This is a genomic window from Prosthecobacter gellanilyticus, from assembly GCF_007992435.1.
Lineage (GTDB): Bacteria > Verrucomicrobiota > Verrucomicrobiia > Verrucomicrobiales > Verrucomicrobiaceae > Prosthecobacter > Prosthecobacter gellanilyticus.
In genome coordinates, this window is sequence record NZ_BKAG01000031.1 from 1 (window position 1) to 57,671 (window position 57,671).

Below are 57,671 nucleotides of genomic sequence, written 5' to 3' on the forward strand. Positions count from 1 at the left end.
AAACCCATCGCCAGACTCCCTCCCCGAATCCTTCCCTGTCTTCCGCGTGTTCCGTAGGCTCATCTTCAAAGCCCCCAGCACACTCAAAACCCACCGAGTAAAAAGCACATTCATCCCCCACCCTCCCCTCAAAACCCCCACCACCCAAGTGACCCAAGCGGACCCTTTGGACACCGCGCCCTCATTCTTCACAACCGAGAACAGTGAACCGAAAACCGAGAACTACCTCATCCACCGCCTAGCCCCCACCCACAACAAAACAGGCACCACCGCACTCAGCCCCATCGCCATCCCCGGCTGCGAGTTCCCCAGCGCCCCGATCGCCGCAAACGCAAACCCCACCGGGATCGACCCACACGCCAGTGACACTAGATAAGTACGCACATTCATCTTCACCAGTCCTGCCAGGCACGAAACAGCCTCCGGCAGCACCGGCATCCAGCGAGACAGCGCCACCAGCCACCCACCGCGTTTGGCAAAAAGCTGCTCACCTTGCTTGAGTCCATCCTCCCCAGCCAGCCACAGCGCCGCCGGTCTCCCTAACCAACGACACGCCCCGTAGGCTGTCGCCCCCGCCAGAAAAGATCCTGCCGAAGCCAGCAGTCCGCCGATGAACCACCCATACATCAGTCCCAGCGCCGACATCACCACCGTGCTCGGCACGGGTAATAAAATGTCCGCCACCAGCAGCAGCACCCCTGCCAGCCCGGCCCACTCCCCATACTGAGAGATCCAGGCCCGCGTCCCTTCCAGGCTCAGCACCGCATCAAACCTCTCCCCCCAGATCGCAAACGGCACCAAAATCCCCGCCAGGATAACAACCAGGATGATGATCAGCGCACGAGACATGTCGGGTCAGTAAGGATGAAAGTCAGCACACCCAATAACCGCTCCCCCACCACTCCGCACCCACATCCTCCCTATTATGTAGAGAGAGCTCAGCTCGGACTCACGTCCGCAAATCAGACACATAAGCCCCATCCGGCCTATGAGACCTATTTCCCCTCTTCTTTATTAGCGTCTCATCAGCGTCCTATTAGCGGTTAAAAAATCCCCGTCTCACTCCGTGCTAAAAGGAGAAGCCGGAATTCCCGCCCCATTCACCAGGTTCCCCTTCGGGTTCCCCGCGAACGCGTAGTGCACCGTCTTCGGCTCCGTGATCTTCCCGTGCCACACGATCACCTTCTCACCCTCCACCTTCGCATTCGCCCACACAAACTTCCCGTCCACTCCAGCGATCGCGAAACCCTCCAGATTGCCCTCCTTGGCCTTCAGCCCTTCCGCATGATCAAAGCTCAGCGCCATCTTCCCGTTCCCAGCCGTCGATGATTTAAACAGTGGCCCCGTTGGCTGGGCGATCGCCTTCTGGTACACATCATGCAGCACCACGGTCGAGAGCCGCTTCGCGTAGTCCACCTTGTTCGTCGGGTGCCCGTTCAGTTCGCCCTTCAGATCCATCGTGATCGCCATGCTCGTGTGCGGCACGCTCAGCGCACGCCGCTGTCCATCTCGCACCGCCACACCCCAGCCCTTCGGCTCGGAAGGCAGCTTCTGCACACCCTTCACCGCCGGCAGCTGCACCCAGGCAAAGTGAAACTCATCCCCCCAGCGCGCACGCCAGTCGCTGATCAGCAGTTGCATCTGCTGGCCATACAGCGGTGAAAACGGCCCCGCCGCATTGCGCTCGCCCTGATACCAGATCACCCCGCGCATTGTGTAGGGCGCCAGCGGCTCGATCATCCCCGCATACAGCCCGCCCGGCTTCATCACCTGCAGGTTCTTGAAGGGCAGGGGAGCCTTCGCCACCGGCTGCTTCGCCTTGATCGCCGCCGCGCGCTCCTTCAGCCACACCGCTTTTTTCTCCAGGAACTTCTTCTGCTCCGCCTCCGGCACAAACCCGTCCAGCCGCTTCCCCCAGTCCTCCAGCAGCGGCTTCAGTTCCGGCACTTTTTGTTGGGCCGAAAGGCTCGTCCATCCTTCGATCGGCGTTCCTCCGACCGCCGAGGTCAAGATCCCCACCGGCTGCTGGATCTCCGCCAGCAGGTCACGCGCAAAAAAGTATCCCATCGCCGAAAACGGCCCCACCGTCTCCGGTGAGCACACCTGCCACTTACCGGGCCGGTCCTTCGCCGCCGCACCCTCAGGCACCGGCAGCTCATAAATCGCAAACGGCGCATCATGAACAAACACGCGGATCTCCGGATGCTTCGCCGCTGCCACCACTGCATCCGCATCGTCCACAGACCCATGCAGCTCGCCTTTGATCTGCATCGCCATGTTGGACTGACCTGAAGCCAGCCACACCTCCCCCACTAGCACATCCTTCACCACCTTGGAGTGCACCCGCAGCTCACGTCCTTCTTTGCTCGGCGACAGCGCCTCCAGCTTCACCTGCCAGTCACCCTTCGCATCGGCCTTCACCGTCTTCTTCTGCCCGGCAAACTCCACCGTCACTTCCTCACCTGCATCCGCCCATCCCCAGATCGCCACCGGCTTCCCAGCCTGGACCACCATGTGATCAGAAATGACAGCCGGCAGCCTCACCTCGGCCTGAGCCGCGAGCGTGAAACAAAGGCCAAAGAGCGAGCAGAGCGAAGCGGAGGTCTTCATAGCGAAAAAGTTCAGGTCTAAAAATTGGTAATACTTTTGGTTGGGCCATTATTCCTTCCAGTCATCCGTCCGGAACGGCGATGCTGGCAGCCCCGCTCCATTAAAAAGCGTCGCCTCCGGCCCGGATTCCCACGCATAGCGTACCGCCACCGGCTTCGGCACATCGGGTGAGCTGATGACCACACCCTTGTCCTCAATCTTCGCCTGCGCCGGCTTCCACACCTTGTCCTCACCCGCAATGACAAAGCCTTTCAGCCCATCCTTCGCCGTCAGTCCACCTTCCGTGTGGGTGAACTCCACCACCACCTCGCTGCCGCGGATCGTGTGCTTCGCCAACAGCGGCCCGGACGTGGCCGCCACCATCTGATCATACACCTCGCCCAGTGCCCACACAGCCAGCCGCTTGCCCACATCCTGCTTGTTCTTCGGGTGATTGTCGTTGTTGTCACCCACATCCAGCGTCACCACCATGCCGGTGTCCTTCACCTTCAGCGCCTGCAGTTGCGCCTCGCGCACAAACGCACGCCCCGGCCCGCTCTTCGTGTAACCAGGCAGCTGCACCCAAGCGAAAGGAAACTCATACCCCCAGCGCGTGCGCCAATCATTCACCAGCAGCGGCATCTGCAGTCGATACCGCAGGCCTGATTCAATGTTCGTGCAGTTGTGCTCCCCCTGATACCAGATCGCTCCTTGGATCGTGTAAGGAATCAGCGGCTTGAGACGACCCTCAAACAAATACGCCGGATAGTTCGAGCTCCGTCGCGGCTGGATCGGCATCGCTGGTTTGCGCGGTGCTTCCTTGCCCGCCGCCTTGGCCTTGCCCGCCGCCGCCTTCCATCGCTCCAGCTTCTTCGGATACTCCGCCTTCGCCTTCGTCGGATCAAAGCTCGCATCCGTCTTCTGCCATTCCTCGATGAAGGCCTTCAGCTCTGGAATCGGCAACTGCACCTCCTCACTCGTCCACGCCGCGATGTCCGTGCCACCCACCGAAGATTGCAGAACCCCCACCGGCTTGCCCAGCTTCTGATGCAGCTCTCTTCCAAAGAAATACGCCACCGCGGAAAGACCACCCACACTCTCCGGCGAGACCACCGTCCACTCACCGCCGCAATCTGCCTGCGGCCCCGGCAGTGCGCTCTTGGTCACCGTAAACATGCGGATCATTGGAAACTTCGCCGCCGCGACTTCTGCCAGTGCATCGCGACTTCCCGCCACCTTGAAAGCCATGTTGGACTGCCCCGATGCCAGCCACACCTCACCCACCAGCACATCTTGAATGGTGATGCTGTTCGTACCGCTGACCTTCATGGTCTGCGACGCAGAGTCAGCCTGCAGTGGATCCAGCTTGATCATCCATTTGCCATCCTGGCCCGTCTTCGCGGACTTCTTCTGCCCGCCCAACTCCACCGTCACTTCCTCACCCGCATCCGCCCAGCCCCAGATCGCCACAGGCTTCCCGGATTGCAGCACCATGTGATCCGAGATCACGGACGGCATCTTCACAGCGGCAAACGCGCTGGTGGCGGACAAAAGCAGGGTCAGGACGGCTTTCTTCATGGTGCTCAAGATGACGTGCCCATACCTCGGATGTTTCTGGTAAGCCCAGGTGACCAGCCTTCTCGCGTGCCAGCTTTGCCTCCCACCCCGCGTATTGGAGAGCGCTCATGAATCCAGCCCTTCGTCTCCTCGTCGTTCTTCTCCTGCTCGGCACCTCGCTTCATGCCCAGGTGAAGCGCCCCGTCATGCCTCCGCACACCAAAACGGGAGATGTGGTCTACGGCCGCAAGTTCGGAGTCGCGCTCACGCTGGATGTCGTCATCCCGGAAAAGCCCAATGGCTTCGGCATCGTCTACATGGTCAGCGGCGGCTGGGTCTCCGGCTACTCGCCAAACACGCCCGACCTCTACGTGCCCTTCCTGGAGCGCGGTTACACCGTCTTCTCCGTGCGCCACGGCTGCCAGCCCAAATTCATCATCCCCGAGATCACGCAGGACATCCACCGCGCCATCCGCTTCATCCGTCACAACGCCAAGCAGTGGAACATCAATCCCGACAAACTCGGCATCAGCGGCGGCAGCGCCGGCGGCCATCTCTCACTGACCATGGGCGTCCACGGCACCGCCGGTGATCCGCAGGCCAAAGACCCCATCGACCGCGAAAGCAGCGCCATCCAGGCCATCGCCTGCCTCTTCCCGCCCACGGATTTCCTCAACTACGGCAAGCCCGGCGAAGACGCCGTCGGTGTCGGCACCCTCAAAAATTACAAAGCCGCCTTCGGCCCCGAGTCCGACACCCCCGAAGGTCGCCAGCGCCTCGGCAAAGAAGTCTCCCCCATCTATTACATCACGGCCAAGCTCCCACCCACCTTCATCATCCACGGCGACCAGGACACTCTCGTCCCCATGCAACAAGCCGAAACCTTCGTCGCCAAAGCCAAGGAGCTTGGAGCCATTGCCAAACTTGTCGTTAAACCCGGCGCCGGCCACGGCTGGCCCGACCGCCAGCCCGACTACCAGCAGTTCGCCCTTTGGTTCGACGAGCACCTCCGCAAGTAGCACAGGCGTCCCGCCTGATAACGTGTGCAGCGGGCGTCACGCCCGCTCAAAGTGGGACAGGTTTGTAACCTGTCTCCTGGATCATCCCACGTCTCGCGCCTAGCCAACTAGATCAAACTCACCTGTCGATCTGCCTGGTCCCGTAGCGCCAAAGGCGCGCCCCATACCAGCCTGGGGCGTCTAGCCCCAGGTATCCGATACGCCGCGCACCGATAAGCGCTGAAAGCGCGCCCCATGCACACGAAACGCGCTTTCCTCCCACCACCCTCACTTCACCGGAAACGGATTCCGTTCCTCAAACCCGCTCTGGTGCCAATACGGATAAATCTTCGGCTTGTCGCTCGCCGCATCCAGCTTCGCCACCTGCTCCTTCGTCAGGCTCCACCCCACCGCGCCCAGGTTCTGCCGGAGCTGCTCTTCATTGCGCGCACCGATGACCAGTGTCGAAACCGTCGGCCGTTGCAGCAGCCAGTTCAGCGCCACCTGCGGCACGGTCTTGCCCGTCTCCTCAGCCACCTCGTCCAGCGCATCCACCACCTTATAAAGATACTCATCTTCCACCTGCGGCCCCATCTGCTGGCTCAGCGTGTGATTGAGGCGGCTTGTCTCCGGTTTCGGCGCATTGCGACGGATCTTGCCCGTCAATCTCCCCCAGCCCAGCGGGCTCCACACCACCGCGCCCACCTTCTGGTCCACGCCCAGCGGCATCAGTTCCCACTCATACTCACGACCAATCAGCGAGTAATACGTCTGGTTCGCCACATATTTGGTCAGGCCAAACTTGTCCGCATGTGCCAGCGCCTTCATGAGATGCCAGCCCGAGAAGTTGGACACACCGATGTAGCGGATCTTCCCGGCGCGCACCAGGTCATCCAGCGTGCCCACCACCTCTTCCACCGGTGTCACCGCATCAAACCCATGAAGCTGGAAGAGATCGATGTAATCCGTCCCCAGCCGCTTCAGCGCAGCCTCCACGGACCGCGTGAGATGCCAGCGTGAAGAACCCACATCATTCGGTCCTTCACCAAAGCGGAAGGTCGCCTTCGTCGAGATGAGCACCTTGTCACGGCGACCCTTGATCGCCTGTCCCAGGATCTCCTCCGCCAGCCCGTTGGAGTAAATGTCCGCCGAGTCAAACATGTTCAGCCCATGCTCCAAGCTCACATCGATGAGCCTCGAAGCCTCCGCCACATCCGAGGCTCCCCATTCTTTGAAGAACTCTGTGCCTCCGCCAAAAGTGCCCGTGCCCAGAGTAAGTGCCGGAACCTTGAAGCCCGACCCGCCAAGTTGTCTGTATTCCATAATGTTTGGTATCGTTAGTTAGGTTAAAAAAGAAAAACAAAGCTGCCCGCTATCATGGCAGCATGAGGCATCACACGTCCCATCAGACCCATAAGCCCCATTCCGAAAAAACAAGTTAAGATCCCGTCGCTCCGATCTCCCGAAACACCTCCGCCGCAATCTCAAAGGACCTCAGCCTCGCTGCCTGGTCATGAATATGCGCCGTCGCGATCAGCTCATCCGCCTGCGTCTCTTCCAAAAGAGACTCGATCTGCCCCTTAAAACTCTCCGGACCACCCACCGCCGAGCAGCGTGTCATCCTATCCACATGTGCCGCTTCCACCGGACTCCAGATCTTATGAATGTCATCCACCGGCGGCGGCAGTTGCTTCGGCCATCCCCGGATCAGATTCAAAAACACCTGCTGAAGCGAGGTAAACTGCCGCTCCGCCTCTTCATCCGTGTCCGCAGCAAACACATTCACCCCCACCATCACATGCGGCTTCTCCAGTTGCAGCGATGGCCTGAAATGACTTCGATAAATCTCCAGAGCCTGGTGCAGCATCTCCGGCGCAAAGTGGGAGGCAAAGGCAAACGGCAGGCCCAGCTCCGCCGCCAGCGAGGCACTAAAAGTGCTGCTGCCTAACAAATAAATCGGCACATCCAGCCCCTGTCCAGGCACCGCCTTCACTCGCTGCCCCGGCTCAGCCTTGCTCAGATAGCTCTGAAGCTCTCCCACATCCGCCGGAAAGGTGTCACCACTGCTGCCCAGCCCGCGTCTCAAAGCCCGCGCCGTCGTCTGGTCGCCACCCGGCGCACGGCCGAGCCCCAGATCAATGCGCCCCGGATACAGCGATTCCAGCGTGCCAAACTGCTCCGCGATCACCAGCGGCGCATGATTCGGCAGCATGATGCCTCCGGACCCTACGCGGATGGTCGAAGTCCCGCCCGCGATATGCCCGATCACCACGGAGGTGGCCGCGCTGGCCACACCCGGAATGTTGTGATGCTCGGCCACCCAGTAGCGATGATACCCCCATTTCTCCACATGCTGCGCGAGGTTCAGCGAATGCTTGAACGACTGCGCCGCTGTCTCGCCTTCCAGGATCGGTGACAGATCCAGGACGGAGTAAAACAGGCCTGCGTGCGGTTTCATAGCGTAGGATAATCGGTGTAGCCCTGCGCTCCGTTCGCATAAAAAGTGGCCGGGTCAGGATCATTCAGCGCAGCCCCCTTCGCAAAGCGCTCGGGCAGGTCAGGGTTCGCCAGGAAGGGCACCCCAAAGGCCACCGCATCCGCGTTGCCGGCCGCCAGGATCGCGTTGCCACTCTCCAGGGTGAACTTCTCATTCGCCACATACACACCGCCAAAAGCCTTCTTCAGCTCAGGCCCAATGCTGTCCGCTGCCTGATGCTCACGTGCCGCGATGAAGGCGATCTTCCGCTTGCCCAGCTCACGGGCCACATAGCCAAAAGTCTCTAAAGGATTCGCATCACCCATATCATGCGCATCACCACGCGGCGCCAGGTGCATACCCACACGATCAGCACCCCACACCGAGATCGCAGCGTCCGCCACCTCCAGCATCAGTCGTGCGCGATTCTCAAGCGAGCCGCCATACTCATCTGTGCGCAGGTTGGTCTTCGTCTGAAGGAACTGGTCCAGCAGGTACCCATTGGCTCCATGCACCTCCACACCGTCAAACCCGGCAAGCTGCGCATTCTCCGCACCTTTTCGATAGGCCTCGATCACCCCCGGAATCTCAGCGAGCTCCAGCGCACGTGGCGTCACGAAAGACTTCTCAGGCCGCACCAAGCTCACATGCCCCGCAGGAGCAATCGCGCTCGGTGCCACCGGCAGTGCTCCATCCAGAAACATCGGGTCAGACATGCGGCCCACATGCCAGAGCTGCAGGAAGATGCGGCCACCGGCTTCATGCACGGCCTGCGTCACCAGCTTCCATCCGGCCACCTGTTCTTTGGACCAGATGCCCGGCGTGTTCGCATAGCCTACACCCATCGGCGTGACGGACGTGGCCTCACTCAGGATCAGCCCGGCACTGGAGCGCTGACGATAATACTTCGCCATGAGCGCGTTCGGCACACGCTGCTGCCCGGCGCGGGAACGGGTCAGCGGAGCCAGGATAATGCGGTTGGGAAGGTTCAGGGCACCAACTTGAAGTGGATCGAGGAGAGTAGGCATAAGTTTGTTTGTTCCGAAGTTCATAAATACAGAACTAAAGAATCATTGAACTGCAAGTGAAATTTGTGTATGATGCTTTTATCAGACCTCTCCACCATCCTCCAGCCGACAGCATCACCCTTCCAGGCGTCCTCCACGCGCTGTCAGATCCAGTGCGCCTCAGCATCGTCGCCGAACTCCGCAAAGCCGAGGACGGTCTGAACTGCGTGGAGACCACGAGCCGACTGAAGTGCGCCATGCCCAAGTCCACCTGCTCGCAGCACTACCGCATCCTGCGTGAGTCAGGCATCATCCACAGCGAGCGCCGCGGCACAGAGCTCACCAGCCGCGTGCGCCGCAAAGAGCTCGATGCCCGCTACCCCGGCCTTCTGGACACCATCCTGAAAGCCTGGAAGCGCGAGCAAGAGTAATCGGACCATTCCTGGCCCGTGTAAGAGAGGGGGCAGGAATGCCCCCATCACGGTAATCGGGTCACTTCACCTTCAGCACCCCGCGCATGATGATCCCATGCCCGGGGAAGGAGCAGATGTAAGGATACTCACCCGGCGCAGGTGCGGTGAACTCAATCACCTCCTCCTTCGCGTGATCCAGCAGCTTCGTATGCCAGATCACATCGCCACCTTCAGGAATAAAGCCATTCTCAAAACCCTTCGCACCCATGGCGATCGCCGCATTCATGATGGCGTCCGCTTTGCCCGGTTTCAGGATCAGCAGGTTGTGCGGCATCACATCCGTGTTCGCAAAGGTAAGCTTCACCTTCTTGCCGGACTTCACCGTCAGTTCCTTCACGTCATACATGAGACGCTCAGGAATGGTCGCCACGCGGATCGTCGTCAGTTCTGGTGTGTCACTCAGCACACCGGACTTCTGCGCCTTGGCTTCCACCTCACCGGCGATGACCCCGCCCTTGGTCGTGGCTTCCACATTGAACCAAAGCTGCTGCACCACATTCGCCGCGTTGCGCGCATGAAGCTCAGGCGATTTCTGAAGCTGGCCTAACAGAGCCAGATCACGCACATTGTGCTGCTGATGCACCCACAGGGCTTCCAGCAGATGATGCGCATCCTCTTTCTTCGTCGCATCAAACTGCTTCATCCATTCTTTGGTCGCCGCGATGACCTCAGCCGTGGGTCGCTCACTGAGTTCCACACGCGTGCGATGACGCACACCATCCGCCGGATGCTTCAGATTCTCCAGAAGTGCGGGGATCGGCTGTCCATCAATGGCCACGGCCTTTTGCAACTCCCGGCCCTTCGCCGTCATGCGGTAGATGCGGCCATGCTTGTGGTCACGGTTCGGGTCACGCACGTTGTGCTGCATGTGGCCAATGATCACATTGTGCCAGTCGGCGATGTACAGCGCGCCATCAGCGCCGAAGACCGTATCACTCGGACGGAAGTTCTTGTCACCGCTCATCAGCAAACCGCGTGACTTGTCCTCGGTGATGCTGCCATCAGCCTGCACCGTCTTCACGGTGAGCTCGGCGCCTGCAGGCTCTCCCCACACCGTGCCAGACTCGGCATTGCGCGCCAGATCATAGTGCTTGATGCCCAGGAAGCCGATGACATTGGAGATCAGGAAGTCACCCTGCATGTCCTCCGGGAAATGCGTGCTGCTCACGATCTCGCTCGCCGTCACAGGCCGCACTTCCTTCTTCAGCAGCTCATGCATCTTGAAGCCATTGCCTTCGGGCCGCACCTGATACGCACGACCACCCGTGCCATCCGTGGCATACTGATAACCCCACGAGTCGAAAGCGATGCCGTGCGGATTCGGCGAGTTCGCTGCGTGCATGGCGATGGTGAACCGACGCGGATCAAAGCGATACATCGCGCTCGCTCCCGTTTGCAAAGACGAACCCCACGGATGCTCATGATTGTGCTGCATGAAGACACCGCTCTGCCAGTAAATGCCACCATCCGGTCCCATGATCAGGTTGTTGGCACCATGATGCGTGTCCGCGAAGTCCACGCCTTGCAGGATGATCTGCCGCACATCCGCCACATCATCACCATCAGTGTCCTTCAGGAAAAGAATGTCCGGCGCACTGGTCACAATGACCCCGCCATTCCAGAACTCAAAGCCCAGCGGATTCTGCACGCGCGCAAACTCCGTCACGCGGTCGCACTTGCCGTCGTTGTTGTCATCGTGGCAGATCACCAGCGCATCCTTCATCTCCTTCAGCGGCTCCCATGTCGGATAGGTATGCCAGACCGCGGCCCAGATGCGGCCCTTCGTGTCCACCTGAAGCTGCACCGGGTTCACCAGCTGCGGAAACTGCGCCTCGTCCGCAAACAAGCTCACTTCAAACCGTGGATCAAAGGCCATGTGCTGGATGGCTTCCTGCCCGCCGATGTATTTCAGCGTGCCTTCCTTGACCGCGCTGGATGACTTGCTCTTGCCGCCGACATTTGAGATCACTGGCACAGGCTTCGGCACATTGCTGTCATCGACCTTCTTGTCCTTGCCTGTCGCGCGTGCCCACACCTTCTCATCACGGTTGGCGGTCATCACATCCAGCATCGTCAGCTCATGCTGCAGCACCACCGCATTGGTCTGGCCATCGGTGAAAGCCAGTGTGGAGCGGCCGCCCCACACATCGTTGCCATCACGGGCGCGATACCGTGCATTCCAGTGCATGTCCTTGTCCATCACCGCTTCGCGCAGTTCTTCCATGGAGGGCGATGCACTCACCTGCTTGCCGATCAATGCCTTCGCAATCACTTCAGCGAGCTGACGATTCCCCTCAGATGTCAAATGCACACCATTGATCGTTAGTGGCTCCTTCGCCGCTTGGAAAAGCTCCAGTGAAGGATGAAAGAGATCCACAAAAGCCACTCCCGCCTCCTTCGCCGCAGCCTCCGTGGCCTTCGTGTAAGCTTCGAGCTGTGCGTTGTGCTCCTTGCCGCTCGGCACGTTCACATTCTTCGTGTCCTCATGTGCGATGGGGCTGAAGAGCACTATGCGTGAAAAAGTCTTCCCGTTCGCCTTCGTGCCACGCACATACTTCACAAAGTCCAAAAGCTGCTTCTGATACTCTGCGGGCTTGTTGTCGAACGATTCGTTATACCCGAAGAACGCAAACACCGTGTCCGGCTTCACATGGCGGAGGTAATCCGTCATGTGCATGTGTCCGCCGCTGCGCGGGAAAGAGTTCGGCCGGTCACCACTCGCGCTCATGTTGCGGAAGCGCACGTTCAGCTCTGGCAGCGCGCTTTGCAGCAGCGTCTCCATCCAGCCATCATGCTGCATGCGGTCGGGCAGCCCATTGCCCAGAATGGCAACTGTCTCGCCCTTCGTGAAGCTGAAGGGCAGGGCATCCTTGTAATCTGCTGGCACCGGGAAAAGCTGCGGCTCCGGCTTGCTGCCACCGCCGCTCGCTTCCTTCGCGGGTGCAGGTTTGCCAGGCTTCCCCTCAAACGTCAGATAGGTCAGCTTGCCACCGCTCTTGATATCAATCGTCATCGACTCCGGTGCCGCCACGTTCTTGATCTCAAACACCGCTTTCCGCGAGTCATCCAGCAACTGCAGCGTAAAGCCACCCAGACGTTCAGGGAAACTTTTGCGGCTCCACAGGCCGATGCTGTCCACGGCCTGCGCGGCGCCTAGATCAACCTCCCACCAGGTATTGGGCTGATTCTCTTTCGTGTGAGTCTGCCCGCTCCTGCCCCAGTCCGGACTCTTGTTCCCATCAAAGGCTCTCTCGGCCACTCCACCATTGGTCGTGGTCGATTGCGATGCCTTGCCATCCTTCCCCACATTCTTGCCACCGCTCATGACTTCGACCTCGGCAATGTTTAGGCAGCGCTTGTCTCCAGGAAGCTCGATGCGCACATAGCGCGCGGGCTTGCCCGTCACGATGTTTGGCTTGGCATCCACATCCGTCTTCGCGGCCTGCGTCTCCTCTTTCTTCACCGGCTTCGGACCACTCCCCTTCGTGTTGTTGTTCGCCGGAATCGGGCTGGTGAAGCCCGCATACATCTCCGGCTTGATGCCACGCGCATAGGCTCCACCTGCAAAGGTGTTAGGCTTCCCGGCACCGACAAAGGCGATGTTCATGTCCGCCTTGATCGCATTCTCCAGCCCCAGCGCCCAGAAGCATCCGTTCACCACCATGCGGCGATAGCCTTCATTCGTGATGTCTTCCGAAGTGCCATACAGCGTGGTGAAAACACGCCCTTCCTTGCCCGACTCCGACTTGTAGGTGCGTGTCCACTCACTTGGCATTGGCGGCTTTGTGCTGTCGGCAGGCGAGTCAGGTGTCATGCCATTCAGCGGTTGCGCCATCGTCAAAACATCACCCGAGATCGGCTTGCCCACATACCCACCGGCCTGCACCCAGATGTCCTTCACTCCACGCAGGATCGGATGCTGCTTCATCGCATCCACAATGCTGATGCGCGTGCTCTGCTGATGATTCTTGCCGTAGTGTCCCACCCAGGTCTGTCCCAGCACCTGATGACCGAAGCCCTTCTCATAACCACTGACGTTGCTGTCGAAGGAGTACTTCGCATACGGATCATCCTTCGCCGTCTTGAATCCATGCGTCGCCGTGCGCAGTCCCACCACGGGACCACCGCGTTTCAAATAGGCATCAATATGCTTCATCTGCTCGGCAGGCAGCCCCTGGAAGCGCAGAAACACCACCGCCAGATCCGCGCTCTCCAGCGCCTCGAGTCCAGGGATATTCGACGGATCACCCGCCGAGATATTACCATCCTGATCAATATCAAAAAGCACCGTGCACTTGAACCCATGATGTTTCGCCAGGATGCGCGCCAGGGCCGGCAGACTCTCCTCGGACCGATACTCATGATCCCCCGCGATGAAGACGACATGCTTGCCCTTGCCGGGCCCATCGGTGCCTTCATAAACAAGCGGCGCAGCGCAGGCAAACCCTGCGAAGGTGAAGAGTGCGAGGAGGAGATATTTCATGGCTGGAATCTGGCGGGAACCTTAGTACCGCGCCAGAGGACCAAACCGGACAAAAAATGTGTTCAAGCCCTCACTTTGCGTTTGCCCCCCACGAACCTCAGCGCTCCAGCCTCATCACCTCCGATGCATGGCTCTGTCCCGAAGGGCTGACACTCTCAAATTGCAAGTCCACCGTCTTCTCCCCAGCCCGCAGAGGCAGGCTGAACTCAAAAGGAAAGCTCTCATCACTCATCTCTTCCTTCCGTTCCGGCAGCACCACCTTCATCCGGGCCGACTTCACCGCTTCCTCATGCGCTGTGAGATAGGCATACACCCAGGTCATCTCGTCTCCAAACGACAGCACCATCGCCTGAATCTCTCCCGCTGCGGTCTTCATCCTCTGATGCGTGACTGCCTTCGGCCCCGAAGCCACCGCATTGAACTTGTTTTGAAAAGCCACCTTCGGCTTCAGCCCTTCAATCACCATCGACGTGATCCCATGGTGTGACAGACTCACTTTAAACTGCCCCTTCTCCACACGCACAGTCTCCGTCTGCAGCTCATTGTCCCGCCACCATCGAGCCTGATAAATCCCATCCACACCACCCTCAAAGCACGCCGAGTTCAGCGTCACATTCACATCCTTCAACTCACGAGCACACTCATTCATCAAAGCCACGCACACCTTGTTGTCACCCCGCGCTGCGATGTATTGAACCTGCACGTTGTCCGCTTTCACCAATCCCTGCGGCATCCAAGGCTTCACGCCATTCTGGTCATGAAAGCGTCCAGCCTCGCCAAAGACACGACTCTGCATGAAGGCATAGCACTCCGCATACTCGGAGGGAAACACGATCGCTCCCTTCGACCGGTCGTAAGCCTCTGCGATGAGGTAATCCAGCACCAGGTTCGCCATCGGCAGCACATGATTGTAGTGAAACGAAGTCGTCGGCTTCAACTCCTCAAACGGATGCAGCGGAAAGTCTGCCTTCTCCTGCGCGGTGGAGTAGAGCGTGTTGAAGTGATAGCCCGGAAAATTCGCGAAGCGCCCGATCATCGCCGATCGTGCGATCTCCCGCAAAAATGCATCATCCGTGTCATGGGCGATTCGTAGAAACAGCGGTGCATGAGTCGCCAGGTACAGCGCCAGCCGCTGCACCGTGCCATTGCCCTCGCAGGTCATCCCATGCTCTGACACACGCCATGCCGGCACCTTCTCCATCGGCACGGGCAGCAGTCCCGGCTTGTCCAGACTCGCGCGTCGGGGAGCGAAGCCACTTTGATTCACCGTGATCTCACGCTCCGGCACGAAGGGATAAAACCAGATCAGTTGCGCATAGCGTCGTGCTCCTCGGTGCGCCGCCGCGAGATGCTTCGGATCATGCGTCTCTTCATACAGCTCATAGAGATCCTTCCATGCTGGCAGCATGTACTCAAAGAAGGTGCCGTTAGTCCCGCACTCTTTAAAATCCACCGGAGCCGTGTCCACACGCTCGCGGATGTAGATGTCTGCCTTCACCTTCGCTGACTCCAGCCACTTCTTCGTCCCTGTGGCTCGATACATCCACAGATCATGCTGCCAGGAGTTGCCCCGCGTCACCCAGTCCATGTTCAGCGCTCGATCCACCCCATGCAGTCTCTCAGCACTGCTCAAGAAATACGGCGTGCCTCCATGCGTGATGCGTTGCAGCGCCGCGAGCTCCGAAACCGGCATCGCCGGTCCCTCCAGATTCCGCGAGGGAATCTGCGAGCTCTTCATCCCCTCCGCATTCAGCGCGAACAAAAACTTCTCCCGCGAGAGCAGGAACTCCAAAATCGGAATCCCTTGTTCACGAAACAGCCGCTCATTGTCCGTCATCCGTGCCAGCCCGATGGGATGCAGCGCGCTCACATTCTTCACCGATCCCGGTGAGTCAGGATAATGAAAAGCCTTGTTCGCCGGATCAAAGTTCCCCCAAGGCCCGAGCACATACTCCAGCATGCTGTCCAGCGCTGTGTTCAGTGATGCCAGCGTGTGCTCACGGCGATCACGAAACCCGCAGACCTCCCGCGCCACCTGCTCAAAGGTCTCGCTCAGCGGCTTCTCCTGTGAAACAAGTTCCAGCTCAAACGTGCGCGTGTCCCCTGCCTTCATCACCGAATCCGCAAATCCCGGAAACGGCGTGAAGACCAGCGGCTGCGCTAGTCCTTCACGATTGCGCAAGGTCACCCCAAAGTGCCTCACCAGCGCGCTCGGCATCACAAAAGGAAACTGCTCTGGCGCCGCCATGACACCCACCGTTCCCGCACTCGTCTGCACCAGGCATCCCGGAATCGAGCACTGATCATCTGGAATCAAAAAGCTCGCCTCTGGCAGTCTCCGCCCATCCCACACCAGCGGCTGAAACAACTCCACGACCTGGGTCAACGGAGTCGCTGGAGCTCCCGCATAGGCCACCGACCACGTCCCAGGCTGCTTCACCGTGTAGTGATACCTCAATCGATACCCACGCCGCGTCGCCGTCAGCTCAATCGCCTCATGATTGAACTTCCATGTCTCTGCCTCGCCATCTTTCCCGATGTCGGCCTGCTTGAGTTCAATCACCTCACCCAGCTGAAACACATCATGCACCGTGCTGCCATCCGCACGCTTCCAGCCAGGAATATTATACACCGGCTTCGTCCACTTCACATTCACCGACTTCAGCGCCTCGGCCGAGTGAACGACGACAAACTCAGGACGAAACTCAGAAGCCGCATAAGCCTGTGCTCCCAAGGCAGCAAGGATCAACAAAAGCACCGTCTTCATGCGAAAAGCTCCATCACAGGTTTGCCTTTGTCCGCCACGGTGAAAGGCCTGCCCGAGGGCGAATGCTCCACATGCGCGAGATCCATGCCCAGGGCCATCGCCACAGTCGCATTGAAGTCCGGCATGGTCACCGGCTTCTCCGCCACGCGCTCTCCGATCTCATCGGACAGCCCATGCGCATAACCACCTTTCATACCACCACCCGCCAGCCACCAGGTGAACACACCCGGGTGATGCCCGCGCCCTGCCGTGGCCTCATTGATTCGCGGCGTACGGCCAAACTCCGTGATCATCATCACCAGCGTGTTTTGCAGCAGCCCGCGCTGATGCAGATCATCCAGCAGCGTCGCCATTGTTTGATCGGCCGAAGGCGTCATGTTCTCCATCGACTCAATCTGGTCATTGTGTGTGTCCCAGTTCTGATCGTCTTCCACTTCGATGAACCTCACTCCCGCCTCCACAAGGCGCCGTGCCAGCAGGCAGCCTTGTCCAAAGGTGTGCTTGCCATAGGCCTCGCGCGTCTTCTCGTTCTCCTGGCTGATGTCAAAGACCTTCAGATCCTCGCTTTTCATCAGAGCTGCGGCCTCTTTCTGGATCTTCAGATACGCACCCACATCACGATGCGGCGTATGATCCACAAAACGTGCCCCCATCGCTTGGGCCAGGGCTGTGCGGCGATCCGCATCACTCACACTGAAACCATTCATCATGGCCGAGTTTTGCAGTCCTGCCGCTGGATCCACGATCGGCAGCGGTGCCAGATGAGACTCCATGTAGCCGCAGCCCGGATGCTGCGGGCTGCCATTGATCAGCACATTCCCCGGCAGCACCTTGTTCTTAGAGCCTAGTAGTTTCAGCGCCCATGATCCCATCGCCGGATGCTTGATCGTCGGTGTCATGAAGTAGCTCGTATGCGCGCTATAGGCGCCAAGCTCGTGAATGCCCTGTGTGGATGTCATCGACCTCACCAAGGTCACATGATGCATCTGCTTCGCGAAGCGCGGAAACCACTCGGAGATCTGCACATCATCAGCGGAAGTCTTTATCGCCTTCACACCCGCCATCTCAGGCTTGCCCGGCTTCGGATCAAAGGTGTCGATGTGCGAGATGCCTCCGCGCATATAGAGGCAGATCACACTTTTAGCTTTTCCACCGGAAGCGGCTGCTTGGGCCAGAGCTGGGTTTGCCGCAATGCGTACCCCCAGGCACAGGCTCGCAAAGCGCTCCATGAACTGACGTCGTCCGAGATCGGTGAATTGGCTTTTCATAAGTTTCACTGGAGGAAAAGAAATTCCGGAGAGTTCAGCAGCGCCCAAAGAATATCCCGCTCAGGATCAGCACTGCCTTGGGTAAGCTTGGCCAGCTCCGCCACTTCATCGTCCGCAGGCTCGCGTACGAGCACCGCCTGATACAGAAGCCGCACACGCTCTTGTGCATTAGCCTTGGAGGCAGCGAGTGATCGTTGAAGCCAGGAGTCCTTCGCCAGAATCTCCCCTGTCAATTCACCATTCATCAGCGCGAGCGAGTGCGTCGTGTTCGGATCACGATTGAAGGCATCAATCTCACGCCGGTCCGACTGGCCAAACTGCCGCAGAAAATGCCCCAGCGCCAGTGGCAGCGGAATCTCCGAGGCCCGCACCATGCCAAAGGTGAGATGCTTCCATCGTGGATCCGTTTCTTTCGCAACGTATCCATGCCCCATTTGCATGGCTTTCAGTCGAGGACTGAAAAACTCCGCATTCTCCCGAGCATGCTCAGACTGCAGTTGCTTGACCTTCGCCTCATCACCCGCATCGCGCGCCGCCTGACGTTCCTTGCTTTGCTCCACCAGCCGCAGTTGGAACTCACGATTGCGCTTCCGGTATTCCATCTCATCCTTCGCCCGCTCGATGATCTCACCCGCACACATACGGCTCAGCTTGCGCAGCCGCTCAGGATCGATCTCCGATCCATCCGTGCGTCGCAGCGACTTCCGCTCATCCAGATCCTGTACAATCAGGGTCAGGCATGAATCCCAGATCTGCTCCGCAGAAAGCCGGCGCAGTTGCGGGCCGCGCAGATCAAAGGCCACCCCTGGCTGCGGCGTCTCTCGCACTGCAGCGCTTTGATAGAGTCGCGTGTTCAGCAGCGCTGCCGTGAAGCTGCGCTCATCAAACTTCATCTGGATCATCGCCTGCGCTAGGATGTCCATCAGCGCCGCATGCTCCTTCGCAGGCAGCACTGAGAGACTGTCCACCGGCTCGATGAGCCCGACGCCCATCACCCGTTTCCAAAGCCTGTTTGCAATGTTCACCGCAAAGCGCGGATTGCGTGGCGACGTCAGCCATGCGGCAAAGGCTTCGCGTCGATCACCTTCTGTGGCCGGTGCCTCATCACCAAACAGCGTGCGCGCCTCCACAGGCTTTTTGCGCAGCGTTTTGTCATACTCATAGGTCTCCGGAAAGGTGATGGACTTGCCCGTGTCCGTGGTCAGTCGCTTTAGCGTGGCAATCGTTCGGCTCACTCCTTGGCGCAGCGCCGTGTCAGCCTTCATGCTGTCCAGCTTCGCTTTGACCTCCGGCCACTGCTTCACATTCTTCTCGGAGAATCCCGCCGAGCTGCACATGTTCGTCACTCCAAAGGTGAACGCAGCCATCTGATAAAAGTCCTTCTGCGTCACCGGTTGCAGCGGATGATCATGGCATTGCGCGCACTCGATGCGCGTGCCCAGAAATACTCGCGTGAGGTTAGACATATGGTCCAGCGGCATGCCCATATCACGCACATAGAAGCCCACCGCTCCATTCTCCCAAAGATACCCGTTGGCGGTGATGAGCCGCCTCACATACTCGTCATAAGGCATGCTCGTGTGGATCGCCTCCTTCACCCATTCATCATAGAGCCATCCAGGCTGGCCCGGCAGACCTTGCGTGAGCAGCCGCAGCTGATCCGCCTTCCAGTTGAATAGATGACTTTCATAGCCCTGGCTATTGATCAGTTCATCAATGAGTCGCGAGCGCTTGTCGCCTGCCTTGTTATCAAGAAATCGACGACTCTCCTCCAGGCTGGGGATGCGTCCCATCACATCCAGATACACACGCCGCAGGAACACCTCGTCGCTGACCGGCGCATTTAGGTGGGTGCCACGCTTCTGATGATGCTCTTCCACCAGCCCATCAATCTTCACCGCCAGTTCACTCACCACTGTTGGTGCCTTGCTGATCTCCATCACCGGCCCGCGATGATCAAACTTCTGCCACTTGCCAAAGCTCGCACCACTGGCGATCCAGCGACGCAGCACTTCACGATCAGCCTCGCTCAGCGGCTGCGCTCCACCCTTCAGCGGCGGCATCACATCCTCATCGTTGATCGGCAGCGTGGCACGCGTGAGCAACTCGCTAGCCTCCGGCTTGCCTGGCACCAGCACATCACCCGCTTGGATGCCTGTCACGGAGTCCAGCAAGAGCCCGCCCTTCGGTTTCGACTGCTTCTCGCTGTGGCAGCTGAAGCAGTGATGATAGAGCACGGGCAGCACCTCTTTTTCGAAGTCAGGCGCGTCTTGCGCGGCACCGGCCGTCTTCGCCGCGAGAAGAAAGATGAGTAAAGAGCGCATCATGGCAGTGTCACCTCCGGCACATGGGCGAGCACGACCTGCACGCGATCCACATAGTGAGCTGGAAACGTATCTCGGGGTTCTGTCTTGCTCTTGCTGTCATTGCTCATCCCCACCTGGATCATGAGAAAATCCGTCTCTGGCGGCAACCGCAACTCATTGCCGGCCTTTTGCCAAGTCGCCGGGTTGCCATCCAGCCTTACTCGCGTGCTGCTGGAGTTCGCCAGCATGCGCTCGCGAATGCTGCCCGTGAAGGCTCCGCTCTGCCGCTCCTTCACGAAGTCCGCATCCAGGGCATACAGTTTGAGCACACAGGAGAAGGGACCTTCAGTCGCGGAGAGATCACCATTGAAGAGAGCCGAGAGCCGCACCACGGCCGTGCCTTCACCTAACTCCTTTTTGTGCGGCCGCAGATCCAGCAGCCGGAAGGAGTCGCTGCTAAAACTCTCCGGCAGATGCTGGCCTTCATAGTCCGCTCGCACAAAGCGCAGCATCTGCTTGCCGGAGGCCGGTTTGACCCTGCCCATCGCTCCCGTGAACTCCGTGTAATCGCCACTCCAATGCCCTACCTCCATGGGCTGCTTCCCGTCCACCAAGGGCGCTGTGCCTGACTCAAAGCTGTCACTGAAAAGCTCGATCCGAGTTTGCAGTGATGGCACGACATACCCCAGCACAAACGTGGCGCTAAACAACCCCAAAGCCAGCCCTGCTGCCGCTGCCGTGAGTGGCCTCCAGCTACCCCACGAGGTTCTCCGAGCCCGTTTGGAAGTTTCCGTCGAAGCCTGACTCAAATGCGCATGCAGACCCACCTCGATGTCCTGGTGCACAAACCAAAGCTGCCTTGCCTCAGCATTCTCTCGCAATGTTTCCTGAAGTTCGTCATGCTCCGACTCTGTCAGGGAGTCCGAGTCATGAGCCGTGAAGAGATGGAATAGCCGTTTCTGTTGTTCAGCATTCATGAGGCAGCCTCCTGCATCCTGTGCATCACACACTCCGCCAGCAGACGGCGTAGGTGTGAAAGTTTGTTATACAGCGTGCTGCGCGGCCTGCCGGTGCGCTCCGCCAGCGCGGCGATGTCACCATGATCCGCGCAGGAAATCTTGAGCAGTTGCCGGTCTTCTTCGCGCAGATTCTGCAGGCACACCTCCAGCGCCTTCACCCGCTGCTCCTGCTGCCGCGCATCCTCCAGCCTCTCCGCGGCCAGCAGCTCGAGCAAATGCTCGTCAAAGTGCCGGGCGGCACGTGAGGCTGTGCGCAGAAAGGTCTTCGCCTCGTAAAAGCAGATCGTGCTGGCCCAGGCCAGGAAATCCGTGCCCGGCTCAAAGGTGCCAAACTTCTGCCACATGAGCAGCGAGGCCCGTTGCAGCACGTCCTGCGCATCATGCCAGCGCCCCAGCAGCGAGAGCAGGTAGCCCAGCAGCCGGTCATGAGACGCCGTGAGCAGCGCCACAAATTCCTCGTGACGTTGTTCGGGGCTTCCGGCCTGGGTGGACTCTTTCATTCACCATTGTATGACCGGAAGCCGGTAAACTTACCGAAGTTTTTTCAGGAACCTCATTTTGACTTCACATAGCCCAGGTTGGCAAAGAACTCGTCCATCTTCGTCTTGGTCTCCTCATGCAGCTTCGCATCCTTGAACATGTAGGTGTGGATCGCTCCCGGAGGTGACACATACTCGATCCGGTTTCCCGCCTTCTTCATCTCCTCGACAAACACATTCGCCCCTCTGACCGGCGTCGTCGTGTCGCCATCTCCATGAAATAGCAGCGTCGGCGGCAGTCCGGCTCGCACCTGATGCGCTGGCGAGAGCTCCTTCCACTTCTCACCGATCTTCGCGTAGCCGTAACCCTCCAGCGAGGTGTCAATCACCGGCGAGAAAAGCACCAGCGCATTCGGATGGCAGGACACCTCCAGCTTCTCGTTCTTGTGATCCACGCCATCGAACATCGCCGTCGCCGCTGCCAGATGTCCTCCTGCCGATGAGCCATTCACAATGATCTTGTCCGGATCCACCCCGAGCTCTGCCGCATGCGCCCGCACATAGCGCACCGCCGCACGGGCATCCTTCACACATTCAAAGACCGTCACCGGCGTCCCAGGCTTGAAGAGCCGGTATTGCACACTGACCGCCACCATGCCGAGCTTCGCGCAATGATCCGCGAAGAGGTACATCGACTTCGGCCCGCCACTGGTCCAGCCGCCGCCATGAATGGCCACAAAGCACGGACGCTTGTCACTGGCCTTGAATCCTTCGGGCTCAAACACATCCAGCTTCAGCTCAATGCTGCCCACTTTCTTATACACGATCTGTCGCGTGGCCTTGATGCCGGCGGCCAGTTGCGTCGCATAGCTCGCCGTCTTCGCCTCAGGTGCCTTGTTGGCCACAAGCTGCGCTAGTTGAGTCTTGGTGGGCAGCTTGTTCAGCGCATCCTCACGGATCGTCAGATGCAGCACCTGCTGCCAGCGATGTGGCATGAAGAGATGCATCACCCCATCTTCCACAAAGGCATCCAGATACGAGCACTGCGAATTGAAGCCGCTCACCTTGTGAACCGGTGCCACCGCATTCGCCATGACAAACTTCGGCTCGCTCCAGGTGTGTCCTTCATCAGAGGAAAGGGAAGCCCACACCTCGCTGCGCATCTTCATGAGCTCGGCTTTGTCACTCAGCTCGCCATTGCCGGTCGTGGGCACCTTGTTGTGATGAAAGGCCACCAACGTCTTGCCATCAGAAAGCGGAAAGAGCATCGGCGGTGCATCCGGATGCACCAGCGTGCTCGGCGCAGGCTTCGTCCAGGTCTTGCCATCATCCTGGCTCCACGCGGTGAAAAGATGCCCCTGCGGTGTGCGGGACATGAAGAGCACCTTGCCACCACCCAGGTTCAGCGGGCGACCTTCATCCATGCGGTTGAACCCTTCCGCTGCCCATCCATTCGGTCTCGCACCTGGCAGCACGTTCCAGGTCTTGCCCTTGTCCTCGGATCGAAGCAAATATTGTTGGGTCGTGAAAGGCTTCTTCGACCAATCCGCGAGGTGCGATCCCAGCAGCCAGGTGCCTGCATCCGTCTCCGTCATGCGCATCACGGACATGCCCATGAAGCTCGGATCATTTGTCGGCTCGATCAGCTTCACCTCTGACCACGTGCGCCCGTCATCATCAGAGGTGCGCCACCCAATCGGAGCATTCTCACGCTTGCCCTCTTCCCATGTCCACTTGCCGGGAATCGGCTGTGTGCCGAAGCAATAGATCGTCTGCGTGCCCTTCGGAGTCAGCGGAATGAATCCATGCTGCCCATACGGAATGTCATAAGCCACCGCCGGCTTACTCCAGGTCTTGCCCTTGTCCGTGGACCGGCAAACCATCATGGAGTTGATCTTCTCGCCCTTGCTTTTGGCATAGTGATCACCTTCTGGAAACATCAGCAGGTAGTCACCATTCGGCGTGACCGTCGCCCGCGTCTCCAGAATGCGCGTCTGCGTGCGATGCACCACCTGACCCCTCATCGCGGACGTGGAAAGCAGTCCCGTGGTCTTGTCGAGCACCAGCCCCTTGGGCAGAGCCTTGGCATTCACGTCGATCCCATTGACGGTCACCGTGTCCATCAACTGGAGCGGTTCCAGCGCCAGCAAGGGTGCCGTGGTGAGAAGCAGGAGGGCGAGCGGTTTCATGGTTGGAAACATGCCATGGAGACGGCTCCTCCTTAGCATTGTTGCTGGTCAGCCCAGATGACCAGGACTCGCGGATGGGTTACTTTCACTCAACCACTCGACATCACTCCTCCGTATTGAGGGCATGAAACTGAACAAACCTTGGAACAAGCCCGCGCCCAAGGGCGGCCCGAAGACCAAGCTCAACCCAGAGTCCATCGCCAAGGCCAAAGCCGCCGCCAAGAAAGCCGGGCGACGTTACCCAAACCTCATCGACAACATGCGCGCTGCCGCCGAGCAGCGCGAGGCCGAGGAAGGGAAGTGACAGCGGCTATTTCGCCAGTCGCGCAAAGTTACGGATGATCGCGCGCACATTGTCACCACCGCACTGCTGACTGGCGGCAGCGCGCTGGTTCCAGTAATCCGGTGAGGCAAAGACCTTGCGTTTCTCCAGGGCCTCCAGCGCAGCTTCGCGAGAGCTCACTGTGCTGTCAAAATGCTTCGCCATCCTCAGCAGCATCGCTTCCACTTGCTGGCCATCGCAGCTCTTGCCCTTTCGTGCATGCGCCAGCCAGTAGTCACCGGACTCGACCACCTTCTTGTCCACCAACGTCTTCACATCATTGGTTAGCTGGGCATTCGGTTCCGCTGTGGTCGCGCTCTCTTCCGGCTTCTCCGTCGGCTTGGCGACCCGCTTCGCATGCTCGAGGATCTGCTTCTCAGCCAGCAAGCGATCCTTCAGCGCCGCATAAGGCACATTCTGCACAGACACCTTCCCATCGATGGCCATCGATGCCGCCGCACCGGCCGCATGCCCCACCATCATGAAGACAGGCTCCATGCGCACCGAGCCATAAGCCGCGTGCGAGGCCGAAAGGCAGCTCACCACCAGAAGGTTGTCGCACTGCTCAGCCTTGGGCCGCAGCGAGCGATAGCTAATCGGGAATGCCGAAAACCCACCGACATAGAACCCGCGCTCACGATGCAGCACACCCTTCTCATCGACATAAAGAGTGACCCCGTGTGAATCGAGCGGATACGAGGCCAGCGCCACGCCGTCCTCCGCATGACGACCGCTCTTCGCGTCGTGCTCCGTCACCACATACTCACTGATCATGCGCCTTGCTTCACGCACATAGAGCTGATGTGGAAAGTGTCCCGTGTCGGCAAACTCATCCTTGGCCAGACCCCAGCGCTGCATCTCCGTGCGCACCTCGATGGGTAGCCGTTCATCATGTCCTAGAAACCACAGCAGCCCTAGCGTGTAGTCCTTGTGCAGTTGAAAAATCTCCTCCCGCTTCTTGTGGTCGGCATCCGGCCACTCGTAGCTTGGACCATACACATCGCTGCCAAACTCACTGCCGTTGTTGGAGTCGGTCTTGCGGTTGGGCACCAGTTCAAAATTCACCCCCAAGTCTCCGCCATTGCCTCGCAATCCCATGGCTGCATGCTTGCGCGGTCCCGGCTTCACATTCTTCATCGTCGCGATGTGCCGGGCCAGCAGTTCATAATCGAGCGGATTGTAGCTCGCTGGCTTCTCGATCGGCACGCGATTCTCCGGAATGTCCGTAAGGCACACGCGGAAGTTGTATCCCTGAACGCGATGATCTCCGCTGCCCTTTGGAGCAGGCGGTTTTGGCTCCACTCGTGGCAGCAGGCCGCTCTTCGGATCACCGGCAATCACATACGGGCTGATCTTCGGAAACGGCGCGGGTGTGAAAGGGAAAGTGCCGTTCAGAGTCTCACCATACTCTGAGTTAGGCTCGCGACCCACGATGTACTTCACCCCGGCCTTCGCCATCAGGTCACCCTCATAGCTGGCATCAATGAAGACCTTCGCCTCAAACTCACGTCCGCTCTCCATCGCGATCTTCACGATCTTCGCGCCTTCCTTGACCACGCCCTTCTTTAAATCCAGTCGCTCACCCAGCACCACCTGCACTCCGGCCTCTTTTGCCATGTCATCAAACACGGCCTTCGCGGCACGCGGTTCGAAGAGAAATGCCGCCTTGATCTCTTCCATACGCGGGCCGTCCACGCCCCAGATTTTCGGAAGCCAGCTCAGGTAGTCCTCACGCTTCTGAAACCTCCAGTTCTCCGGCTTTTTGTAGAACTGATACACCCGCTGATAAAACTCACGCGAAAGCCCGCCTATCGTCTCCGTGCTGCCATTGTCCGTCATCCCCAGCCCGCCGCTGCTCATGCCGCCGAGACGTTGCGTGGACTCGATCAGCACCGTCTTCTTGCCAAGACGTGCCGCTTCCACCGCCGCGATCACACCACCACTGGTGCCGCCATAGATGCAAACGTCCGCCGTGATGGTTTCGGCGTGTAGTGGGGAGGTCGGCCCCAGGGTAAGAATGATGAGGAGTGGGTGTCGCATGGTTGCAAAGGTGGGTAGGAAGTAATCACGCGGGCTGGCAAGCCTGTGCCAAAATTTCCATCGTTTCGTGTTGCCGCTGCTGCACAAACGCTCGGGCTTTCGCCGCTTTTGCTTTCGCTGCCGCAGGATCCATGGCGATGGCCAGCGCCGTTGGAGCCACGCGGGCCAGTTCCTCAGGCTTGTCGAGGTCAAAGAGCCAGTCGCCCAAACCAATGTCGCGCCACATGAAGCCCTTTGTCGTCTGCTCCACGAAGCGGCAGACAATCGCCGGAATGCCATTGCCAAGCGCCATGATGGGGCTGTGCATTTCATTGCTCACTAGTCCGGCGCTGCGCACATAGGTGCTGATCGCCTCATCGGTGAGCCAGAAATTCTCCCGCCACACCACCTTGGCCTTCACATCGTCCGGCAGCGGATCATAGAGCAGTTCCTTGCCGCTCTCCATCTGCGTCGAGTCCTCCGGACAGATCAGCACCTTCATGCCGGCCTCGCGAGTGATGGCGATGATCGCATCCCGCAGCGGCGCATGATCATGCTCCTTCATCTCCTCGTTCCGCTGATGCTTGATCTCATCAAACGCATAGTTAGGCTTTACCTTCCAGTACGGTGCATTGCGCAGGTTCGGCAGGAAGCACATGTATTTCCCTTCTTCCAGCCCATGCTGTTTCAGGAAGCTGATCGCCGCCGCATCATTGCGCACATCTGCTCCGAATGCACCATCCGGACCATATTCGATGATTGGCGCCTTCACTCCCGCATCCTTCACCACCTTCAGTGACATGCCATCGCGCAGGAAAACGAAGCTCGCCGTGTCGAGGATGGCTTTGCAGTACTCATCCAGACCATTGTTGCGCATGATCTTCAGTCCTGGATCTCCTGCCGCCGCCATGGTGATGCCATAGATGCCGTAAGGCTTGCCCGTCTCCTGCTTCCACGCCGCCACATCTCGATGCGCCGTGAGATACGGCCCGGAGCCATGAAGCAGGAAATCATTCGTGAAAGCTTCCTCCTTCGTCTTCACGATGTTCAGCTTCGGGAAGCGCTTCCGCAGCATCTCCTCCACCCCGTTCTTCACATCCATCGGCCATAGTGTCACCTCGGCCTGCGGGATGTGTTTCTCAATCAAGCCCAGCACACCTGGTGTGTGACCGATGTCGCCAATGTTCACCGTCTGCCAGGAGGATCGCAGCACGATGCGCGGAGCCTTGCCTGTCGCAGCAAGAGATGAGATCGACGCGAAGGCCGATGCTGTGGAGGTCGTAAGAAAATCGCGCCGGTTCATGGAAAGAGAGAGTTATTTGGCCAGCAACTGCACGGCATCCCCGCCCACGATGCCATCCGTGTTTTCATTCCGAATCGTGATGACGGCTGGCTTGTCCACCTCAAAAGAAAACTCACCCAGGCTAAGAAACAGCCCGTCAATCGGCGGCGCCTTCTTCTGGTTCACCGTGATGGTTTCCGAACCTCCCGCATGCTGGATCTGCACCGGCACATTGCTCGCACGATTCGGAGCCGCGGCATACGACACACGCACCTCATAGCGACCCGTCTTCGGCACCGTCAGCTTGTAGCTGATGCTGAGCCGGCCCTTCTCGGAATTGCCATCATGCGTGCTCGCACCATCCACGGGTGTGCCATAGCTGCTGCCAATCCAGTGGCCGACCTTCTCCGCCGCACCATCATCCATCACAAGGCCTGGCAGCTTGCTTGAGCGCGGGATCTTCGCCAGCTCAGGGAGTTCCAGCACCGCCTTTTGTTCCAGCAGCTTGGCTCGCAAAGCCTTCACATCAATGCCCTGCACACTTTGTTTCGCACGCATTGCCTGCACCGCCGCAAGGCCCGAGGCATGCCCGAGCGCCATGTACACGGGCTCCATGCGCAGCGAGCAGTAGGCGATGTGGCTCGCGGAGAGACACACAGGCACCAACAGGTTCTCACACTCCGCACGCTTTGGCGTCAGGCTGCGATAGGCGATCTGATACGGAAGTGCCGGTGTGTCCTGGAAGCTGCCTTCATCCCGCACTGTGCCATCTTCCGCCAGGATGCGCTGCACGATATGGCAGTCGATCAGGAACGAGCCCATGCCCACACCGTCCTCTTTAAAAATGTCCGTCTGCAGATCCTTCTGCATCATGACATGCTCGCCGATCATGCGGCGACCCTCACGAATGTAGAGCGCATAAGGCCAGTGATTGTTGTCCGCGAACTCGTCTTTGCACAAACCCCAGCTCAGCGCCTGTTTGCGAAGACTCTCGGGAACCCGCTCATCATGTCCCAGGAACCAAAACATGCCCTGCGTGAAGTCAATGTGATCCTGCCAGATGCCTGCACGCGTGGCCGCATCACCATCGGGATAACCAAAATTCGCACCCGGATAGTCCGTGGAGAAAAGCCCCTGCGCATTCAGGTCATACTTGCCATGCGAGGTCAGCCCCAAGTGAAACAATCGACCAAAGCGGACTCCAGGAAATGCCTTGATCAATCGCAGCAGCAGCTCATACCGCGAAGCATCATAGTTCGCCGGCTTGGGGAAGGGGACGAAGATCTCCGGACGCTGCGTGACACAGATGCGGAAGTTGTAGGCCTGGGTGCGATGATCTGCATCACCCGGCTTCAGCTTCGTATCGGCCGGAAACACACCAAAGATCGGCTTTCCATCTACACCCACTCCCGAGATGCTCGTCGGTGTGCCGTGAATGTAAGACGGGCCCGTGCCGCCGATCCCCGGGCACTCGCTCTCCATCACCTCCACACTGCGCGGCCTGATCTGCATCGGATGATAGCCCGCCAGCGGCTCGCCATACTGCACGCGGCTCTCCCGTCCCACGATGTAGCTCACCTTCGCCGCCGCCATGAGATCACCCTCATAGCTGGCATCCACAAACATCTTCCCGGTGTAGGTCGTTCCATCATTCGTAGTTAGGCTGTTGATCTTCGTGCCCTCCTTGGTGATGCTCTTCAAACCCTGCGCCGTGACCAACTTCACCCCGGCCTCATTCAGCATCGCCTGAAACGCTGCCAGATTCGCACTCGGTTCCGCATACCACATGTCGCTCCCTGCCTTGGAGGCCGCCGCACGCGCAAAGAACTCACGCGGAAATCCGCCGATGGTTTGCTCCTTCCCTACATCACTCTTGCACAATCCGCCCGTGACCATGCCACCGATCCATTTAGTCGGTTCGATCACCACCACAGATGCACCTTCACGTGCCGCCACAATCCCCGCCGCCAGTCCCGCTGGCGTGCCTCCATAGATGACGAGATCCGTTTCAGCGGCAAAGGTTGCGGATGTCAGGAGCAGGGAAGTGAGCAGTAGCTTCATGCGGGGGGAAGGCGGGGTGAGAAAGTCATACGCCCGAGGGAGCAAACAGCCGCCGGGTTCATTTCACGAAAGGCAGTATCAGAATCACTTCAATGGCTCGATGCCAAACTCGCGGGCGACTGGCATCGCGGTCGTGACGTCATTCACCAGCGGAAAGTTCACCCCGGCCTGCCACTGACGGCGCAGACCTTCAGGCGTCTCATCGTGGTAGTAGTTCACCTTCACACCCGCCTCATTCAGCAGCTTCACCGCCTCAGTCGGCACCACACCCTTGCCGAGTAGTTGAATGAAGGATGCCTTCATCTCGATTGTTTCCTGCGCATAAGCCATCGAGTCTCCCTGGCGTTCCATGTTGCAGATGAGAATGTCAGGCACCGCCGCGCGCGCAGTTTTCGCCTGATCTGCCATCGCCGCCAGGAAGGCCTGATGTTTGCGGCCAGTCTTTTCGATCACCTTCGCCGTGGCCTCGCCAAGCGCTGCGCCGCCCTTGAGATGGCAGTTGAGCCACACATTCTTTGGAAACACTGCCAGCCCCTCCTCAAAGGTCGGAATGCGTGTGCCGGCAAACTTGGCATTCATCTTCGCGCCTGTGTCCAGCCCCTTGATCTCCGCCAGAGTGAGATCGCTCACCTTGCCTTTGCCATTCGTGGTGCGATCCACGGTCGTGTCATGCATCAGCACCAGCGCGCCATCCTTGGTGAGCTGGATGTCGAACTCAATCATGTGAGCTCCCAACCTCACGGCCTCCTCCAGCGCCGGAATTGTGTTCTCCGGATGCGTGCTCATGGCCCCTCTGTGTGCGCAAAGCCCGCGAGTGGGCAATAGCGGGTCGGCCGCGAAACTGGAATAAAGGGGAAGAAAAAGCGCGAGGAGGGCGAAACGAAAATTCATGGGGCCAGACGAAACGAGCCGGTTGGGAAGCTTCTTCATAGGTTTCGTAAAACACCGTTTTCGTGCTGGATGAACGAACTCGGCGGATGCAACGTTCTAGCCTCCCATGCGCTCAGACCAATACTTGGTTACCCGTGTCTCGCTTCGCCATGCTTTGATGCAGGCTGCGAGTCTTCTCTCAGTGCTCTTCACCCTCGGCTTGTCCTGCCTCGATGTGCAGGCGCAGACGCTACCCGCCAGGTTCGAACCCGGCGCTGGTCGTTTTGAGATCCAGCACGATGGCCGCTCTCTCCCTGTCTGGTATTTCCGCCCGGAGAAAACCACCCCTGACACACCCATCCTTATCGTCATGCATGGCGTGAACCGCGATGCCGACCGCTATCGCAATGAATGGATGCCTCATGCTCAGAAGCATGGCTTCATCCTCGCTGCGCCGGAGTTTTCCGAAAAAAGCTTTCCTGGCACCGAAGGCTATTCCTTGGAAGCCAAAGGCGCCTTCGGTTTCATCGAACCTGTGTTTGATGCAGTGAAGGCTGCCACCGGAAACCGCAGCGACCGCTACCATCTCTACGGCCATTCTGCCGGAGCGCAGTTCGTGCATCGCTATCTCTACTTCGTCCCGCAGGCTCGCGTGGCCAAGGCCGTCGCGGCTAATGCGGGCTGGTGGACCATGCCAGACCTGACGGTCGATTTTCCCTATGGTTTGAAAGGCTCGCCGATTCAGGAAGACTCCGTCAAAGCCATGCTCCAGCGTCCGCTCGTGGTGCTGCTGGGCACTGCGGACACAGATCCCAATCACAAAAATCTGCGGCGCACGCCTGAGGCCATGTTGCAGGGACCGCATCGCTTCGCCCGTGGCCAAACATTCTTTGCAACAGGCAAGAAGCAGGCTGCCAAGCTCGGCGTGTCTCTCGGCTGGCAGCTCGCCACCGCACCCGGTGTGCCGCATAGTGATGCTGGCATGTCAGCCTTCGCGGTGCAGTGGCTCTTCGGCCAGCCGGCCATCACGGGCCGCGATCCCCAGCATGTGCGTGTGCTCTTCGGTGGCGATACCAGCGGCGGCGAAAGCTACCAGGAGCAGTATCCCAAAGAGGGCGGAGTGAACATCCTCACAGAGAAAGGCTATGAATATGGCCTCACTCATCTGAAGCGCCTGCTGTCAGCCGCCGACTTCAATGTCATCAATCTCGAGACCCCGCTCACCACGCGTCGTGAAAGCCCGCTGAAGTCCAAGGACTACCTGCACTACAGTGATCCTGTGAAGCTGCCCGCGCTCTTCGCGCCGTATGCGCCTCTCGCCTTCTCGCTCGCGAACAATCACACGCTCGATCACGGCCCCGAAGGTCTCGATGAAACCTTCGCTGCACTCACGACCGCTGGCATGGCGACCTTTGGCACGGGCAACAATCTCGCCTCTGCGGAGAAGCCCTTGCTTCAGGAACTCCGCATCGGTGGCAAATCAGCCACACTAGCCATCTTCGGCGCCTTCGAGTATCGCAAAGACTACGACCAGGATTTCCACTTCTACGCGGGTGAGGACAAGCCGGGCTGCGCTCCTGTGGATGTGCCTGGCGTGAAGAAAGCCATCGCTGATCTTCGGCGCAACACACCAGATGCCTTTGTGGTCTACTTCGTCCATTGGGGCGGTAACTATCTTTGGAAGAACGAAGAACAAACCACCACTGCCCATGCCTTGCGTGAAGCGGGAGTGGATCTTGTGATCGGCCACGGCGCCCACCTCATGCAGGAGGTCGAGCACGACGGCAAAGGCTGGATCTTCTACAGCATCGGCAATCTCCTCTTCAATGCCCGTGGCCGTTACGCCGCCAACCACGCGCCGCCCTTCAGCTTGCCGTTGGTCGCCGACTTCTCCATGAAGGACGACAAACTGCAAACCAGCCTGCGTGTGTATCCCATCGTCAGTGACAACCAGCTCACCAACTATCAGCCGCGCTTTGTCACCGAGACAGAGTTGTCTGCTGTGGATGCCATGCTCGCCGACAAAAGCGCCTGGAATGCAGCTGCACGTGCCGCTGTGAAACGAGGTGCTGATGACGTTGGTCCCTACCTCGAGTTCGGAACCCCCAAGTAAGCCCTCAGCGCTTCTCAAACAAACCAGCTTTCCCCTTTGGGACCGCCGCTGATCCATACAGCATCGTTCCGAGAGGCACGGGAATATCCGTCTCGATGATGTCAGCGCCACGATTCAGAAAGGCGCGATACTCGGGCTCGAGCAGCTTGATGTCCTTCACCTCACCCTGGATTACCTTTCGGTCCAGGTTTCGCGAGGTGCCGATCATCGTGCAGGCACCTTTGCCGTGAATGTAGTCATAGAGTGCTTTGTCCTCAGGCGGGACGTGACCCACGAACGCCACCACATTCTTCCACGGCACGCCGAGCCCATCAAACTCCTCCGCCTTCGCCAGAGTTGGAATCATCACCTCCATGGTGATGTTCGGATTCACTCGATGAACCGCGACCACCTCTTTGAAGCTCGAAACAATGAGCATCACATAGGCCTCAGCTTTGAGCCGTGTGACGATCTCAGCCCGTTCAACAGCCGTGACATCCTTCTGATCCAGCACCAGCACCGTCTTGCCTCGCGCCCACTCAATGACCTCATCCAGCGTCGGCAGTTGATGCTCCGTGGCATGACCTTCGGTGTCCTTCAGTCGCAGTTGCTTCAGTTCAGCGAGAGTGGCATCCACGACTTTTCCAGTGCCGGTAGTCGTCCGCTCCAGCGTCGCATCATGATGCACCACAATCGCACCATCCTTGGTTCGGCGCGGATCAATCTCCAGCATCGAAAAGGTGTGCGCCAGAGTATGTTCAAAGGTGGCAATGCAGTTCTCCGGATAATCCTTCGCCGGACCTCCGCGATGTGCACTGACCAGTGGTAGTGGCTCCCCACTGTAGTGAAGCAAAGCCTGCAAATCCTGTGGCGTCTCCAGCTTCAGACGATGAAGAGGTTCAGCGGCGAGAGCCGTTGTCGCGAGGAGAAGAAGGGCGGCCAGATGTTTCATAGGGACGGTAAAGTATGAAGAACCAAACGGTCACTTGCCAAGCCAGATCCAGCGCATGCCATCGATCGCCACGCGTCCGTCGACCTGTCCATTGCTCACCTCGACGAAACCATCGCGGCCTGCCTTGAACTCGAACTCACCCACCGGCACCCAGTTAAATGCGGTGGTTTCCTTGCGCTGGTCGATCGTCAGCTTGTCATTGCCAACCGCATGCTTGATCAGCAACGGAGTGTTGGTCGCCTGCGCTTTGGATGGACGGAATCCGAGGCAGACCTGATAGCGTCCTTCACGCAGCAAGGTAGGCCTGAACTGAGCGCGTGCAGGTGCCAGCTTCCCACGCACCACCATGTCCCGATGAATCCCCGGACCATGAAACACATCGGAATAGCGCAGTGGCAGTCCGGCGATGTAGTCCGGGAACGTGCCATTCCAGCGACCAAAGAGCTCTGCATCAAAATCATCCATCGTCACGTCGAGGGCCTCGGCAATCCCCACTGGCACTTCAGCTGTCAGCAAGCGCCTTCTTCCCGCAGCGTCGGTGACCAGCAGACTGACCGCATGCTTCTTCTCCATCTCAAAGACATGCACCACGCGCTCACCTTCCGCACTGACCTTGCCATCACCGCTGAAGTTCCATTGGATCTGCTTCAGCGCATCCTTGTTGTGACTTGTCGGGATGGCTTTGAAGATCACCTTGTCGCCCGGCTTCGGGTGCGCCGGTGTCCAGGTGAGTTTAACTTGTGGCTGATACCCTGCATCAAGCACCGCGCCCTCCTTCAGCAGCGACTCACGCAGCTTCTGCGTATCCACCTTCTGCACAGGTTTCTTGTTAGCTATTGCAAGGTGCGCCGCGTTGCCTGCGGCCTGACCGAGCATCATGTAAACCGGTTCCATCCTCAGTGAACAGTAGGCCACATGCGTGGCAGACACGCACACCGGCACTAGCAGGTTCTCCACATCTGGTGGCACCAGGCTACGATACGGAATGTCATAGTTGTTCACCGCCACATGCCGCGTGTGCTCGGGCACAAGCCGGCCTCCCTCGCGCAGATGCTGCACCACATGACAGTCGATGCCGTAGCTGCCCGTGGCGATTCCATCCGCCTTCCACCGGTCTTGCGTCAGGTCAGACTCGCGCAGCAGATAGGCACCCACCATGCGGCGGCCTTCCCGCACATAGAGCTGAAAGGGAAAGTGTCCGCTGTCAGCAAACTCATCCTTCGGCAGGCCCCATTTGCACGATTCATTGCGAAAGGCCTCGGGCAGATCCGGATCATTCTGCGTGTAGTACAGCAGGCTCAGCGCGCGATCGCGAATGCGCTCGGCAATGCGGTCCCGTGTGGCCCAGTCACCATCCGCATAACCCTCGCTGTTCCCGGCCCAGTCAAACCAGTTCACATCATACTTGGCTCCAGGGTGCGCCTTGTCGAGCGTGGTAAAAAAACTGCCAAAACTCGTCGCCTTGCCTTCCTTGGCTCGCTTCCCATAGGTCTCGACAAACGGCGTTGGATCGTAGCTTCCCGGCTTCGGAAACAGCACGCGATTCTCCGTGTTTGAGGTCACGGAGACCCGGTAGTTGTAGGCCTGCGTACGGTGATCTGCCATGCCTCGCTGCTCCGTTGGCCCCATGCTCACACCGGCGAGTTGTTCTCCATATTCACTGCGCGCCTCGCGACCCACCCGATACGGCACCTTCGCGCCAGCCATTAGGTCACCCTCATAGCTCGCATCGATGAACACATCGCCGGTAAAGGTGCGTGTCGTGCCTGCGCTGAGGTCATCCACGACCAATCCAGTGACACGGTTTCCAGACTTCCCGCGATCTGCATCCAGCAGAGTGCCCTTGTAGCGGTGCTTCTTCCAAACCGTGATCTTCGGCTGCTCCTTGATCATCTGCTCGAAGACGAGTTCCGCCACATGAGGCTCAAAGGTCGCACCATTGCGTGCAGCCTTCACTTCCTTGGAATCTGCACCGTATTTGTCTGAGTAATACTTCACGATGCGCTTGAAGAAATCATCCGCCAGTCCGCCGACCGTCGCACGATCTCCCATGTCCGTGGCCACCAGTCCTCCACTCACCATGCCACCCACATGTGCATTCAGTTCCACCAGCGCCACCTCATGACCTTGACGTGCCGCAGCAATGGCTGCCATGACACCGGCAGGCGTACCGGCATAGACCACGACCTCACGGTGAATGGGCTCTTCAGCTCTTGTGAGACTGGCCAGGAGTAGGATGGGAAGGAGGCGATGAATCATGCGCCTGCCATCACGTTGGCGGTTGCGCCTGCCTTTCGCCTCAAATCAAGTTTCAGCCCGTCTCCTGCACGCCCATAGCAAGGCAGCACCGAAGAATAGACAGCCGAGGCAGTCCATGCCCATCCACCATTTAGGAAGCCCTGCCTGCGTATCGATCCAGAGAAACACCGGTGCGCACACAAGATAGATGCGGCCCACCAGTCGCACCAGCGGCTGATAACGCACCACATCCGTAGACATTGTCCACAGCAGCACTGCCTGTCCCACATAGACTGCTCCACCGCCTGCCATCATATAAAGCATCAGCGGCGTCATCGGGGGCTGGCCAAAGCCCATGATCCAGGAGACCTTCTCTGCTGCGAGACGTGGCAAAATGACCGCAGGCAGTGCCAAAAGCGCGGCGAGTGCGGAGATGCGCAGGATCAGCCGCTGAAGTCGCACATGACCACAAGCCGCTTCTTCTGAAAATGGAGTGTTCATTTTGGGTTAAAGGAATTCACTTGGCTGGCACCCGCTGGATGAACCACTCCACCGAAGCCGTCAGTGCATGCGTGCCGGACTCATCATGCAGTTCAACCGTGACAGAGATCAACGCACGTCCTTTGGCAGTCAGATCTGCATTGAGCTGTGCCAAGGCCTCTGGCGCAGTGATAACGGACGAATGCACGCTGCCATTCGCGGGCTTCCTAAACTTGGCCTCAATATGTCGCACCACCGGCACCACACCTTCACTGGACCCAAAATGCTTCAGGAGATACTCGCCGCTGCTCGCCTCGGCCAAGGCCAGGAGCGCACTGGCATGCACAGTGCCGAGGTGGTTCAGATACTGCCCGCCAGCGGGCAGTTGCAGCATTTGGTTAGGTTCAGAGGCAGGTGTGATGCCCAGAAACGTATTGAAAGGAAGCTCGGTGACACTGTGCTTCATGCGCGGGCATCTTGAGCCAGTCCTCGCGGCTGTCCAATTCGATTCTCCTCACTTCTGCGTCAGCCAATCAAGGTCAAAGCGGGCCAGTGTGAGGGTCTCATGCGCTTTTTTGACACCGCCTTCATACAGGCAGAGCAGGGTGCCATCCGGCAATTCTGCGAGACTGGAGTAGGCGGAAGCTCCGGCATGCAGCAGCTTCGCCGCTGGCCACGTCTTGCCATCGTCCGAACTCAAACGCACCGTGAGATCAATGCGCCTGCCGCTGGGCTTGTCGTTGATCGGCGGACCTGGATTCGGATTGCTGAAAAGCAACTGGCTGTCACCCAGATCAATGAGGCTGGCCTGGCACTTGGGGCAGGGGAGCTGCTTGTCGATCGTGATCGCGGACCACGTCTCACCACCATCCTTGCTCGTGGCAAGGCCGCGGAATCCTTCAAAGTTCCCCTGCATGCGCGTGTTCACGAGAAGAGAGCCATCCTCACGCTCGATCACCTGGCACTCGTTGCCACCCGTATCGATCGGCGCGCTGTTCTTCCAGGTCTTGCCTGCATCATCGCTGTAGATCATGTGCGAGCTCCAGTGCTGCGTGCCGTCCGGCATGTTCGCCCGCTGATCACTCGGGATCACGAGCCTGCCTTTGTGCTCTCCATGTGTGAGTTGAATGCCGATGCCAGGCCCCGTGGCCACCCATACCCAGTTAGGCGGCACCACGCAGCTGCTGAGGTCGCGCGGCGTGCTCCAGGTCACACCATCATCCTCGCTGGAGGTGATGAGCACCGCCTTGTTGTCACGGCAGAAGGGAAGCCAGATCGTGCCCGTGTTCGCATCCTGCACCGGGCATGGGTTGCCGATGGTAATCTTCGCCTCGCCACCTTCTTCATGCACGATCTGCTGGGCTGTCCATGTGCGCCCGCCATCCGTGCTGCGTTTCATCACCAGATCCAGATCCCCATGATCACCACCGCCGGTCTTGCGTCCCTCGCAAAAAGCCAGCACGCTACCTTTCGAGGTCACAAACAGCGATGGAATGCGATAGGTGTGATAGCCATCCGCCCCCGCTTTCCACAGCACTGTTTCCTCCACAGCGCTCCATGCCGAAACTGTCGGGACAAGCGCACAAACAACGATGGCAAGGGTGCGTAGGCAGGGCTTCATATGAATCACTTCTGTGGCAGCTTTTGAGCGAGATTCTGGATGAGCGTCGTCATGTTGCTCGCACCGCATTTTTGGCCGCTGACGGTATGCTTCTTCCAGTAGGGAATGCTCTTGATGATGCCTTCACGCTGAAGGGTCTCGATGGCATCATTAATCTGTGTGGTCGGTTGAAACTGAGACGCCGCGCGAATGATAAAGTCGGCCACCATGGCACCATCGTGGCTGGTCTTGCCGGCCCAGTCGTCCGCATTGGTGATGATCTTTCGCTTGGCGAGCAGTTTGAGATCAGTCTGGTATTGCTCCGCCGCATTTTGGACAGCCTTCACCACGCTTTCCGTCTTGGGCTCCACAGGATCAAGCACGGCGCGGCCTGCTTTCAAGCGCTCGGCAAGCACTGGATACGCGAGCGCGTGCGGTGTCGTCTTGTTTTCCAAGGATAGACTGGCGGCGGCAGCGGCGGCCTGAGCCATCTCCATGTAGACAGACTCCATGCGCATGGATCCATAGGCCACGTGGGTGGCGGAGGCGCAGACCGGCACAAGCAGGTTTTTGCACTGCTCAGCCTTGGGGAGAATGGACCGGTAGCTGATACCATAAGGTTTCACACCGCGGAAGAAATGCCCCTCCCAGACGAGGTGGCCTCGCTCATCCACAAACATGCCCACCTTGTGGGAGTCGAGCGCATAAGAACCCACGGCGATGACATCTTGAATGGGCTCCCGAGCATCGGCGGCGACCTTTTTCCCATCAGCATCGGCGGACTTGAGCGGGAAGTTATTCTCATTCATCACGTGCTCGCCCATCATGCGCCGCGCTTCGCGGATGTAGAGCTGTGTGGGCCAGTGACCGTTGTCGGTGAACTCATCTTTGGCTAGACCCCAGCAGGCCACTTCCTCACGGAAAGGTGCAGGCACACGGGGATCATTGCCCAGGAACCAGAAGAAGCCTTGAACATAGCCGCGATGATCTGCGAGCAGCCGCTCACGTTCAGCATACGAGGCCTCAGGCCAGCCATAGCTGCCCGCAATGTAGTCAGTGGAGAAGGTGCCCGCGTTGTTGGAATCTGTCTTCAGATTCGGCATCGGCACGCGGGTGAAGTAACCCTTGCCTGGTGTGAGACTCTTTTTCCGCAGCATGTCACGCAGCAGCAGTTCGTAGTTGAGCGGATTGTAGTTGGCCGGCTTCGTGATGGGCACCCGGTTCTCTGGCACGGTGGTCAGGCAAAGCCGGAAGTTGTAGGCTTGGAAGCGATGGTCTGCCGAGCCGTGCGGACCATAGGGCTTGGATTCGACTCGCGGCAGTAGACCGCTGCTGGCGTCTCCCTCCACGATGTAGGGACTGATGCTTACGACATCAGTTCCATGGAGTTGCACGCCGTTCATGCTTTCATCATGAGTCGCATTGGCCTCACGACCCACGGTGTAGGCCACGCCTGCGGCGGCCATGAGATCGCCTTCATAGGTGGCATCGATGAAGTATTGTCCGCTGATGACGAGGCCGCTCTCCATAGTGATTTTGCGGATGACTCCGCCTTCCTTCGTCACGCCGTTCTTGCCGCGGTCAAGACGCTCATCTCGCAGTACCTTCGCTCCAGAGTCCACGAGCCACTTTTCAAAAATCAGCCGGGCCACATGCGGCTCGAAGAACCACTGGCATTTCATGGACTCGCGATAAATCAGGCCATGCTTGGGGAGATACTCCGCGCGAGTTTCACGCGTCCACCTCTCGGGGTTCTCGTAGTGAGTGTAAACGTCCTCAAAAAAGCGGCGGGCCAGTCCGCCCACCGTCCAGTAGACACCCTTGTCAGACGCTCCGAGTCCACCGGTCATCATGCCGCCGAGAAATTTCTCAGGCACGATGAGGACCACGGAATGCCCGTGGGCAGTGGCTTCACGAACGGCTGCGATGCCTGCGGCGGTTCCACCATAGACGACGATGTCTCGATGAAGGATGTCTTCAGCATCAACGGAACTACCGAGCAGCAGGAGGCACAGGAGACGGCGGATCATGGTGGTGGGGCGTTACTTTTCGTCAGCCATTCCAGATTAAATCGCGCGAAATGCAACTCATCCCAGTAATGCGTGCTGCCTTTGTCCGCGCGTTCATAGATGTAGCCGATCGTCTTGTCATCCAGCACCAAGATGTCTGAGTACGATCCCGGATGCGGCCAGATGGTGCGTCCAGTGCTCCAGCTCTCGCCCTCATCATGACTCACACGGATCGTCAGATTGTAGCGCCCATACGGATGCTCCTTCTGCCGGATCGGCGAGGCCGGGCTGGAGAAGATCAGCGTCTTCTCATCAAACCTCTCCACACATCCGTGACAGCGTGGCGTGATGAGTTCCTCCAGCCGATGCAGGTTCTCCCAGGTCACACCACCATCTTTGCTGATCGCGGTGAGATGCCGAAGGTTGTCCGGTGAATCCTCGCTGCTCTCATTGCGTGAAATCACCCGCACTGTGCCGTCATTCAACTCCATGAACTGGCACTCGCTTGTGTGCATGCCGATGTTTCCACCCAGCTTCCACGTGGCACCATGATCATCGCTGTAGAAGCTGTGCGCGAAACTGCGAAGGCGGCCTTTGCCGATATCCTCACGATGTCGCGCTGGCACGAGCAGTCGGCCTGACTTGAGCTGGACCATCGCATTGCCCGGTCCGCAGCCATAGCGCTGCACCCAGCCCTTCTCCCACTGCACCGCATGACTCTTCGGATTGCCCGCAGGCTCGTCTTCATCACCCTTGCCTTTCAGTGTGTCCCATTCGGGTTTGATGACTTGCTCATGAATCACCACCGGCCCCTGCCAGCTCAGGCCATTGTCCGTGCTGGTGAGGTGCGCGTATTGCTTCTTGTCCTTCAGGAAGAAAAGCCAAAGCTTCTTGGTCTCACGATCCAGCCCCACAGTGAGGTCCGTGCACACACGGTTTTCATCATCGAGGATCGTGATTTCATCACTCCAGGTCTTGCCCTTGTCGGCGCTGCGTTTCATCACGATGTCGTGATTGCCGATGTCTCCCGGCCCGTCATTGCGCCTTTCGCAGATCACCAGGATGTCGCCATTCGGGGCTGCGATGATCGAGGGGATGCGGTAGTTCGGCTTGTTCTTCGGCGTCAGCGCAAAGAGACGCGTTGTTTCAAACAACGGCTCGGCTGCGTTCAGGCATGCACACAGGCCAAATAGAAGCACAAAGGCAGATTTCATGTGAGGCTTCAAACGTGACGCTCCCATGCCTCTCTCTGGTCAAAATCGATGACCATGAACCATTTGTTGGAGTGCAGGCTTTAGCCGCCTCTGGGAAACGCTTCCAAGACAACGGCTAAAGCCTGCACTCCAACGAGAGCTGGCGAGATCATTGCTTGGAGTCTACTCCTTCTTGTCCCCCTTGCGCGGAGCCTTCGGAATGATCAGCGCCTCAGGTGGCAGTGGCGGATCGAAGTCACCACCGGCCAGGCTCTTCTTCACGGATTCCTTCCACGTCTCGAGAGATGCCGTCATCTTCTTCACACGCTCCGGCTCCTGCGTGGCGAGGTCCGTGGTCTCCTTGGGATCTTTGGAGATGTCATAGAGCAGCACCTCAGCCACAGGTCCCGCATTCTTGCGTGTCTTCCGGGCATTGCTCGCATGCGTATGCAGCTTGTAAGGCCAGTCGATCAGTGTGGCATGCGCATTGTCACGACGCGCATCCGCCCAGAACGGAATCGGTTTGCCGCGTTCCGTCATCTGCTGGTCAAAGAGCGGCAGCAGGTTGATGCCATCCAGCGGCTGGATCTGCTTCTCGGCCTTGGCACCTGTGGCGGCGAGCACCGTTGGGTAGATGTCCACCGTGGAGCATGGCATGGCGCTAACCAAAGGTTTCGCAATGCGTGCAGGCCATTCCACAATGCCTGGCACGCGCACACCACCTTCCCAGAGCGTGCCTTTGGAGCCTCGCAGATTGCCCGTGCTCTTCGGCCCGGCATCACCACCATTGTCACTGGTGTACCAGAGCAGGGTGTTGTCAGCCACCTTCAGTTCACGCAGGGCCTCGCGCAGCCTTCCCACGCTGCGATCGATCGCCGTGAGCTCGCCATAGTAGTTTTGAGCAGCTTCCGGCAGATCTTTATAGGCAGCCTTGTCCGCAGGCAGAGCCTCATGCGGCGTATGCGGATTGCCAAACCACACCACGGTGAGAAACGGCTTCTTCGCAGCAGCTTGGGAGCGGATAAACTTCAAGGCTTCGTCCGTGACGATGTCCGATCCTTCCCCCTGAAACTTTTCCGCCACTCCCTGGCGGCCCAGCACCGGATCCAGATCAAAAAAATTGTCCGCCGACACCCAGGTATCAAAACCCATCTTCCCAGGTGAAAGTGGATCATCTGCCAGAATGGCGCGCCCTGGAGGCGTCTTCGTGTTCCGGTCACCATTCTTGCCGTTGAGGTGCCATTTGCCAAAATGGCCCGTCGCATAGCCTGCACTTTGCAGAACCTTGGCTACTGTCACCTCTTGAGCACGAATCGGCGAACCCGGCCCAAAGGTTCCCATGCGGTGTGGATGCCGGCCTGTCATCACACTGGCGCGGGTGGGTGAGCAATTGAAGTGCCCCGTGTAGAAGCGGTCCATGCGCAGACCACTGGCGGCCAGAGAATCCAGATTCGGCGTCTTGAGCTCCGGATGCCCATTGTAACCCGTGTCCCCCCAGCCCTGGTCATCCGCCATGATGAGCACCACATTCGGGCGGTCATTTTGTGCCTGAACGGCACAGGCGAGGCAGAATAGAAGGCTTAAAGTGCAGAGGAGCTGATTTTTCATAAACATGAGCGGTTGGGCCGCCCCCATGAACGTGGCCCTCAGAGCTTTCTTCCCGGTCAATTTCACCACCTTGAGACCACCCTTGAAGAGTCGAGGGACGTATCGATTGAGGGAAAGACGTAACAACCCCCTGGAATCATGAAAACCATTCTTGTTCTCATCGACTTCTCCGACGTCACGAACCAGGTGCTGGAGCAAGCCCTGGGGATGTCGAGGTCATCCGACGGCGACGTGGTGCTCCTTCATGTGGTGCCGGAAGAGGCTCTGCTGGCAGTAGACTTTGCTCCGCCACCCACAGATTCAGATCCGGAAGTGTTCAATGCACGGCAGCGGCAGTTGGTCTCGCTCGGTAACTCTCTCAAAACCCATGGAGTCCGTCTCAGGACGCAGCAGGTCCAGGGTGAGTTGCTGACCACGCTGCTCGCGCAAATCCAGGAGATCCAGCCTGACATCATCATCATGGGATCTCATGGGCATGGCGCGCTCGACAATCTCCTCGTGGGCAGCGTCACTGCCATAGTGCTGAAGCACGCCTCCCAGCCTGTGCTGGTGGTGCCAAGTGTGCGTGTGGATGACCGGCCTCCCATGGTGGAGGTCCAGGAGCATGAGCCTGTGTCCAGTCAGTTCCAAGGCTCAATGGCTGGACTGCCGTTCCCTCCATGAGTCCGCTGCGCCGTGATGATGCCTAACGAAAAATGATCCGCTCTTCGTCTTGAGGAGCGGGCGACATCATCACGGCTGCAGACGGATCGTGCCTTGGCGTACTGAGAAGCAGTCATCGCCGGAGAAAATGAGATGCACCTTTAGCCCGTCTGCGCTCATCCATTTCGCGGGCAGGTGCATCGTCTCGCCTGGTCCCACATCCCACTCATCCGTCTGATAGGCGACCGTCCACGGCCCCCAAGGTTCTGGCGCATCATAGATGGTGAACCCACCGCGATAGCGTGTGTCCTCTCCGCACCCCATCTGGCACCAGAGGTAACGTTTAAGCGCCGGATTGTAGGAGATGCTGGATCGATAGCAGGCACCCGGGTTCTTGAGCAGCGCACCTCGATCGCGAATGTCGGCGGACCACTCGGGCACGCCGCCTTTCCCCAGCCTGGCCAAAAACGCGTAAGCGGATCGGTCTCTCAGCTTTTCCTTCGGCACACGGGCCATGACGAAGCGATCGGCTCGTTCATAGGCACTGTCAGAATCATGCGAGTAAAGGTAGACGAAACCATCCCGGGCACCTGTGTAGTCTTTGCCAAAGGTCACAAAACCCGGGCAGCCAAAGCTCTCGGCAAACTTCCAGTCCGCCCAGGTCCAGGTCACCCCATGATCCGATGACCAGCCGAGTTGCGAGTTCGCCGCATTGCGCACCAGCATGTAGAGCACGCCATCCACACTGAGCATGCCGCTGGCCTTCCGACCATGCTTCCCATCACCAATGGCCTCAGCCGTGCCGGAGCGAAGATTTGTGCCGGTGATCTCTGGCGGCGCTCCTGTGATCTTCACCAGTCCCAGGCTGAGCTTCTTTTCCACGAAAGGTTCGAAGCCCTTTCCATCACCATAGGCTGAATAGAGCGCATCATCGTCTGCCCAGGCCAGCGGCCAGTTGTCACTACCCTTCGCGAGACGAATGATCTTGTCTGCGGGCTCCCAATCAATACCTGCAATGAGCGGACTCGAGGCCACTGTGGACTTAACCCCCACCTTTGCGCTCTTGGAGTTCCTGGCCGCTGCGACAATCGGCAACAAAAAGGGTTTCAAAACTTCATAGTGATCCTCACCCTCCGTGCGTTTCCAAGATTGCCCTGCGCGAGCAACGACCATGTCCAGCGTCGGCATGACCACGATGAGGCTGTCGAAGAGTCCCCAGGTCCAGTAAGTGTCCAGCGGCAGGCCCTCGATCATCTCATCCGCATTGTTCCACCACAGCAGCCCATAGTGCTTCGCGGCATGTCCATAGTGTTCAGGATTGCGCACCTTCAGGCCGGGCACGCCGGGCTGCGCGGTGCGCACCTGATCCACATAATCACGTGGCAGGATCGCCTTGCCATTCCATTCACCACCCCGCAGCCACATCAGACCGAAACGTGCCATCGCATCCATATTCGCACTAAACCCAGAGCCAAACTCACGGCTCTTGATGCCTTCCAGCAGCTCCGGCCGATACGCATGTTTTCGCCAAACCAAATCCGTTTTCAAAATGCCCAGCGGTGTGAAGATGCGTTCAAACATCACCTCATTCAGATCGCGTCGATAGGCCAGTGTCACGCACTCAGCGAGCCAGTTGGGGCCCGAGTCACTGTAACTCCACTCAGTCCCCGGCTTGAAGAGCAGCGGCACATATCCGCCTTTCTTGTCAAAGCCTGCCGTCTGGGAGGCCAGATGCCAGAGAGTGATCTCATCAATCCATCCTGTCTTCGCATTTTCATCCGGCGGCACGCCGAAGGTCGGATGATGCTGCTTCGCCTTGTCGCTGAGCTTCATCTTCCCATCTGCGATGGCGAGTCCCAGCGCCGCTGCCCCGAAGGACTTCGAGGTCGACTTCAAATCATAGCGCTTCTTGAAGTCACCCCACGTCATCACCAGCTTCCCACCCTTGATGATGCAGCCCGAGCCTTCGCCTGTCAGTGCGTGGTCCCGAGCTTCATTCAGCTTCGCTTCATCCAGGCCCGCCTCGGCAGGCGTGGCACGTGCCCACTCAGCATCAGGATATTCCACCGCCTGCAGAGGCTGGGTCAGTAAAAGTGATAGCAGCAGAATCCGTGGGCGCATGCCCAGGGAACGCGGTTACTTGCCTGCTTTTGCAGCCGCTGCGGCCCATTTGATGCCTTCCAGGATGTGCCGGTGCACAAACGGCGTGCTCAGCGAGCGAAGGTCATGCCCGAACTCCGTGTAAAAGAATCGCCCGCCTGTCGCAGGCTCATGCGTCCAGGCGATGGGGTGATCCGCGCCCATGGCCTTGCCACCGCGTGTTTTGAAATAATCACGCACTGGGGTGTAGCTAGTCTCATCCACCCGCATCAGCACCTTGAAGCCAGGCAATCCAGTCACGACACGGTCATGGTTCGTCCAGTCAGCCTCGATCCAAAACTCCGCAGGCTGGTCACCGACGGCGGGGTGATCTTTCGCCGCAGGATCCACGATGACCTTGGCCTTGCTGAAGTCCGAGTCGCTGTTGAAGTCGCAACCGCCGAGTTGATTCAACCAGGGCCAGCCCGTCTGCCGTACCAGCGCTGCATGCAGTCCCACCACACCTTTCTTGCCGCTCGCAAACCAGGCCTCGACTGACTTTCGCTGCTCTTCCGGAATGACCTTGTCGAGCTCGTTGGCGTTGTTCAGCAGGAGCACGTCATACTTCGCCAGCACCTGTGGCATCAGGTCTTTCGGATGCTCCGTGACATCGACCTCGAAGCCGTTTTCATGACCCAGCAGCACCAGCCAGCGATTGATGCCCGGAATATCCGGATGCCGGTAGAAAGCAGTGTCTGAATACACCAGCACCTTGGTGCCAGCACCGGAGGTGGTCGGTGTGGCCGTGTCATGCGCGACCGCCTGACCAAACAGAGAGAGGAGAGCGAGAACGAGAAGCTTCTTCATGAGAGTCGGTAAAACAAAAGGTGTCGGCGTGAATACCACACCGACACCAACGTTCTCCAAAGGCCGTCATTTCACGGCTGCTCCAGCCATTCCAGATTGAAGCGGGCCAGGGTCAGTCCGGCACCGGCAAACCCCGGCTTCGTGCCGCGGCCATAGAAACAGAGGATCGTGCCCTTTTGAGTAACAGCGATATCGCTGTACATGCTCGGCCCAGGCTCGATGGTCTTGCTCACCGGCCAGGTCTGAGCTTCATCGCGGCTGATCTTCACGCTCACGTTCTTGCGTGCGCGACTCTTGCCAGGTTCAGGCGTGCTCTCGCGGCCGCCTTCCAGGTTATGAGGATTGGAGAAGAGGATGAGGCTCCTGCCATCATGGTGGTAACGAACGATGCCGCCCATGCAGATCGGCTCCAGCAGGGCGTCATCAAACTTCGGCGTGCTCCACTTCGTGGCACCGTCTGGACTCGTGGTGATGAGACGGCGATGCGCTTTCGATTCGCTGCGCACGTTCAGCATCACTCGACCGTCATCGAGCTCGATGGCCACGGTTTCATTCGGGTTGATCCATTCGTCCGTGCATGGCACGGCGATCTCCCCCGCCTTCCACGTCTTGCCCTGGTCATCGCTGTAAATGGTCGCCGTCACACTGGGGCGATGCGCATTCCCACCGGTGCCCGTGGAAAGCCACACCGGCACGACGAGACGGCCCGTCTTGGTCTGAATGCTGTGGTTAGGCCCGGTGGCGATCACCTTCCAGTCATAGTCTTTCTTGAAGGCATCGAATGTCGCGGTGATTTCCGTGGGCTTGCTCCAGGTCACGCCATCATCATCACTGCGCTGGTAAAAGGCACGCTCATACTCGAGGCAGAAAAGCATGTGCACCGTACCGTCCTTGTCCGCGATGAGCACCGGATTGTTATAAGTCACGTCGTTCGGATCCACGTTCTTCATCTTCAGCGCGAAGGGGTTTTTCTTCTTCGGGCCGTCCACGTTCGCGATGCTCTTGGGCTCGCTCCAGGTCCTGCCATCGTCCGTGCTGCGGCGCAGCAGGATGCGGATGTCATCCCAGTCGCTCACTCCAGCAGGGCGCTTGCGCGCCTCACACCAGGCCAGCACGCTGCCCTTGGCCGTCACCACCACGCCGGGGATATGGTAGATGTTGTAGGCAGGATCGTCACCCACCTTGAAGAGGTCCTGTTTGTCGATGAATGGCTCAGCAGCGCCGAGCGCACCGCAAAGCGCGGTGAGAAGCAGGGAAAGGGCAGTGTTTTTCATGGTTGGTTAGTCGAAGGAAGATGGTTGGATCAGATCAAGGTCACAGGGAGAACCTACGCGCTCCACCGCGATGTCTTCGATGGTCAATTCTGCTGACCAAAGGCACTTCAATCTACAGATGTGCGCTTGCCCTTCATTTTGGGCGTCAACGCATGCCTGGCTTTGCAAACATACATCGGCACGGCCATCGCATGCGTCGGCACATGCCACACCGCCACGGCTTGACCTGCGGCCCGCGCGGCAAACCGAGCCGCATCCGTTTTGGCCTCACGAGCAGCGGCATGTGCATCAAGTGCCAGTCTCCTCACCTCCACCATGCCCAGCGTGCGCACTCCGTCACCCCATGCCTGGATGGCTTCGATGGCCACTCGCGGCCGATCATCCTCGGGATGCTCTTTCTCGAAGATTGCCAGCACTCTTCCCGCCTCCTGCGCCGCCTTGACCGCGAACAGTCGATGGTATCGCCATCCTGGTTCAGTATCGCGATTGACCTTGGGCTTGCGTTTCGGCTTCGAAGTCGTGCGGTCACTCATGTCGGCATGAATCCGTCACTTTGCTGCACTGTCCAGCACTCCATGCTTGGTGAACCATTCGCGGATGAGCCGGAACACATCCTCCCGCATCGTTTGATCGATGGGATGTCCCTGGTCATCGGCGACGAGCCGGTCATTCGGCACTTTTTGTCGGTCCAGCACTTGTTTGAGCGCTAGCGACTGGTCGGGCCTCACGGTGGTGTCATTCATGCCATGAAGCATAAGAAACGGAGTTCGAATCTTCTCCGCCGTGCTGTTGGAGGGAGCGGCATAGCCTTCACGTGGAGAAAGACCGCTACCGGTGATGGCAGCCGCCTTCAGATCCGTTACCTGCGCGGCAAGACCAATGGTCACAAACGCGCCCATGCTGTGGCCATAAGCGGCGATGCGCTTCGCATCCACCTCCGGCATGCCACGCAGGATCTCGAGGCACACCTGGGCTCGGCGCAGATTCTCCTCACTGGCCCCGGCATTGGCCGGAGCACGGCCGCGACCACCTCCCTCGCCTTGGGCAGCGCGGCCCATGGCCTTGCCGCTGTGCGTGTACTCGGGAGCGATGCAGACGAGCCCCCATTTCACCATCTCGCGGGCCTTCATCATGCCAAAGCTATCCGCACTGCCGCCCATACCATGGCTGATGATCACGGCAGGGAAGGGGCCTTTGCCTTCCGGCTTCAAAAGAATGCCGCTGACCTGCGCTTCACCTTCGCCATGCGTCCAGCTCTCTCCCTGGAGAACAAACGCGGACTTTCCGGCGGCATTCGCCGAAGCAAACATGCCCAGCAAACTGGCGATGATGAAACGTGCGAGGTGTCGGTGAAGACATTCTCGGTCCAACCAACTTTAGCGCCAAAGGTTGCGCTAAATGATGGCGGCGGACGCCGATGTTCCTTCTCCGCTGATGCCAGCCGTCTTCCGGATGGCCTCCAGTTCCAGGCGCAGGTGCTTTTGAAACAGGGAGATGTCTGCGCTGTGAATCAGCATGTTCGCACCGAGATTCAGAAAGCGTGCCTGCTGGGACACATCACCCCAGAAATGAATGCCAGCACCGATTCCAGCGGCGCGTGCCTTGCGGAAGATCGTTTCACAAGCTTCGAGGAATTTTGGATGATCCCATTGCTCCGGCACGCCGAGGCTGCAGGAGAGATCATGCGGGCCGATGAGCACCGCATCCAGACCTGGCACAGCGAGAATGGCATCCAGTTCCTCAATGGCAGGAACGCTTTCGATGTTCACAATCAGCAATCGGTTCGCCGAGCCTGCCTCCATGTAGCTCGCCAGGGCTGGCTCGGGCGCCTTGCCATCCAGCATCCATTGCAGACGCTGGCCTTTGATGGGCCGCAGCTTCACGGCTCCTCGCAGTGCCTGGGCTTGCTCCACGGTTTCCACATAGGGAGCAATCACACCCGCCGCGCCGCCATCCAGCACCATGGTGGCCGCATAGGGATCAGGGGACGGAATGCGCACGATCGGCGGCAGACCAAGCGCGGCATAGGTTTGGCACATCCAGCTCAGCTCCGCGCGATCCAGAGCGATGTGCTCAGTGTCGATGAACACAAAGTCGAGCCCGCAGCCCTTCACCACCTCCGGCCATCGTGGTGATGGTGAGACGATGAGCGTGCCAAAGACATTCCGGCCTTCACGCAGGGCCGTGGCGAGTTCAGCGGCGGTCATGGCTTGATCTTGATTTTGCCAAAGTGGATGTGCGTGCGTGCCTGGTCAGGCGTACCGCTGTCCCACACCGCGCGGTAGTCGCCGGGAGCCACCTCAATGAGCGTGGGGTAGGAGTTTTTGATGCCAGCCTCGTAGAAGGTTTTCTCCGCGCTCCATTCACCACCCTTGGGCTTCACCTTGTAGCGCAGCGAGGAGCGGCCAGCCTTCGCAGGCATGGCAGGACCGTCATTGTAGACATACACGTGCGCGCCAGCCGAGGTGCGGCCGAAGTAACCTTTGGAGCGTGCATTCCAGAGATCGGGCTCCTGCACCGCCGGGCTCCAGGTGCGGCCGCCGTCCTTGCTCACGCTGGAAAAGGCACGTGGAGGATCCAGCGCGGCTTTCTCCTCCCAGTTGGCTGTGCGCATTACCAGCTTGAGTTCGCCGTCATTGTCGCCGGGTGCGAGTCCGCCTTCATGCAGGAAGACCTTGCCTGTCTCCGGCTGCGGGATGATGCCCTCGGCCTTCCACTCCAGCAGGCTGGTGCTGCTGAGGATGAATTGATCCCGTGAGCCGAGCGGATTGGAGCGCAATGTGTTGCGATGCGCGGGCAGCAGATACTTCGGATGACCATTCTCCATGATCGTCTCGATGCCTGCGACGACGATGAGCGGCTGGCTGTAGTGCATGGCCAGCTCCACCGGCGACCATGAGCGCCCACCATCGCCACTGAAAGCGGCGACAAGCTGCGCGTCCTCGCTGTGGCGATAGTTCATCGGGCAGCGCATGGCGAAGCACCACACCACATCCTGACCCGGCGGATGAAAGAGGATCGCATTCGCATAGGCGAACTGCATCGCCCCAAAGCGCTGGTTGTGATCAAACACGCACACGGGATAGCTCCAGGTGTCACCGTCATTGGTGGAGACACTCGCGTAGATATCGCCCATGTCCGTCTTCCCAGGAATGCCCGCGCCATAGGCCACGATGAGCTGCTTCGGCTTCCATTGGGTAATATAGGGCTCCCAGAGCAGCGAGGCACCCGGATGCTGGTCCATGTGACGGACGACGCGGACATCAGTCACGTCACCTTTGTAGTCATCCGCAGCCGGGCTGCAGACTGGGGCAAGGCTCAAGGCCAGGAGAGAAAGGAAGGCACGCTTCATGGTTGGCAGATAACAGGGAGCAAAGACGCGCCGCCGTCTCTCCATGATGCTGGTCATTCCAGATGACCATGGTTGAGGAATGCTGCAAGACCCGGGCTTCGAGATCTGTTCACCGTCATCTCACCACCATGATCCAGCGCATCGCCTTCCTCCTTCTCTTCTTCGTCGCGGCTCTTCAGGCCCAGGAAACCAAAACACGTGTGGCCCTCGCCGGTGACTCCACTGTGACCGACAAGGCTGGCTGGGGCGCTGCCTTTGCCAAGCTGCTTGGTCCGCAGTCTGAGTGCCTGAACTTCGCGGCCGGTGGCCAGAGCACCAAGAGCTTCCGTGAAGGCAAGACCAAGCCCTGGCAGAAGGTGTTGGATTCGAAACCCGCGTTCGTGCTGATCCAATTTGGTCACAATGACATGCCGGGGAAGGGCGAACATCGCGAGACCGATCCCGCCACCACCTATCGCGAGAACCTCATCCGTTACATTGATGAGGCTCGCGCTGTCGGTGCCAAGCCCATCATCGTGACCTCCGTCGTGCGCCGTCTTTTTATCGATGGCAAGATCCGTGGTGAAGTCGGTCCCTGGGCTGAGGCGGCCAAAAAAGTGGGAGAAGACAAGAAGGTGCCCGTCGTGAATCTCTACGAGCGTAGCATGGCCCTTCACAATGAGATGGGGCCTGAGAAATCAGACTCCTTCAATCCGCTCGGCAAGGATGGCAAACCCTCGGACCACACTCATCTCAATGAACAGGGCGCCCAAGTCATCGCGGGCATCATCGCGGAGGAGATTCGCAAGGTGGAGCCTGATCTGGCAAAGTTGCTGAAGTAGTTTCTCGCGACGGATACGCGCTTTCATTTTCTTCTGGGCATGGGTGCGGAAGAAGCGTATGTTATCACGCACAACCTTCGGAGGTCTCCCACCATGACACGCCGCCGTTCCTTCCTCGCGTCGACCACAGGCGTGGGCGCGCTTGCGTTCCTTGGTCGACTTCCATCCGTGTCAGCGGAGGAAGCAAAAATGCCGCCGCATCTCGTGCGTTTTCATCCCGAGATTGAACCCTTGGTTCGTCTGCTGGAGGACACGCCGCGCGAACGTGTTTTGGAAGAGGTGGCGGCACGTGTGCGGAAAGGCTTGAGTTATCGCGAGGTGCTCGCGGCTCTCATGCTCGCGGGTGTGCGCAGCGTGCAGCCTCGTCCCGTCGGTTTTAAGTTTCATGCCGTTTTGGTGGTGAACTCAGCACATCTGGCCAGCCTGGCGTCTCCAGACCGGGAGCGTTGGTTGCCGATATTCTGGGCGATAGACCAGTTCAAATCTTCACAGGCTGCGAATGTGAAGGAGGGGAACTGGCTGATGGGGCCGGTGGATGAGTCCACCGTGCCCCAGAGCCACCGCGCTGAGCAGGCCTTCATTGCGGCCATGGACAACTGGGACGAGGCTGCGGCCGATGCTGCCATCGTCGGCCTCGTGCGCACCACGGGCGCGAACAAACTGTTTGAAATCTTTGCCCGCTATGGTGCCCGCGATTTCCGGGACATCGGACACAAGGCCATCTATGTGGCGAACAGCTTTCGCACCCTGGAGGTCATCGGCTGGCATCATGCGGAGCCTGTGTTGCGTTCGCTCGCTTATGCCTTGCTGGATCGCTCAGGTGCCAAGGAGAATCCGGCCAAAGCGGATCTGCCGGCCGATCGCCCCTTCCGGCAGAATCTCGAGGCGGTGAAGAGGATCCGAGAAGGCTGGCTAGATGGCAAAGCGAACGAAGGCGCCACCAAGGACTGCCTGCAAGCCCTGCGCACCGGCTCCGCTTCAGACCTCAGTGATCTCACCGTGAAAATGCTCAATGATGGTGTGGCACCTCAGTCTGTCTTCGATGCCATGTTTGATGGCGCGGGCGAGATGCTCATGCAGGCTCCGGGCATCGTCTCACTCCATGCCATGACCTTTACCAATGCCATTCACTATGCCTGGCATCATGTGCAGAGTGATGAAACTCGCCGCCTGCTGCTGCTTCAGAATGCGGCCTTCCTTCCTCTCTATAGAGGTGAGCGGCCTGACAAAGGCATCCACATCGATACCCTCGAACCCATGGCGACGCAGGCCAAGGGTGATGAGGCCGTGGCGGAGATCTTTGCCGAGATCGGCAAGGACCGTCTTGTGGCCGCGAAGAAGATGCTGGGCTACCTGAAGGAGCATTCCAACGCAGGCCCCATCGCCGATGCCGCGCGCCGTCTCGTCTTCCTCAAGGGCAACAATTCCCACGACTACAAGTTCAGCTCTGCCGTGCTGGAAGATCACGAGCATCTCAGCCAGCCTTGGCGAGACCGCCTGCTTGCCGCCAGCGTCTTTTACTTCCGAGGATCAGGGGAGAAGGACAACGATCTGGTGCAGCGCATCCATTCGGCGCTTGGTTGAAGCCCGAACTTCATTCACGGCCTGCTCCAAAGAATCTTCGCCAGCAGCACGCGGTTGTTTTCATCTTTGCGGGCTTCGGGAAAGGCCATCTCACTGCTGATCACCCAGGTTTCATCCGCATTCACGTCCACCGGCGCAAAGCCGCCGGTGAGATCCACACCACTCTCAGGCATGAGCACCTGCTCGGTGGCGCGGATGAGGTGCAGCTTCTCGGGATCGACTTGAGCGATGAAGATCGGAGCGCGATTGCGAAACACATGGTCGTTGTTCGCGCCCTTGCGGCTGTAGATGAGATAGAGGCCCTCAGCATGCGTGATCCAGTGCTGCTGGGCATTCGCGCTGAGCAGAGGTTTGCCATCATCAAATTTCCATTCGACGGTGGGCTGGTAGTTCAGTCCATCATCACTGCGCGTGATGTGGCCATTCTCCTCGCCGCGCATGGTGAGGAAGTAGCGGCCTTTGAAAGCGCAGACGGAAGGTTCATACAAACCGCGTGGAATGCTGATGGTATGCTCGCTACCGTGTTCATGGTAGGTCAGCGTCTCGCCATCAAAGGTGCAACGTGTCACGACGGTGGTGTAGGCACGCTTCTTCGGGTCGGCACGATAGCGCACGGGCAGCAGCAGATCGCCATTCGGCAGATCCACGCGCTGATGACAGCCAGCGTTCGGCTCGATGATGGGATTCCCGGCGTGGTCCTTCTCTGGCATGGCCATGATTTTCATGCCCGTCCACTTCTGCGTGTCAGGCGCATACACGGCATAGGCCACACGCTCCTGACTGCTGTCATCCTTGGCCTTGTTGTCATTCGCGTTGGCCAGGAAGCCAAAGCATTTGCCGGTGATGAGCAGCGTCTTGGTCTTGGCGTGCCATTGAGGGCAGATGTCTCCCATGACACGCTCGACTCCGTCTTCATTGCGCTTGCGGAGCAACGCATCGATGCGCTGCGGCTTGCTCCACGTCTTTGCTCCATTTGTGGTCTCGGTCATGTAGATGTCCCGATAACCATGTGAGCCGCGTTTCTCGATCTCCTGGGTGGTCACGATAACTCGTGCCGGATTCCCCGGAATCACGGCAGGCCGCGATTGAGACCAGTGATAGGCACCCTCGCTTGTCAGCACCGTGCTGTTCTTAATGCGGAAGTCCGCGGCGTGAAGCACGCCGCTGAATGAACCGATGATACCAAGGAGGAGAGTGAGCCTTTTCATGATCACCACTCGCCGTCGCGTTTGAACTTGGCCTGCACGTTCTTGCCAAATTGCGCGCCAGCAGCGGCGAGGTTGGCCAGGACCTGATCACTGCTCAAACCAGCACTGCCGCGGGCGGCGGGGATCACGGTCTCGCATTCGTTGCTGTCCATGAAGCGCGAGGCTTCGAGGATGCGCGGCTGCTCCTCCGGCGCGATGACCAGGAAGCCATGCTTGTCCGCATGAATGAGATCACCGGGAGACACTTTGCGGCCAAAGACCTCGATCTCGCAGTTCCAGCGCACCGGATGCACATGGGCGTGACCCACACACAGGCGACGTGCGAGTGCCTTGAAGCCTGCATTCGTCATCTCATCCACATCACGGATGGCGCCATCAATGATGCTGCCCACGCAGCCGAGCGCGCGATGCATGTTGCTGTTCACCTCACCCCAGAAGGCGCCGATGGTGCGCGGCTTGTCCAGATCCTGCACGCAGACGATTTTTGGGCCTGGAATGCTGGCCACATAGCGGCGGTATTCGTTCCAGCCATCAGGATTGGCTTCGCGATGCGCCTTGTTGCTCGGCTCGATGACCACGGTGATGGCATAGCCGACCATCGGTCCCATCTGCGGCATGAAGTCGCGGGTTTCTTCCAGGTTGAAGGCATCGGCTGCGGGATCGCGCTTCGTGATCTGTTCCCAGCCGTTGTAGATGGTGGGAGTGTTCCAGCGCTTGAGTTGAAGGAGTTCGGAGTAGGGGAGCATGGTGGGTGCTAACGAAACGAGGGAAGGGGTGATTTCTCTGTGGTCAAATGGGATGACCAAGGGCAGAATCAGCGCTCCCGACCATGCACGCCGTCCCTCCCAGACCCTCACTGATCACTCATAGTGCCGACTTCCTGCGTGAGGCCTTGATGCGTGGCGAATGGGAGGACTTGCTGCCTTCCGAGCGCACTCTGTGCACACGCCTGCGCATCAGCCGGCCGACTTTGCGCGCGGTGCTGACGCAGCTTGAACGCGAGAAGGTCATCAGTCCTGTGGAGAACAAAAAGCGTCGCATCCTCGCGGCAGCATCCACGGAGAAGCCAGTGGCATCATCCCGACTCATCGCATTGCTCACACCGGTGCCTGCGCAGTTGATGCCACCCTTCGTGCTGTTCTGGGTGGATGCACTGCGCGAGCTTCTGGCGGAGGCCGGGTATCAGCTGGAGGTGCATGCCAGCGCGCATTGCTTCACCGCAAAGCCTGCAGGAGGTCTGAAAAAACTGACCCAGCGTGTGCAGGCCGCCGCGTGGGTGATGTTTCGTTCCACACCTGTGATGCAACATTGGTTCGCGGAACAAGGCGTTCCAGTGATCGTGGCTGGATCTTGCGCAGAAGATCTGGATGTGGCTTCGGTGGACATTGATTACCGGGCCACCTGCCGCCATGCTGCGGGGATGCTGAAGCAGAAGGGGCATCAGCGCATCGCCCTGCTGCTGCCGGACTCGTCCCACGGCGGCGATTCAGAAAGCGAGCATGGTTTTCACGAAGCTTTATCAGGCACAACTGCGACGCCCTTTGTGCTGCGGCATCATGAGGGAACTTCTCAACTCATCGACTGCCTGGACGAGGCTCTGCGCCGCAAGCCGGCGCCCACCGCCTTCCTCGTGGCACGTTCCATTCACACTCTCACCGTCATCACGCATCTGCTGCGCATGGGGCATCGTCTGCCGCGCGACTTCGCCGTGGTGTCACGGGATGATGATGCCTTTCTTGATCACGTCGTGCCACGCATCACACGTTATGCGGCGGATCCGGCCAAGTTCGCCAAGCGTCTCTCCAAGCTCGTTCTCGAGCTGGCCCAGACGGGCCGCACCAGCACGAAGCCCGTGCGCCTCATGCCGGACCTGAAGCGCGGTGAGACGGTGTGACCGACTCTGACTCAGAGCTTTTTGAAGATCCCCTGCAGCACGTCATTGAGCCCTTCACCACGCATCAGGTTCTTGAGGAGGCGGTCGAGCTTCGGTTTGATCTCAGGATCTGAGAGCTTGCCCTCGGACTCAATGTCAAAGGTCATGCGCCCGTGTTCATCCGCCAGTGCTTTGGCCAGGCCGCGTGTGATGGAGTCGCCCAGTTTGGCCTTGGAAACGCCCTGCTGGAGCCGGGCCTGCAGTTCGGGTCCGCAGGAGAGCCGGAAATCGATGTTATGCTTGTCGATCGCGGCATTGGCATAGGACTTCTTTTCGAGCGCCACCTCATACTCGGGAAAGACGAACCGTGTGTCACTGCCGAGAATGAACGTGTTGCTGGAGAATGTCCCGTTCACGATGGCAGGCTCCATCAGCGGCCCGCCGACGACTACCGGTGAAAGGTCGATGCCGTATTCGAGCAGCTTCTTCATCTCCTTGCCTGCGGCATCTCCCATGGTGATGTGACCCGCGATGACAGAGCCCTTGTCCAGGCTCAGCTTCAGCACGGAGTAAGGCTTCCACTCGCCCGTGGTCGGATTGATGGGGGTGATGGTGCTGTCACCGCTGAGCTTGAGATCCGCCAGCTGCGCCGGGCGCTTCACCCCGCCGATGCGGGCCTGGCCGTTGATCGTGATGTGGCTGCTGAGCTTGGCGGTGATGCGGTTGTGATTCGTCAGGTCTGTCGGGTCAATGTCGAAGCCGGAGATATTGAAGTTCAGATCCTGGATCTGCACCGTGGTATGGGAGGAGCTCTGGATGGTGAGGCTGCCGTTTTCGATGCTGGCATTGCTGACGGCGAAGGCCAGCCCGTCCTTCGTGCGGACGATCTCCTCGTCCGGCGTCTCTGCCGCAGTGACCGGCTGCAGCTCTGTGTTCGCAACGGCGGGAGGAGTCGGCACTTCATCCTTTGAGCGTGGCTTTTTAAAGAGGGACTCCAGGGAGCTCTTCCCCTGCTCATCCTGACCCTCCATGACCACCGGGGAGATGATGCGGAACTGCTCGATGAAGAGCCGACGGTTCATCAGGTCATCCAGTTTCACCTCCAGGACGACTTCCGGAATGGTGATGGGGGCCGCTGCGGTGGCCATGGGGGCACGCTCGGCCAGGGGTTTGCCTTCCTCCCCGTCACGCGGGCCGATTTTCACGCCGTGGAAGCTCAGTCGCGCGGGTTTGGAGAAAAGGCTGAGCTTCGTATCATCCACGTGGACACGGCAGTTCGTGTTCTTTTCCACCAGGGAGACCCAGAAATCCGGCCCCATCTGGCGCAGAACCCACCAGGACAGTCCGCCGAGAGCCACGGAGCCCAGCAGGCCGAGCATAAAGAGGATGATCAAGGCGGTGCGGAGAGGCTTTTTCATGGGGTACAGGCTAGGCTTGAGAAAGAAAATGGCAAGAGCTGCAAGATCATGTGCCTTTCTCCTTGCGCTCTTCTCAATCTAACCCACTATGCGCGCCCGCTTCCAACTTTGGATGCCGGTTTTCGGGACGTAGCTCAGCCTGGTAGAGCGCTTGCTTTGGGAGCAAGAAGTCGTGAGTTCGAATCTCGCCGTCCCGACCACTCTCAGAGAGAGTGG

Annotated in this window: 43 protein-coding genes and 1 tRNA gene; 9 read left to right on the forward strand and 35 right to left on the reverse strand. The window is 59.0% G+C overall.

Annotation, left to right across the window (positions count from 1 at the left end; translation table 11 throughout):
* Positions 1-222: 222 nt before the first annotated feature.
* The 3 genes from BGE01nite_RS18820 to BGE01nite_RS18830 all read right to left on the reverse strand — a co-directional run bounded on the left by BGE01nite_RS18820 (position 223) and on the right by BGE01nite_RS18830 (position 4,167).
* Positions 223-849, reverse strand: coding sequence for a TVP38/TMEM64 family protein (locus tag BGE01nite_RS18820; protein ID WP_146852498.1), 627 nt, complete (start codon positions 847-849; stop codon positions 223-225).
* Between the two features lie 210 nt (positions 850-1,059).
* Entirely contained in the window at positions 1,060-2,610 is a 1,551-nt protein-coding gene (locus tag BGE01nite_RS18825; RefSeq protein ID WP_146852499.1) for a sialate O-acetylesterase, read from the reverse strand.
* Between the two features lie 48 nt (positions 2,611-2,658).
* Positions 2,659-4,167, reverse strand: a complete 1,509-nt coding sequence (locus tag BGE01nite_RS18830; RefSeq protein WP_146852501.1) for a sialate O-acetylesterase — start codon at positions 4,165-4,167, stop codon at positions 2,659-2,661.
* A gap of 107 nt (positions 4,168-4,274) precedes the next feature.
* Here BGE01nite_RS18830 and BGE01nite_RS18835 point away from each other — a divergent pair, with 107 nt between their 5' ends.
* Positions 4,275-5,165, forward strand: a complete 891-nt coding sequence (locus BGE01nite_RS18835; protein WP_146852503.1) for an alpha/beta hydrolase — start codon at positions 4,275-4,277, stop codon at positions 5,163-5,165.
* 267 nt (positions 5,166-5,432) lie between these two features.
* Here BGE01nite_RS18835 and BGE01nite_RS18840 read toward each other — a convergent pair whose 3' ends face one another.
* The 3 genes from BGE01nite_RS18840 to BGE01nite_RS18850 form a co-directional block, all read right to left on the reverse strand.
* Positions 5,433-6,467 (reverse strand): aldo/keto reductase, encoded by a 1,035-nt coding sequence (locus tag BGE01nite_RS18840; RefSeq protein ID WP_146852505.1) that lies wholly within the window; start codon positions 6,465-6,467, stop codon positions 5,433-5,435.
* Between the two features lie 115 nt (positions 6,468-6,582).
* Complete coding sequence (locus tag BGE01nite_RS18845; protein WP_146852507.1) at positions 6,583-7,602, reverse strand: LLM class flavin-dependent oxidoreductase; 1,020 nt, start codon at positions 7,600-7,602, stop codon at positions 6,583-6,585.
* A complete protein-coding gene (locus tag BGE01nite_RS18850) occupies positions 7,599-8,648 on the reverse strand; it encodes an alkene reductase (protein WP_146852508.1) in 1,050 nt (349 codons plus the stop codon). The genes BGE01nite_RS18845 and BGE01nite_RS18850 overlap by 4 nt, the downstream gene beginning before the upstream one ends.
* A 56-nt stretch (positions 8,649-8,704) precedes the next feature.
* On the opposite strand from BGE01nite_RS18850, the gene BGE01nite_RS18855 reads away from it, so the two are divergent.
* Positions 8,705-9,058, forward strand: a complete 354-nt coding sequence (locus BGE01nite_RS18855) for an ArsR/SmtB family transcription factor (RefSeq protein ID WP_246145758.1) — start codon at positions 8,705-8,707, stop codon at positions 9,056-9,058.
* 61 nt (positions 9,059-9,119) lie between these two features.
* On the opposite strand, the gene BGE01nite_RS18860 is transcribed toward BGE01nite_RS18855, so the two are convergent.
* The 7 genes from BGE01nite_RS18860 to BGE01nite_RS29435 form a co-directional block, all read right to left on the reverse strand.
* Complete coding sequence (locus BGE01nite_RS18860; RefSeq protein WP_146852510.1) at positions 9,120-13,583, reverse strand: PVC-type heme-binding CxxCH protein; 4,464 nt, start codon at positions 13,581-13,583, stop codon at positions 9,120-9,122.
* 97 nt (positions 13,584-13,680) lie between these two features.
* Positions 13,681-16,350: a hypothetical protein gene (locus BGE01nite_RS18865; protein ID WP_146852512.1), complete on the reverse strand. Its 2,670-nt coding sequence runs from the start codon at positions 16,348-16,350 to the stop codon at positions 13,681-13,683.
* Positions 16,347-17,618, reverse strand: a complete 1,272-nt coding sequence (locus tag BGE01nite_RS18870; protein WP_146852514.1) for a DUF1501 domain-containing protein — start codon at positions 17,616-17,618, stop codon at positions 16,347-16,349. The genes BGE01nite_RS18865 and BGE01nite_RS18870 overlap by 4 nt, the downstream gene beginning before the upstream one ends.
* 5 nt (positions 17,619-17,623) lie before the next feature.
* A complete protein-coding gene (locus tag BGE01nite_RS18875; protein WP_146852516.1) occupies positions 17,624-19,945 on the reverse strand; it encodes a DUF1549 domain-containing protein in 2,322 nt (773 codons plus the stop codon).
* The gene (locus tag BGE01nite_RS18880) at positions 19,942-20,901 is read right to left on the reverse strand and encodes a hypothetical protein (RefSeq protein ID WP_146852518.1); all 960 of its coding nucleotides are present in this window, start codon (positions 20,899-20,901) and stop codon (positions 19,942-19,944) included. Before BGE01nite_RS18880 ends, BGE01nite_RS18875 begins: the two co-directional genes overlap by 4 nt.
* Positions 20,898-21,443, reverse strand: coding sequence for a sigma-70 family RNA polymerase sigma factor (locus tag BGE01nite_RS18885; protein ID WP_146852520.1), 546 nt, complete (start codon positions 21,441-21,443; stop codon positions 20,898-20,900). The genes BGE01nite_RS18880 and BGE01nite_RS18885 overlap by 4 nt, the downstream gene beginning before the upstream one ends.
* Before the next feature lie 53 nt (positions 21,444-21,496).
* Complete coding sequence (locus tag BGE01nite_RS29435) at positions 21,497-23,611, reverse strand: exo-alpha-sialidase (RefSeq protein WP_218033036.1); 2,115 nt, start codon at positions 23,609-23,611, stop codon at positions 21,497-21,499.
* Positions 23,612-23,735: 124 nt separating this feature from the next.
* On the opposite strand from BGE01nite_RS29435, the gene BGE01nite_RS18895 reads away from it, so the two are divergent.
* The gene (locus tag BGE01nite_RS18895) at positions 23,736-23,915 is read left to right on the forward strand and encodes a hypothetical protein (RefSeq protein WP_146852522.1); all 180 of its coding nucleotides are present in this window, start codon (positions 23,736-23,738) and stop codon (positions 23,913-23,915) included.
* Positions 23,916-23,921: 6 nt separating this feature from the next.
* Here BGE01nite_RS18895 and BGE01nite_RS18900 read toward each other — a convergent pair whose 3' ends face one another.
* The 4 genes from BGE01nite_RS18900 to BGE01nite_RS18915 form a co-directional block, all read right to left on the reverse strand.
* A complete protein-coding gene (locus BGE01nite_RS18900; protein ID WP_146852524.1) occupies positions 23,922-25,973 on the reverse strand; it encodes an FAD-dependent oxidoreductase in 2,052 nt (683 codons plus the stop codon).
* Positions 25,974-25,998: 25 nt separating this feature from the next.
* The gene (locus tag BGE01nite_RS18905; RefSeq protein WP_146852526.1) at positions 25,999-27,255 is read right to left on the reverse strand and encodes a polysaccharide pyruvyl transferase family protein; all 1,257 of its coding nucleotides are present in this window, start codon (positions 27,253-27,255) and stop codon (positions 25,999-26,001) included.
* Positions 27,256-27,267: 12 nt separating this feature from the next.
* Complete coding sequence (locus BGE01nite_RS18910; protein WP_146852528.1) at positions 27,268-29,295, reverse strand: FAD-dependent oxidoreductase; 2,028 nt, start codon at positions 29,293-29,295, stop codon at positions 27,268-27,270.
* A gap of 84 nt (positions 29,296-29,379) precedes the next feature.
* Positions 29,380-30,081 (reverse strand): glycerophosphodiester phosphodiesterase, encoded by a 702-nt coding sequence (locus tag BGE01nite_RS18915; RefSeq protein WP_146852530.1) that lies wholly within the window; start codon positions 30,079-30,081, stop codon positions 29,380-29,382.
* Positions 30,082-30,292: 211 nt separating this feature from the next.
* On the opposite strand from BGE01nite_RS18915, the gene BGE01nite_RS18920 reads away from it, so the two are divergent.
* Positions 30,293-32,278, forward strand: a complete 1,986-nt coding sequence (locus tag BGE01nite_RS18920) for a CapA family protein (protein ID WP_146852532.1) — start codon at positions 30,293-30,295, stop codon at positions 32,276-32,278.
* A 4-nt stretch (positions 32,279-32,282) separates the two neighbouring features.
* Here the strand turns inward: BGE01nite_RS18920 and BGE01nite_RS18925 are convergent, their stop codons facing one another.
* The 8 genes from BGE01nite_RS18925 to BGE01nite_RS18960 form a co-directional block, all read right to left on the reverse strand.
* Positions 32,283-33,209, reverse strand: coding sequence for a glycerophosphodiester phosphodiesterase family protein (locus tag BGE01nite_RS18925; RefSeq protein ID WP_146852534.1), 927 nt, complete (start codon positions 33,207-33,209; stop codon positions 32,283-32,285).
* A 30-nt stretch (positions 33,210-33,239) separates the two neighbouring features.
* On the reverse strand, positions 33,240-35,468 hold the full coding sequence (locus BGE01nite_RS18930) for an FAD-dependent oxidoreductase (protein WP_146852536.1): 2,229 nt from the start codon (positions 35,466-35,468) through the stop codon (positions 33,240-33,242).
* 45 nt (positions 35,469-35,513) lie between these two features.
* The gene (locus BGE01nite_RS18935; protein ID WP_146852538.1) at positions 35,514-35,948 is read right to left on the reverse strand and encodes a hypothetical protein; all 435 of its coding nucleotides are present in this window, start codon (positions 35,946-35,948) and stop codon (positions 35,514-35,516) included.
* 16 nt (positions 35,949-35,964) lie between these two features.
* On the reverse strand, positions 35,965-36,393 hold the full coding sequence (locus BGE01nite_RS18940) for a DUF4442 domain-containing protein (protein ID WP_146852540.1): 429 nt from the start codon (positions 36,391-36,393) through the stop codon (positions 35,965-35,967).
* 48 nt (positions 36,394-36,441) lie between these two features.
* Positions 36,442-37,548, reverse strand: coding sequence for a sialidase family protein (locus tag BGE01nite_RS18945; RefSeq protein ID WP_170266889.1), 1,107 nt, complete (start codon positions 37,546-37,548; stop codon positions 36,442-36,444).
* Between the two features lie 5 nt (positions 37,549-37,553).
* Positions 37,554-39,557 (reverse strand): FAD-dependent oxidoreductase, encoded by a 2,004-nt coding sequence (locus tag BGE01nite_RS18950; RefSeq protein WP_146852544.1) that lies wholly within the window; start codon positions 39,555-39,557, stop codon positions 37,554-37,556.
* Positions 39,554-40,750: a sialidase family protein gene (locus BGE01nite_RS18955; RefSeq protein ID WP_170266890.1), complete on the reverse strand. Its 1,197-nt coding sequence runs from the start codon at positions 40,748-40,750 to the stop codon at positions 39,554-39,556. The genes BGE01nite_RS18950 and BGE01nite_RS18955 overlap by 4 nt, the downstream gene beginning before the upstream one ends.
* 162 nt (positions 40,751-40,912) lie before the next feature.
* Positions 40,913-42,337, reverse strand: coding sequence for a sulfatase family protein (locus tag BGE01nite_RS18960; protein WP_170266891.1), 1,425 nt, complete (start codon positions 42,335-42,337; stop codon positions 40,913-40,915).
* A 138-nt stretch (positions 42,338-42,475) separates the two neighbouring features.
* Here BGE01nite_RS18960 and BGE01nite_RS18965 point away from each other — a divergent pair, with 138 nt between their 5' ends.
* The gene (locus BGE01nite_RS18965) at positions 42,476-43,000 is read left to right on the forward strand and encodes a universal stress protein (protein WP_146852550.1); all 525 of its coding nucleotides are present in this window, start codon (positions 42,476-42,478) and stop codon (positions 42,998-43,000) included.
* Between the two features lie 69 nt (positions 43,001-43,069).
* Here the strand turns inward: BGE01nite_RS18965 and BGE01nite_RS18970 are convergent, their stop codons facing one another.
* From BGE01nite_RS18970 to BGE01nite_RS19000, 7 genes are all read right to left on the reverse strand, one after another.
* Positions 43,070-45,100, reverse strand: a complete 2,031-nt coding sequence (locus BGE01nite_RS18970) for a serine hydrolase (RefSeq protein WP_146852551.1) — start codon at positions 45,098-45,100, stop codon at positions 43,070-43,072.
* Between the two features lie 15 nt (positions 45,101-45,115).
* Positions 45,116-45,925 (reverse strand): ThuA domain-containing protein, encoded by an 810-nt coding sequence (locus BGE01nite_RS18975; RefSeq protein ID WP_146852553.1) that lies wholly within the window; start codon positions 45,923-45,925, stop codon positions 45,116-45,118.
* A gap of 71 nt (positions 45,926-45,996) precedes the next feature.
* Positions 45,997-47,199, reverse strand: a complete 1,203-nt coding sequence (locus tag BGE01nite_RS18980) for a sialidase family protein (protein ID WP_146852555.1) — start codon at positions 47,197-47,199, stop codon at positions 45,997-45,999.
* 107 nt (positions 47,200-47,306) lie between these two features.
* Positions 47,307-47,732 carry a putative immunity protein gene (locus BGE01nite_RS18985; RefSeq protein WP_146852556.1) on the reverse strand — a complete coding sequence of 142 codons (426 nt, stop codon included), beginning with the start codon at positions 47,730-47,732 and terminating at the stop codon, positions 47,307-47,309.
* A 15-nt stretch (positions 47,733-47,747) separates the two neighbouring features.
* A complete protein-coding gene (locus tag BGE01nite_RS18990; RefSeq protein WP_146852558.1) occupies positions 47,748-48,509 on the reverse strand; it encodes an alpha/beta hydrolase family protein in 762 nt (253 codons plus the stop codon).
* A gap of 84 nt (positions 48,510-48,593) precedes the next feature.
* A complete protein-coding gene (locus BGE01nite_RS18995) occupies positions 48,594-49,406 on the reverse strand; it encodes an HpcH/HpaI aldolase family protein (protein ID WP_146852560.1) in 813 nt (270 codons plus the stop codon).
* Positions 49,403-50,551: a sialidase family protein gene (locus BGE01nite_RS19000; protein WP_170266892.1), complete on the reverse strand. Its 1,149-nt coding sequence runs from the start codon at positions 50,549-50,551 to the stop codon at positions 49,403-49,405. The genes BGE01nite_RS18995 and BGE01nite_RS19000 overlap by 4 nt, the downstream gene beginning before the upstream one ends.
* 128 nt (positions 50,552-50,679) lie before the next feature.
* On the opposite strand from BGE01nite_RS19000, the gene BGE01nite_RS19005 reads away from it, so the two are divergent.
* Together BGE01nite_RS19005 and BGE01nite_RS19010 are read left to right on the forward strand one after the other, a co-directional pair.
* Positions 50,680-51,372: a rhamnogalacturonan acetylesterase gene (locus BGE01nite_RS19005; RefSeq protein ID WP_170266893.1), complete on the forward strand. Its 693-nt coding sequence runs from the start codon at positions 50,680-50,682 to the stop codon at positions 51,370-51,372.
* Between the two features lie 93 nt (positions 51,373-51,465).
* On the forward strand, positions 51,466-52,956 hold the full coding sequence (locus tag BGE01nite_RS19010) for a hypothetical protein (protein WP_146852566.1): 1,491 nt from the start codon (positions 51,466-51,468) through the stop codon (positions 52,954-52,956).
* Positions 52,957-52,970: 14 nt separating this feature from the next.
* Here BGE01nite_RS19010 and BGE01nite_RS19015 read toward each other — a convergent pair whose 3' ends face one another.
* Together BGE01nite_RS19015 and BGE01nite_RS19020 are read right to left on the reverse strand one after the other, a co-directional pair.
* The gene (locus tag BGE01nite_RS19015) at positions 52,971-54,164 is read right to left on the reverse strand and encodes an exo-alpha-sialidase (protein WP_146852568.1); all 1,194 of its coding nucleotides are present in this window, start codon (positions 54,162-54,164) and stop codon (positions 52,971-52,973) included.
* Between the two features lie 2 nt (positions 54,165-54,166).
* A complete protein-coding gene (locus tag BGE01nite_RS19020) occupies positions 54,167-54,910 on the reverse strand; it encodes an RraA family protein (protein WP_146852570.1) in 744 nt (247 codons plus the stop codon).
* A gap of 83 nt (positions 54,911-54,993) precedes the next feature.
* Between BGE01nite_RS19020 and BGE01nite_RS19025 the strand changes: the two genes are divergently transcribed.
* Positions 54,994-56,058, forward strand: coding sequence for a substrate-binding domain-containing protein (locus tag BGE01nite_RS19025; RefSeq protein ID WP_146852572.1), 1,065 nt, complete (start codon positions 54,994-54,996; stop codon positions 56,056-56,058).
* Positions 56,059-56,069: 11 nt separating this feature from the next.
* On the opposite strand, the gene BGE01nite_RS19030 is transcribed toward BGE01nite_RS19025, so the two are convergent.
* Positions 56,070-57,455, reverse strand: coding sequence for an AsmA family protein (locus BGE01nite_RS19030; protein WP_146852574.1), 1,386 nt, complete (start codon positions 57,453-57,455; stop codon positions 56,070-56,072).
* A 123-nt stretch (positions 57,456-57,578) separates the two neighbouring features.
* Between BGE01nite_RS19030 and BGE01nite_RS19035 the strand changes: the two genes are divergently transcribed.
* Positions 57,579-57,655, forward strand: a tRNA-Pro gene (locus BGE01nite_RS19035).
* The last annotated feature ends 16 nt before the right edge of the window (positions 57,656-57,671 follow it).

Excerpts from the sequence above, each read along its gene's own strand:
- BGE01nite_RS18970 (WP_146852551.1), bottom strand. The coding sequence starts at position 45,100 with ATGCGCCCACGGATTCTGCTGCTATCACTTTTACTGACCCAGCCTCTG.
- BGE01nite_RS18945 (WP_170266889.1), bottom strand. The coding sequence starts at position 37,548 with ATGAAGCCCTGCCTACGCACCCTTGCCATCGTTGTTTGTGCGCTTGTC.
- BGE01nite_RS18965 (WP_146852550.1), top strand. The coding sequence starts at position 42,476 with ATGAAAACCATTCTTGTTCTCATCGACTTCTCCGACGTCACGAACCAG.
- BGE01nite_RS18865 (WP_146852512.1), bottom strand. The coding sequence starts at position 16,350 with ATGAAGACGGTGCTTTTGTTGATCCTTGCTGCCTTGGGAGCACAGGCT.
- BGE01nite_RS18895 (WP_146852522.1), top strand. The coding sequence starts at position 23,736 with ATGAAACTGAACAAACCTTGGAACAAGCCCGCGCCCAAGGGCGGCCCG.
- BGE01nite_RS29435 (WP_218033036.1), bottom strand. The coding sequence starts at position 23,611 with ATGAAACCGCTCGCCCTCCTGCTTCTCACCACGGCACCCTTGCTGGCG.
- BGE01nite_RS18820 (WP_146852498.1), bottom strand. The coding sequence starts at position 849 with ATGTCTCGTGCGCTGATCATCATCCTGGTTGTTATCCTGGCGGGGATT.
- BGE01nite_RS18825 (WP_146852499.1), bottom strand. The coding sequence starts at position 2,610 with ATGAAGACCTCCGCTTCGCTCTGCTCGCTCTTTGGCCTTTGTTTCACG.
- BGE01nite_RS18830 (WP_146852501.1), bottom strand. The coding sequence starts at position 4,167 with ATGAAGAAAGCCGTCCTGACCCTGCTTTTGTCCGCCACCAGCGCGTTT.
- BGE01nite_RS19025 (WP_146852572.1), top strand. The coding sequence starts at position 54,994 with ATGCACGCCGTCCCTCCCAGACCCTCACTGATCACTCATAGTGCCGAC.
- BGE01nite_RS19010 (WP_146852566.1), top strand. The coding sequence starts at position 51,466 with ATGACACGCCGCCGTTCCTTCCTCGCGTCGACCACAGGCGTGGGCGCG.
- BGE01nite_RS18925 (WP_146852534.1), bottom strand. The coding sequence starts at position 33,209 with ATGAAACATCTGGCCGCCCTTCTTCTCCTCGCGACAACGGCTCTCGCC.
- BGE01nite_RS19015 (WP_146852568.1), bottom strand. The coding sequence starts at position 54,164 with ATGAAAAGGCTCACTCTCCTCCTTGGTATCATCGGTTCATTCAGCGGC.
- BGE01nite_RS18985 (WP_146852556.1), bottom strand. The coding sequence starts at position 47,732 with ATGAGTGACCGCACGACTTCGAAGCCGAAACGCAAGCCCAAGGTCAAT.
- BGE01nite_RS18840 (WP_146852505.1), bottom strand. The coding sequence starts at position 6,467 with ATGGAATACAGACAACTTGGCGGGTCGGGCTTCAAGGTTCCGGCACTT.
- BGE01nite_RS18850 (WP_146852508.1), bottom strand. The coding sequence starts at position 8,648 with ATGCCTACTCTCCTCGATCCACTTCAAGTTGGTGCCCTGAACCTTCCC.
- BGE01nite_RS18920 (WP_146852532.1), top strand. The coding sequence starts at position 30,293 with ATGCGCTCAGACCAATACTTGGTTACCCGTGTCTCGCTTCGCCATGCT.
- BGE01nite_RS18880 (WP_146852518.1), bottom strand. The coding sequence starts at position 20,901 with ATGAATGCTGAACAACAGAAACGGCTATTCCATCTCTTCACGGCTCAT.
- BGE01nite_RS18975 (WP_146852553.1), bottom strand. The coding sequence starts at position 45,925 with ATGAAGAAGCTTCTCGTTCTCGCTCTCCTCTCTCTGTTTGGTCAGGCG.
- BGE01nite_RS18905 (WP_146852526.1), bottom strand. The coding sequence starts at position 27,255 with ATGAACCGGCGCGATTTTCTTACGACCTCCACAGCATCGGCCTTCGCG.
- BGE01nite_RS18990 (WP_146852558.1), bottom strand. The coding sequence starts at position 48,509 with ATGTTTGCTTCGGCGAATGCCGCCGGAAAGTCCGCGTTTGTTCTCCAG.
- BGE01nite_RS18930 (WP_146852536.1), bottom strand. The coding sequence starts at position 35,468 with ATGATTCATCGCCTCCTTCCCATCCTACTCCTGGCCAGTCTCACAAGA.
- BGE01nite_RS19030 (WP_146852574.1), bottom strand. The coding sequence starts at position 57,455 with ATGAAAAAGCCTCTCCGCACCGCCTTGATCATCCTCTTTATGCTCGGC.
- BGE01nite_RS18885 (WP_146852520.1), bottom strand. The coding sequence starts at position 21,443 with ATGAAAGAGTCCACCCAGGCCGGAAGCCCCGAACAACGTCACGAGGAA.
- BGE01nite_RS19005 (WP_170266893.1), top strand. The coding sequence starts at position 50,680 with ATGATCCAGCGCATCGCCTTCCTCCTTCTCTTCTTCGTCGCGGCTCTT.
- BGE01nite_RS18995 (WP_146852560.1), bottom strand. The coding sequence starts at position 49,406 with ATGACCGCCGCTGAACTCGCCACGGCCCTGCGTGAAGGCCGGAATGTC.
- BGE01nite_RS18950 (WP_146852544.1), bottom strand. The coding sequence starts at position 39,557 with ATGATCCGCCGTCTCCTGTGCCTCCTGCTGCTCGGTAGTTCCGTTGAT.
- BGE01nite_RS18845 (WP_146852507.1), bottom strand. The coding sequence starts at position 7,602 with ATGAAACCGCACGCAGGCCTGTTTTACTCCGTCCTGGATCTGTCACCG.
- BGE01nite_RS18960 (WP_170266891.1), bottom strand. The coding sequence starts at position 42,337 with ATGAAAAATCAGCTCCTCTGCACTTTAAGCCTTCTATTCTGCCTCGCC.
- BGE01nite_RS18910 (WP_146852528.1), bottom strand. The coding sequence starts at position 29,295 with ATGAAGCTACTGCTCACTTCCCTGCTCCTGACATCCGCAACCTTTGCC.
- BGE01nite_RS18900 (WP_146852524.1), bottom strand. The coding sequence starts at position 25,973 with ATGCGACACCCACTCCTCATCATTCTTACCCTGGGGCCGACCTCCCCA.
- BGE01nite_RS18915 (WP_146852530.1), bottom strand. The coding sequence starts at position 30,081 with ATGAGCACGCATCCGGAGAACACAATTCCGGCGCTGGAGGAGGCCGTG.
- BGE01nite_RS19000 (WP_170266892.1), bottom strand. The coding sequence starts at position 50,551 with ATGAAGCGTGCCTTCCTTTCTCTCCTGGCCTTGAGCCTTGCCCCAGTC.
- BGE01nite_RS18835 (WP_146852503.1), top strand. The coding sequence starts at position 4,275 with ATGAATCCAGCCCTTCGTCTCCTCGTCGTTCTTCTCCTGCTCGGCACC.
- BGE01nite_RS18875 (WP_146852516.1), bottom strand. The coding sequence starts at position 19,945 with ATGATGCGCTCTTTACTCATCTTTCTTCTCGCGGCGAAGACGGCCGGT.
- BGE01nite_RS18935 (WP_146852538.1), bottom strand. The coding sequence starts at position 35,948 with ATGAACACTCCATTTTCAGAAGAAGCGGCTTGTGGTCATGTGCGACTT.
- BGE01nite_RS18860 (WP_146852510.1), bottom strand. The coding sequence starts at position 13,583 with ATGAAATATCTCCTCCTCGCACTCTTCACCTTCGCAGGGTTTGCCTGC.
- BGE01nite_RS18940 (WP_146852540.1), bottom strand. The coding sequence starts at position 36,393 with ATGAAGCACAGTGTCACCGAGCTTCCTTTCAATACGTTTCTGGGCATC.
- BGE01nite_RS18955 (WP_170266890.1), bottom strand. The coding sequence starts at position 40,750 with ATGAAATCTGCCTTTGTGCTTCTATTTGGCCTGTGTGCATGCCTGAAC.
- BGE01nite_RS18980 (WP_146852555.1), bottom strand. The coding sequence starts at position 47,199 with ATGAAAAACACTGCCCTTTCCCTGCTTCTCACCGCGCTTTGCGGTGCG.
- BGE01nite_RS19020 (WP_146852570.1), bottom strand. The coding sequence starts at position 54,910 with ATGCTCCCCTACTCCGAACTCCTTCAACTCAAGCGCTGGAACACTCCC.
- BGE01nite_RS18870 (WP_146852514.1), bottom strand. The coding sequence starts at position 17,618 with ATGAAAAGCCAATTCACCGATCTCGGACGACGTCAGTTCATGGAGCGC.